Source organism: Saccharibacillus sacchari, from assembly GCF_037722395.1.
GTDB lineage: Bacteria > Bacillota > Bacilli > Paenibacillales > Paenibacillaceae > Saccharibacillus > Saccharibacillus sacchari_A.
Genome location: NZ_JBBKAR010000061.1, coordinates 57672 through 115096 on the forward strand (window position 1 = coordinate 57672; position 57425 = coordinate 115096).

Annotated in this window: 55 protein-coding genes and 1 pseudogene (2 of these 56 cut by a window edge); 19 read left to right on the forward strand and 37 right to left on the reverse strand. The window is 53.2% G+C overall.

The genetic code is table 11. The features are described from left to right. From WKI47_RS24730 to WKI47_RS24765, 8 genes are all read right to left on the reverse strand, one after another. Positions 1-230: the 5' end (the start) of a sulfite exporter TauE/SafE family protein gene (locus tag WKI47_RS24730; protein WP_340229877.1), read on the reverse strand. 562 nt of this gene lie to the left of the window's left edge; only the first 230 of its 792 coding nucleotides appear in the window; it begins with the start codon at positions 228-230; the stop codon falls past the left edge of the window. 41 nt (positions 231-271) lie between these two features. Continuing rightward, the gene (locus tag WKI47_RS24735) at positions 272-1648 is read right to left on the reverse strand and encodes a M20/M25/M40 family metallo-hydrolase (RefSeq protein ID WP_340229878.1); all 1377 of its coding nucleotides are present in this window, start codon (positions 1646-1648) and stop codon (positions 272-274) included. A 39-nt stretch (positions 1649-1687) separates the two neighbouring features. Beyond that, positions 1688-2296: an SUKH-4 family immunity protein gene (locus WKI47_RS24740; RefSeq protein WP_340229879.1), complete on the reverse strand. Its 609-nt coding sequence runs from the start codon at positions 2294-2296 to the stop codon at positions 1688-1690. 160 nt (positions 2297-2456) lie between these two features. Beyond that, positions 2457-3068, reverse strand: a complete 612-nt coding sequence (locus tag WKI47_RS24745) for an alpha/beta hydrolase (RefSeq protein WP_340229880.1) — start codon at positions 3066-3068, stop codon at positions 2457-2459. A 27-nt stretch (positions 3069-3095) separates the two neighbouring features. Further along, a complete protein-coding gene (locus WKI47_RS24750; RefSeq protein ID WP_340229881.1) occupies positions 3096-4040 on the reverse strand; it encodes a ring-cleaving dioxygenase in 945 nt (314 codons plus the stop codon). A gap of 99 nt (positions 4041-4139) precedes the next feature. Next, on the reverse strand, positions 4140-4622 hold the full coding sequence (locus WKI47_RS24755; protein WP_340229882.1) for a MarR family transcriptional regulator: 483 nt from the start codon (positions 4620-4622) through the stop codon (positions 4140-4142). Between the two features lie 690 nt (positions 4623-5312). Next, on the reverse strand, positions 5313-7715 hold the full coding sequence (locus WKI47_RS24760; RefSeq protein WP_340229883.1) for an ABC transporter ATP-binding protein/permease: 2403 nt from the start codon (positions 7713-7715) through the stop codon (positions 5313-5315). Between the two features lie 155 nt (positions 7716-7870). Next, entirely contained in the window at positions 7871-8941 is a 1071-nt protein-coding gene (locus WKI47_RS24765; RefSeq protein ID WP_340229884.1) for a diguanylate cyclase, read from the reverse strand. Positions 8942-9157: 216 nt separating this feature from the next. Between WKI47_RS24765 and WKI47_RS24770 the strand changes: the two genes are divergently transcribed. Continuing rightward, a complete protein-coding gene (locus WKI47_RS24770; RefSeq protein WP_340229885.1) occupies positions 9158-9880 on the forward strand; it encodes a hypothetical protein in 723 nt (240 codons plus the stop codon). A gap of 93 nt (positions 9881-9973) precedes the next feature. Here the strand turns inward: WKI47_RS24770 and WKI47_RS24775 are convergent, their stop codons facing one another. The 9 genes from WKI47_RS24775 to WKI47_RS24815 all read right to left on the reverse strand — a co-directional run bounded on the left by WKI47_RS24775 (position 9974) and on the right by WKI47_RS24815 (position 19277). Beyond that, the gene (locus tag WKI47_RS24775) at positions 9974-10270 is read right to left on the reverse strand and encodes a DUF6509 family protein (protein ID WP_340229886.1); all 297 of its coding nucleotides are present in this window, start codon (positions 10268-10270) and stop codon (positions 9974-9976) included. Next, on the reverse strand, positions 10270-12225 hold the full coding sequence (locus tag WKI47_RS24780) for an ATP-dependent DNA helicase (RefSeq protein WP_425355509.1): 1956 nt from the start codon (positions 12223-12225) through the stop codon (positions 10270-10272). The genes WKI47_RS24775 and WKI47_RS24780 overlap by 1 nt, the downstream gene beginning before the upstream one ends. Positions 12226-12732: 507 nt before the next feature. After that, positions 12733-13569 carry a sugar phosphate isomerase/epimerase family protein gene (locus WKI47_RS24785; RefSeq protein WP_340229888.1) on the reverse strand — a complete coding sequence of 279 codons (837 nt, stop codon included), beginning with the start codon at positions 13567-13569 and terminating at the stop codon, positions 12733-12735. Between the two features lie 116 nt (positions 13570-13685). Then, positions 13686-15059: a metallophosphoesterase gene (locus WKI47_RS24790; protein ID WP_340229889.1), complete on the reverse strand. Its 1374-nt coding sequence runs from the start codon at positions 15057-15059 to the stop codon at positions 13686-13688. A 99-nt stretch (positions 15060-15158) separates the two neighbouring features. Further along, complete coding sequence (locus WKI47_RS24795) at positions 15159-15740, reverse strand: hypothetical protein (RefSeq protein ID WP_340229890.1); 582 nt, start codon at positions 15738-15740, stop codon at positions 15159-15161. Positions 15741-15778: 38 nt separating this feature from the next. Further along, positions 15779-16615, reverse strand: coding sequence for an ABC transporter permease (locus WKI47_RS24800; RefSeq protein WP_340229891.1), 837 nt, complete (start codon positions 16613-16615; stop codon positions 15779-15781). Beyond that, entirely contained in the window at positions 16612-17586 is a 975-nt protein-coding gene (locus WKI47_RS24805) for an ABC transporter ATP-binding protein (RefSeq protein WP_340229892.1), read from the reverse strand. The genes WKI47_RS24800 and WKI47_RS24805 overlap by 4 nt, the downstream gene beginning before the upstream one ends. Then, positions 17583-18698: a hypothetical protein gene (locus WKI47_RS24810; protein ID WP_340229893.1), complete on the reverse strand. Its 1116-nt coding sequence runs from the start codon at positions 18696-18698 to the stop codon at positions 17583-17585. The genes WKI47_RS24805 and WKI47_RS24810 overlap by 4 nt, the downstream gene beginning before the upstream one ends. A gap of 51 nt (positions 18699-18749) precedes the next feature. Next, positions 18750-19277: a sigma-70 family RNA polymerase sigma factor gene (locus WKI47_RS24815; protein ID WP_340229894.1), complete on the reverse strand. Its 528-nt coding sequence runs from the start codon at positions 19275-19277 to the stop codon at positions 18750-18752. Between the two features lie 192 nt (positions 19278-19469). Here WKI47_RS24815 and WKI47_RS24820 point away from each other — a divergent pair, with 192 nt between their 5' ends. Then, entirely contained in the window at positions 19470-20309 is an 840-nt protein-coding gene (locus WKI47_RS24820; RefSeq protein ID WP_340229895.1) for an alpha/beta hydrolase family protein, read from the forward strand. 105 nt (positions 20310-20414) lie between these two features. Here the strand turns inward: WKI47_RS24820 and WKI47_RS24825 are convergent, their stop codons facing one another. The 5 genes from WKI47_RS24825 to WKI47_RS24845 all read right to left on the reverse strand — a co-directional run bounded on the left by WKI47_RS24825 (position 20415) and on the right by WKI47_RS24845 (position 25142). Further along, positions 20415-20861 carry a hypothetical protein gene (locus WKI47_RS24825; protein ID WP_340229896.1) on the reverse strand — a complete coding sequence of 149 codons (447 nt, stop codon included), beginning with the start codon at positions 20859-20861 and terminating at the stop codon, positions 20415-20417. A gap of 164 nt (positions 20862-21025) precedes the next feature. Next, the gene (locus WKI47_RS26240) at positions 21026-21799 is read right to left on the reverse strand and encodes a DUF1775 domain-containing protein (protein WP_425355511.1); all 774 of its coding nucleotides are present in this window, start codon (positions 21797-21799) and stop codon (positions 21026-21028) included. Between the two features lie 55 nt (positions 21800-21854). After that, a complete protein-coding gene (locus WKI47_RS24835) occupies positions 21855-23519 on the reverse strand; it encodes a copper resistance CopC/CopD family protein (RefSeq protein ID WP_340229897.1) in 1665 nt (554 codons plus the stop codon). Positions 23520-23538: 19 nt separating this feature from the next. Next, complete coding sequence (locus WKI47_RS24840; RefSeq protein ID WP_340229898.1) at positions 23539-24201, reverse strand: response regulator transcription factor; 663 nt, start codon at positions 24199-24201, stop codon at positions 23539-23541. Further along, complete coding sequence (locus WKI47_RS24845; protein ID WP_340229899.1) at positions 24198-25142, reverse strand: sensor histidine kinase; 945 nt, start codon at positions 25140-25142, stop codon at positions 24198-24200. Before WKI47_RS24845 ends, WKI47_RS24840 begins: the two co-directional genes overlap by 4 nt. A 227-nt stretch (positions 25143-25369) precedes the next feature. On the opposite strand from WKI47_RS24845, the gene cls reads away from it, so the two are divergent. Further along, positions 25370-26818 (forward strand): cardiolipin synthase, encoded by a 1449-nt coding sequence (gene cls, locus WKI47_RS24850; RefSeq protein WP_340229900.1) that lies wholly within the window; start codon positions 25370-25372, stop codon positions 26816-26818. Between the two features lie 68 nt (positions 26819-26886). On the opposite strand, the gene WKI47_RS24855 is transcribed toward cls, so the two are convergent. Continuing rightward, on the reverse strand, positions 26887-27528 hold the full coding sequence (locus WKI47_RS24855) for a flavin reductase family protein (protein WP_340229901.1): 642 nt from the start codon (positions 27526-27528) through the stop codon (positions 26887-26889). 245 nt (positions 27529-27773) lie between these two features. Here WKI47_RS24855 and WKI47_RS24860 point away from each other — a divergent pair, with 245 nt between their 5' ends. The 4 genes from WKI47_RS24860 to WKI47_RS24875 all read left to right on the forward strand — a co-directional run bounded on the left by WKI47_RS24860 (position 27774) and on the right by WKI47_RS24875 (position 33477). Further along, positions 27774-28796 (forward strand): ABC transporter substrate-binding protein, encoded by a 1023-nt coding sequence (locus tag WKI47_RS24860; RefSeq protein WP_340229902.1) that lies wholly within the window; start codon positions 27774-27776, stop codon positions 28794-28796. Positions 28797-28905: 109 nt separating this feature from the next. Further along, positions 28906-30603 carry an AraC family transcriptional regulator gene (locus WKI47_RS24865; protein ID WP_340229903.1) on the forward strand — a complete coding sequence of 566 codons (1698 nt, stop codon included), beginning with the start codon at positions 28906-28908 and terminating at the stop codon, positions 30601-30603. Between the two features lie 153 nt (positions 30604-30756). Next, positions 30757-31743, forward strand: coding sequence for an ABC transporter substrate-binding protein (locus tag WKI47_RS24870; RefSeq protein ID WP_340229904.1), 987 nt, complete (start codon positions 30757-30759; stop codon positions 31741-31743). Positions 31744-31863: 120 nt separating this feature from the next. Further along, positions 31864-33477: an AraC family transcriptional regulator gene (locus WKI47_RS24875; RefSeq protein ID WP_340229905.1), complete on the forward strand. Its 1614-nt coding sequence runs from the start codon at positions 31864-31866 to the stop codon at positions 33475-33477. 115 nt (positions 33478-33592) lie between these two features. Here the strand turns inward: WKI47_RS24875 and WKI47_RS24880 are convergent, their stop codons facing one another. The 5 genes from WKI47_RS24880 to WKI47_RS24900 all read right to left on the reverse strand — a co-directional run bounded on the left by WKI47_RS24880 (position 33593) and on the right by WKI47_RS24900 (position 39826). Continuing rightward, complete coding sequence (locus WKI47_RS24880) at positions 33593-35251, reverse strand: GDSL-type esterase/lipase family protein (RefSeq protein WP_340229906.1); 1659 nt, start codon at positions 35249-35251, stop codon at positions 33593-33595. A 164-nt stretch (positions 35252-35415) separates the two neighbouring features. Continuing rightward, entirely contained in the window at positions 35416-36303 is an 888-nt protein-coding gene (locus tag WKI47_RS24885; RefSeq protein ID WP_340229907.1) for an aldo/keto reductase, read from the reverse strand. 247 nt (positions 36304-36550) lie between these two features. Further along, a complete protein-coding gene (locus tag WKI47_RS24890) occupies positions 36551-37582 on the reverse strand; it encodes an iron ABC transporter permease (RefSeq protein WP_340229908.1) in 1032 nt (343 codons plus the stop codon). Continuing rightward, positions 37582-38637: an iron ABC transporter permease gene (locus tag WKI47_RS24895; RefSeq protein ID WP_340229909.1), complete on the reverse strand. Its 1056-nt coding sequence runs from the start codon at positions 38635-38637 to the stop codon at positions 37582-37584. The genes WKI47_RS24890 and WKI47_RS24895 overlap by 1 nt, the downstream gene beginning before the upstream one ends. A 400-nt stretch (positions 38638-39037) precedes the next feature. After that, positions 39038-39826: an ElyC/SanA/YdcF family protein gene (locus WKI47_RS24900; RefSeq protein WP_340229910.1), complete on the reverse strand. Its 789-nt coding sequence runs from the start codon at positions 39824-39826 to the stop codon at positions 39038-39040. A gap of 116 nt (positions 39827-39942) precedes the next feature. On the opposite strand from WKI47_RS24900, the gene WKI47_RS24905 reads away from it, so the two are divergent. From WKI47_RS24905 to WKI47_RS24920, 4 genes are all read left to right on the forward strand, one after another. Then, entirely contained in the window at positions 39943-40584 is a 642-nt protein-coding gene (locus tag WKI47_RS24905) for a DUF998 domain-containing protein (RefSeq protein WP_340229911.1), read from the forward strand. A 194-nt stretch (positions 40585-40778) separates the two neighbouring features. Continuing rightward, on the forward strand, positions 40779-42899 hold the full coding sequence (locus tag WKI47_RS24910; RefSeq protein WP_340229912.1) for a methyl-accepting chemotaxis protein: 2121 nt from the start codon (positions 40779-40781) through the stop codon (positions 42897-42899). 140 nt (positions 42900-43039) lie between these two features. Further along, complete coding sequence (locus WKI47_RS24915) at positions 43040-43231, forward strand: hypothetical protein (RefSeq protein ID WP_340229913.1); 192 nt, start codon at positions 43040-43042, stop codon at positions 43229-43231. A gap of 107 nt (positions 43232-43338) precedes the next feature. Then, positions 43339-43953: a GNAT family N-acetyltransferase gene (locus WKI47_RS24920; RefSeq protein ID WP_340229914.1), complete on the forward strand. Its 615-nt coding sequence runs from the start codon at positions 43339-43341 to the stop codon at positions 43951-43953. 110 nt (positions 43954-44063) lie between these two features. Here the strand turns inward: WKI47_RS24920 and WKI47_RS24925 are convergent, their stop codons facing one another. The 4 genes from WKI47_RS24925 to WKI47_RS24940 form a co-directional block, all read right to left on the reverse strand. After that, positions 44064-45818 carry a GGDEF domain-containing protein gene (locus tag WKI47_RS24925; protein WP_340229915.1) on the reverse strand — a complete coding sequence of 585 codons (1755 nt, stop codon included), beginning with the start codon at positions 45816-45818 and terminating at the stop codon, positions 44064-44066. A gap of 86 nt (positions 45819-45904) precedes the next feature. After that, a complete protein-coding gene (locus tag WKI47_RS24930) occupies positions 45905-46180 on the reverse strand; it encodes an HPr family phosphocarrier protein (RefSeq protein WP_340229916.1) in 276 nt (91 codons plus the stop codon). A 228-nt stretch (positions 46181-46408) separates the two neighbouring features. Then, on the reverse strand, positions 46409-47248 hold the full coding sequence (locus tag WKI47_RS24935) for a hypothetical protein (protein ID WP_340229917.1): 840 nt from the start codon (positions 47246-47248) through the stop codon (positions 46409-46411). An 18-nt stretch (positions 47249-47266) separates the two neighbouring features. Next, entirely contained in the window at positions 47267-48739 is a 1473-nt protein-coding gene (locus WKI47_RS24940; RefSeq protein WP_340229918.1) for a PLP-dependent aminotransferase family protein, read from the reverse strand. Between the two features lie 184 nt (positions 48740-48923). Here WKI47_RS24940 and WKI47_RS24945 point away from each other — a divergent pair, with 184 nt between their 5' ends. Beyond that, positions 48924-49643, forward strand: coding sequence for a GNAT family protein (locus WKI47_RS24945; RefSeq protein ID WP_340229919.1), 720 nt, complete (start codon positions 48924-48926; stop codon positions 49641-49643). On the opposite strand, the gene WKI47_RS24950 is transcribed toward WKI47_RS24945, so the two are convergent. Beyond that, a complete protein-coding gene (locus tag WKI47_RS24950) occupies positions 49592-50434 on the reverse strand; it encodes a MerR family transcriptional regulator (RefSeq protein ID WP_340229920.1) in 843 nt (280 codons plus the stop codon). The two genes, WKI47_RS24945 and WKI47_RS24950, sit on opposite strands and share 52 nt — an antisense overlap. A gap of 70 nt (positions 50435-50504) precedes the next feature. Here WKI47_RS24950 and WKI47_RS24955 point away from each other — a divergent pair, with 70 nt between their 5' ends. From WKI47_RS24955 to WKI47_RS24965, 3 genes are read left to right on the forward strand one after another with little or no spacing between them, the layout of a single operon-like run. Further along, positions 50505-51029, forward strand: a complete 525-nt coding sequence (locus tag WKI47_RS24955; RefSeq protein ID WP_340229921.1) for a GNAT family N-acetyltransferase — start codon at positions 50505-50507, stop codon at positions 51027-51029. Continuing rightward, complete coding sequence (locus tag WKI47_RS24960) at positions 50992-51315, forward strand: hypothetical protein (protein ID WP_340229922.1); 324 nt, start codon at positions 50992-50994, stop codon at positions 51313-51315. Before WKI47_RS24955 ends, WKI47_RS24960 begins: the two co-directional genes overlap by 38 nt. 20 nt (positions 51316-51335) lie before the next feature. Further along, positions 51336-52577, forward strand: a complete 1242-nt coding sequence (locus WKI47_RS24965) for an MFS transporter (protein WP_340229923.1) — start codon at positions 51336-51338, stop codon at positions 52575-52577. A gap of 198 nt (positions 52578-52775) precedes the next feature. Here the strand turns inward: WKI47_RS24965 and WKI47_RS26245 are convergent. Both WKI47_RS26245 and WKI47_RS24970 read right to left on the reverse strand, forming a co-directional pair. Continuing rightward, positions 52776-52880 (reverse strand): annotated as a pseudogene (locus tag WKI47_RS26245) (DedA family protein); the annotation flags it as partial. Further along, a complete protein-coding gene (locus tag WKI47_RS24970; RefSeq protein WP_340229924.1) occupies positions 52870-53037 on the reverse strand; it encodes a CDP-alcohol phosphatidyltransferase family protein in 168 nt (55 codons plus the stop codon). The gene WKI47_RS24970 and the pseudogene WKI47_RS26245, both read right to left, overlap by 11 nt. Before the next feature lie 153 nt (positions 53038-53190). On the opposite strand from WKI47_RS24970, the gene WKI47_RS24975 reads away from it, so the two are divergent. The 3 genes from WKI47_RS24975 to WKI47_RS24985 all read left to right on the forward strand — a co-directional run bounded on the left by WKI47_RS24975 (position 53191) and on the right by WKI47_RS24985 (position 55784). Next, entirely contained in the window at positions 53191-54117 is a 927-nt protein-coding gene (locus WKI47_RS24975) for a YafY family protein (RefSeq protein ID WP_340229925.1), read from the forward strand. Between the two features lie 512 nt (positions 54118-54629). Continuing rightward, positions 54630-55166 (forward strand): DinB family protein, encoded by a 537-nt coding sequence (locus tag WKI47_RS24980; protein WP_340229926.1) that lies wholly within the window; start codon positions 54630-54632, stop codon positions 55164-55166. A 45-nt stretch (positions 55167-55211) separates the two neighbouring features. Continuing rightward, on the forward strand, positions 55212-55784 hold the full coding sequence (locus tag WKI47_RS24985; protein WP_340229927.1) for a YdeI/OmpD-associated family protein: 573 nt from the start codon (positions 55212-55214) through the stop codon (positions 55782-55784). Positions 55785-55853: 69 nt separating this feature from the next. On the opposite strand, the gene WKI47_RS24990 is transcribed toward WKI47_RS24985, so the two are convergent. Next, positions 55854-56258: a response regulator gene (locus WKI47_RS24990; protein ID WP_340229928.1), complete on the reverse strand. Its 405-nt coding sequence runs from the start codon at positions 56256-56258 to the stop codon at positions 55854-55856. Positions 56259-56433: 175 nt separating this feature from the next. On the opposite strand from WKI47_RS24990, the gene WKI47_RS24995 reads away from it, so the two are divergent. After that, the gene (locus tag WKI47_RS24995) at positions 56434-57312 is read left to right on the forward strand and encodes an AraC family transcriptional regulator (protein WP_340229929.1); all 879 of its coding nucleotides are present in this window, start codon (positions 56434-56436) and stop codon (positions 57310-57312) included. Positions 57313-57394: 82 nt separating this feature from the next. Here the strand turns inward: WKI47_RS24995 and WKI47_RS25000 are convergent, their stop codons facing one another. Further along, positions 57395-57425, reverse strand: partial view of a M3 family oligoendopeptidase gene (locus tag WKI47_RS25000; RefSeq protein WP_340229930.1) — the 3' end only. The gene runs 1670 nt beyond the window's last position; 31 of the gene's 1701 nt are visible here — the last part of the coding sequence; its start codon lies beyond the right edge, outside the window; its stop codon occupies positions 57395-57397.

A 57425-nucleotide genomic window follows, 5' to 3' on the forward strand; every position in this document is an offset into this window, starting at 1 on the left:
GCAAAAGCCAGGCCGCTCCGATAATCGATTCGTTTTTGCCCGGCATACGCGATCGTGCTGGAGATAGCGCTGACGAACAATACCGCCATCGACGTACCGGAGATATCGGATACCGGAATGACATACATCAGAGCCAAAACAGGAACCATGATAAAGCCGCCGCCAAGACCCGCAATCGCGCCGCATAACGAGGCCAGCATCCCGACGGCGATTAGAATAATAATTTCCATGAACAATCCTTTCCTTTATCGCTAAAATAGTGAACTTCCGCTTATTCTTTTTCCCCGTCCAGCGACTCTCCCAAACGGCGAATCAAATGATACGTGCAGCGAATCCCTTCCAAAAAGTCGGCAATGCCCGTGTTTTCGTTGGGCGAATGGTTGGCTTCGTCGTACGGCGCGTAAGGCACGATCACGGACGGCGCGCCGAGCACCGAAGTCCAGACGTAATCCGGCAGCGTGCCGCCCATCGCGGGCTGAACGACCGGTTCCAGCGCGCAGGCTTCCGTGACGGTCCGGATCACTTTGCGAATGATCGGCAGATCGATCGGCGTTTTGGACGGCGGCACGGACATGATGCGTTCAATACCGATGTCCGGCGCATGCTTTTTCACATGGCGTTCCAGCTTGGTATAGATGTCGAGCGGGTCCTGACCGGATACCAGCCGGACATCCAGATAAGCTTCGGCTACAGCCGGAATGATCCCTTTGTCCCGGCCTCCCGCATGCAGACCGAACACGTTGAACGTAGGCTCCAGCGAAAGGCGCCGGTAATACGTTTCTCCGTCCATCCGAATGCCGTCATGCCCGACCTGCCTTTTCAGATCGTCCAGATCAAACGGCAAACGCCTCAGCGCTTCCGCATCGGCTTCGCTCACCTGAGGGATGCCGTCATAGAACCCTTCCACCTGCACCTTACCGTCGTCGGATCGCATGCCATGCAGCAAAGAGACCAGAGGCCAGACCGGGTTCGGCACGATATTCCCTTTATTGCCGGAATGATTGTCCCAAGCCGCCCCTTTCGACGTCACACGCACCGACAAAGCGCCGCGAACACCCAGCAGGATCACAGGCGCACCGCTTGCATGTTTGGGACCGTCGGACGTATACACCAGATCGGCTTTCAGCAGTTCGCGATGGTTCGCAACGAAGTCCGCCAGCGAAGGACTGCCTGTTTCCTCCTCGCCTTCGATCAAGATTTTGAGGTTAATCGGTAGTCCGCCATGCAGCTTGAGATAACTTCGAACAGCCAAAATATGCGCCAAAAACTGTCCTTTGTTATCGCCTGCTCCGCGCGCATAAATTTTGCCATCCCGGATTTGGGGTTCGAACGGATCGGATGTCCACTCGCTCAGCGGATCGGGCGGCATCACGTCGTAATGTCCGTACAGCAGCACCGTCGGCGCATCGGTTGCTTGGCCGGAAGCCGCAATCTCTCCGTACACGATCGGATACGCGCCCGGGCGGTACACCGTGGTGCGAAAGCCTTCCTGTTCCAGCAGCAAACGTACCGCTTCCGCACATTCCTCCATGCCTTCGCCCGTATGGCTGATACTTTTTTGACGAAGCAGCTTTTGCAGCATTTCGATAAACTCGGCTTCGCCCTGCTCAATCTCGCCGTCAATCTCCGTAAAGTCATATGTAGTCAAAAAAGTTCCTCCTTTGCGCTATAGCGTCTATTTCCCCGTCTAAACCAATCGGTCTTCGAGTTGCTCCAACACCGCGCTCCACCAGCTTTCCCGGCGTTTGAGGCATTCAGGATCTTTTTGCTGTAAAAAGGTTTTTAGCGCTTGCAACTCTTGCCGGTCTTCCGCCTCCGAACGCGCCGCTTCGTCAGCCTTCGTTTTCGGTCGAATCTCTCCGCGGCGAAAAGCTTCCAGCTTCAACCGGGCCTGCTCCGCATTCCATATCGAAGGCTCGGGAGCTGACGGACGGCGCTGTTGAAACCGGCTATACCTAGACAAGCAATCCAGGAGTGATCCCAGATCAGTATTCACGAACACGTCTTTTTCACCACCGGGGCCGCAAGCTCGGATCTCGCCGCTGACTGATTCGATCACCAGATATTCCGACGTCCGTTCCCAGACATAAGCAATCGCAAAGCATCGGATACTTGGCTTATTCGATTCGGCCACCGCATATTGGAGATCATTCGCAAAACGGACACCCGCCGTATGCCCGATCTCCGCAGATTGCGGCAAACCCTCGCGAAGCAGGTTCAAAGCCGATTCGGGCAGCGTCGAATTTTCCAACTGATCCGGCGAAAAAAAGATACGTTCCGGCTTGGATTCACTCATGCGCATGTTCCTTTCTGTGCTTTCTTTCCAGTTTACCTCCCGTTCCAACGAGCAGCAAGGCATAAGACTTTCAAAAATCTTTTCCCTTCATACAAAAAAAGAACCCATCCAAAGATGAGTTCATGTTGTGCGATCCTATTCCGCCGCCCCGCAACATTTCTCAGTCCAGGAAGTGTTCCCCAAACCATCGGCGTGCCCCTTCCGCTTCCGTCCGCGTCAACTGGTGTCCAAAATGCTCCCAGTTCGCTTTTACCGTGGCGCCGGCGCCTTCCAACAGTTCAATCAATTCCTCCGTATTCGCAGCCGGTACCATACCGTCGTTACGGCCCGCACCTACAAACACCTGCACACCGTTCATATCCGGCAGTTTCAGCCCGCGCATCGGCACCATCGGGTGATGCAGCATCGCGCCTTTGAACGCCCCTTGAAAATGGAACATCAGGCTCGCCGCGATATTCGCCCCGTTGGAGTAGCCGAGCGCCACCAGATTCGAAGCATCAAATCCGTATTGCCCAGCCGCTTCGTTCAGGAAATCGCGGATCTCGTTTGTGCGGAAGACCAAGTCCTCCTCGTCAAATACCCCTTCGGCCAATCGACGGAAAAAACGCGCCATTCCGTTCTCGGATACATTGCCGCGAAGCGACAGAATCGAAGCGCCCGGCGCAACCATCTCGGCCAGCGGGATCAAGTCGCTCTCCGTACCGCCGGTTCCATGAAAAACAACCACCGTGGGCAAAGCGTCATTCGTACCTTTTTGGAAAATATGTTGCATAGGGATCGTCTCCTCTCAATGATCGATTTATACGTTTTTCGGATCTCTTACGGTAATCGGCAGTAAGCCTGCTTCGATTTGCGGACGTCGCTCTTCGTACCAAGCGGGCAGCATCAACTGTTCGCCCAATGCTTCCATTTCCTCGTCCACGGCGAAGCCCGGAGGATCGGTTGCGATCTCGAACAAAATTCCGCCTTCCTCCCGGAAGTATACCGCATGGAAATACTGACGGTCGATGACCGGAGTCGGTTGGAACCCGCCGCCGTGTACAACGCTGCGCCACATTTCATGTTCTTCGAAGTCTTTAGCGCGCCAAGCGATATGATGCACAGTTCCCGCACCGCCTGCGCCATGAGGAACAGCCGTCATCGGCAGGTCGATCAGATTGCCCAAATCGCCTGTTGCACGGAAGCGGGTAAAGCCTGCGAATTCGCCGACTTTTTCCATGCCCATAACCGATTCCAGGACAAAAGCCGTACGTTGCGGATTCACGCTGTACAATACCGCGCCGCCGAAGCCTTTGATCGCCATGTCTGCAGGAACGCCGGCGAACGACCAGGTCGATGCGGCGCCTTCCGTCCGTTCAACCAACTCAAGCTGCAAGCCTTCGTTGTCTTTGAATTGCAGATAATGTTCGCCGAAGCGATCAGCCTCGACGACCGAGATTCCGAAGCCGTCCAGACGCTCTTTCCAGAATGCCGAAGATCCTTGCGGAATGACGTAAGTGGTAAAACCGACCTGCCCGCCGCCAATCCGACCTCTGCGTGCTCCAGGGAAAGGGAAAAACGTAATAACGGTACCCGGCGCACCCTCTTCATTGCCAAAATACAGATGATATACATCAGGAGCGTCAAAGTTGATCGTTTTTTTCACCATGCGAAGTCCTAATACCCCTGCATAAAAATCGACGTTCGCTTGCGGATCTCCTGCGAAAGCGGTGATATGGTGGATGCCTGCGGTTTGCAAACTCATGATAATCTCTCCTTTTGATTCGTATGGTTTATTTTCAAATTTCTTAACTTCAAGATATTAGGCGTGAGACAAGACTTCTCTTTTCCGTAAAGCGAAACGCTATCCGCGTTCCGCCCCTTTGCCCAGCTTCTTAAGCAACATCGAAGCCATCTCGGTCTCCTCTTCGCTCAAGCCGCTCATAATTCGATGAACCTCTGCCGCATGCTCGGGGAAAATTGCATCAAACAACTCCCGGCCTTGATCCGTAATCTCTGCGTAGATCACGCGGCGATCGCTTGGGCTCGGTACCCTCCGCAGCAGCTCGCGCTTCTCCAGCTTGTCGATGTTATAGGTGACGCTACCGCTTGTGATCAGGATTTTCTCGCCGATCTGTTGAAGCGGAAAACGTCCTTTATTGTACAGCACCTCAAGGATGGTGAATTCGGACGGCGACAAGCCATGCCGCTTCATGTCTTTGACTGCTCGATCCATTACGTTCTTATAGGCTTTGGAGAGGACGACGAAAAGCTTGAGCGAAGCTGCTTCTTCGGCTGTCGATAATTCCTGTTGATTGGTCTGCACATTGTCTTCATTTTCCGTCATTTGAACTCACCTCCTTGATGGAATATTGTTTTGATTCAAATCTCTTGAATTAAAGATAAATCATTTTCCCAATGATGTCAAGAGGTCTTCACTTTCATTTTCAGAATAAAAAAAGCCCTTTTGACAAGGGCTTGGATACTGTTCGTTTGGAGCTTGAGGGCGGGCGCTGCGGGAGTAATTCGTTTGGATCTCTCGCCAGGAAGAACAAGTTCCAATGCGTTAAAAGCTTTTTAAAAAATTCTAAATATTCAGAAATTCTGGCGCAACTGAAACTGGAAGCGAGAAGACGGAGAGAGAAATTCAGTGAAAGACGCCTTTGAACTCGGAAAATTCCTTAGTTAAATCCAATCCATTTTCCGAGTGAGACAGCGGATTGTGAAGCATTTCGAAGAAATGCACTTCGGAAGCGTATGCTGGCAATTTCTCCCGCAGTCTTCTCGCTTCCCGCACCCACGTAACTTTCTCGGAAAAAGGTTAACGTCTTTTGCGCAAACTCTGAACAAGGTTGAAGACTTGTTTAGCGGTGGTGACTACGGCGGCGATGGTTCCGATGGTGCGCATGATTTTTCTCATGGTGTTTGGCCTCCTACTTGGGAAATGGGATGAGTCGAACGAGCCGACTTGCTATACTGCCATTTCCCCAAAGGGCGCGTGGGTGAAACGTTGGATCGACACGGAACGAATAAGCTTTTACTCGCTGCGCAAGGCGGCTACGGGATCTTTGCGGGAAGCGAATTTGGCCGGGATAAATCCGCCGAGCATGGTCAAGGCTACGCTCAGCACGACGAGTGCCAGCGCATGTAACGGATTGAGCACCGCTACGCCGGACAGGTCGGTCATCGACTTCAGGACGGCATTGATCGGGAGCGTCAATAGATACGCAATCGTGATGCCGAGAAGCCCGGATGCGGCTCCGATGATAAAAGTCTCGGCGTTGAATACGCGCGTGATGTCTTTTTTCCGTGCGCCCAACGCCCGAAGCACGCCGATTTCTTTGGTTCGCTCCAGCACCGAAATATAGGTGATGATGCCGATCATGATAAGGGATACGAATAAGGAGATGGATGCGAAAGCAATCAGGACGATCGTGATGCCGTTCATGATTCCGCTGGAAAGGCTGGTTACGGTCGCGGCAAGATCGGTGTAGACGACCTGATCCTCCGTTTCCTTGCCTGCGTTCCAATCATCCAGATAGGCGGTTAAATCCTCTTTGGCATTAAAGTCTTTTGGATACAGCGAGATGGATGCAGGTTGGGCAGAAGCGCCGAGTGCAGACAACGCTTGCTGCTGCGTGGTTGCATCTGCGGGATCAATCGCGCTGCTTGTCGAAGATCCCCCCATTCCCGGAGGCCCAAAGTTCATTCCCCCGAATGAGGAAAACAAGCTGGTCCGGCTGAAAGCTTGTCCACTCACTACATTCAAGGTTGGGCTGGACTTTTGAGCCTGAACGACGTCAGAGCTTTGCGCTTGCGCAATGAATTGCTCAGTCAATTCATCCGAATACGCGATCCCCGCATCCATGGTGGACATCGGCGAATCCTGCTTTTCCCGGATGATGCCTGACACGGTTAGCGTAATAGACTGCGGATCGTTGTAAATGCCGTTCAAATCCGATGCACCCGGACGTTCGAACAGACCGCTTCCCTTGCTTGGGTAAAACAGATTATTGGGAATCAGCTTAAAGGTCTGGCCGACGATCTCGCTAAAGTCGACAGATTCGGCATCGTAATCGAAGCCCAGTGCTTCCAAGGCGGCGGTATCGATCCGATTGTATTCGTCGACAACCATGACCAGCTCCGTAGGCTTGGAAGGAAATTCACCTTGGAGCAAATCGTAGACCTGCTCCAAGTAACTGCCGGATACGCTCGCAGGCTTGGACGGATAGGCGGTAAAGCCGGCTTCGGCTAAATCAACATCCGTTACGCTTCCGTCCGCTGCCTGCTTCAGTATATTCAGATTGGCCTCGCGCGCATAAGCGACCGCGTCGAGTAAGGCCGGATCGATCTGCTTCAAATAATCCAAATAAGCTTCGGTGATCGTATTGGCATGCAGCACCGTATTCAGCGTCGGATCGTAAGGGTAGACTTCGGGTTCCTGCGGAAATTCCGGAAGTTCGACCTCTGCCCCGCCGGGTGTGCCAGGCGGCGGCTCGGTGAAGTCGATATTCGCTGCGGTGCGGCTGATCGTAACCGGGAAATTCGACAAAGCACCGGACTCATACTTACTGATTTGCTTATCGAAGCCGTTGGAGAGCGACAAGATCAATGCAATCCCGATGATTCCGATACTGGACGCAAAAGCCGTTAACGCCGTACGCCATTTTTTCGTTGCGATATTGCGTCCCGAGAGCTTGAGCGCGGTCAGATAGCTCATCGCGGTCTTTTTCAACTTATATTCCGGCCAGGCTTCCACCTGTTCCAGCGGACGGCTATCCGAGACTACCCGACCGTCGCGGAACTGCACGATTCGGTCTGCGTAACGTTCAGCCAACTCGGGATTATGCGTAACCATAATGACCAGCTTATCTCCTGCAATCTCGCGAATAAGATCCATGATCTGGGCGCTCGTCCCCGTATCCAAAGCACCCGTCGGCTCGTCCGCGAGAATGATATCCGGGTCGTTGGCGAGCGCCCGGGCGATAGCGACGCGCTGCATCTGACCGCCCGAAAGCTGCCCCGGCTTTTTATGCATATGGTCTTTCAAGCCAACCCGTTCCAGGACCTCCTCCGCTTTGCGGCGACGTACCGATGCGTTGACACCGCTGAGCGTCATGCCCATCTCCACGTTGCCGACGATGCTCATATGGGAGATCAGATTATAACTTTGAAAAACAAAGCCGACACTGTTATTGCGATATGCGTCCCAGTCCCGGTCTTTGAAGCATTTGGTCGATTGCCCGTTGATGAACAGATCCCCTTCGCCGTAGCGATCCAAGCCCCCGATCAGATTGAGGCAGGTCGTTTTCCCCGAACCGCTTGGACCGAGTATGGCGACAAATTCACTTTTGCGAAACGACAAACTGACGCCATCGAGCGCCGTTTGCGTAAAGTCTCCAGTCGTGTACCTTTTGGAGATTTGTTGGAGTTGAAGCATGACAAATCATCCTTTCCCGATCCTGCATCCATTTTGGCAATCTCGTTAACATTACCCTTCGTTTCATCGTAGCATGTTCCAACGCGTCGAGCATCTCCCGCCTTTTTTCGGACAAATTTGCAACAAAAAAAGAGCTTCTGCAACAGAAGCTCGATCTACCCCGCCAAAACACCGCGATTGCGTCCTTCCTGCTTGGCCCGATACAGCGCGCGGTCCGTTTGTTCGACAAGCTCGCTTTCGGAAAAATGCGGATGCAATCCAATGCCGACAGACACGGTAATATGAATAATGCGTCCGTCCGGCAAAACGAAAGGCGTTTGCTCAATTAACGCACGCATCCTGTCAGCAGCTTCGACAGCCCGCCTCATATCGCAAGGACGCAAAATAACAGCAAATTCTTCGCCGCCTTTACGGGAGCCGCACCCCGTTTTGCGGACCGATTCGCGGATTAACTTGCCCAGTTGCTCCAGTACCGCGTCTCCAGCCGGATGGCCGTACGTATCGTTTACTTTTTTAAAATGATCGATATCCAACAGCAGAAGAGCGAAAGGACTTCCGGAAGCCGCAGCAAGTCGATATCTGGATTCGAATCCGCGTGAATTGTACAGTCCCGTGAGGAAATCGTGTTCTATGTCTTGCTTTAAAGCATCTTGAATCTCGCGCGTGGTACGTAAATAGCGCATCATATGGTAGGTAAATAAACAAGCGATCGCCTGAACCCCACTCAACAACAAGATCAGCGGAATTCCTGCCGTACCCAACCGATAAAGCAACAGCGCCAGAGCAAGCACCGTCGTGGACAGCGAAGCGAAGATCCAGATCCGCTTGAACGAATCTTTGATGCTGCGGATCCAAAAAGCGGGAGCGATCGTGGCAAACGTAAGCAGCGCCGCCAACAATCCGATCAACGAAGCCGAATTGATCGTTTCGGCAATCGCCAATCTTCCGATTCCGATAATGACGGATGCGAGCAGTGCTGCCAAAGGTCCTCCCACGCCCGCCGCCACCATGATCGATAGCTGCCGGAAATCCAGCAAAATGCCGTTGGGAAGCGCAAACGTGAACCACATCTGGACAATGCCGAATAAACCTAACCCTATTCCGCTCACCGCGTTGAGCATCCAGGGCTTCATCTTGAAGCGGGTACGCAGAAAGTTATGCGCCATGTCTCCAAAAAACAAAAACGTAGACAGCAAGCAGAAGTTGATAAAAAGGTCGCGAATCATCTTGTTTCCTCTCCTTGCACGGTTGCAAATAAAAGCTTTCTTTATTTATTAGTATCGGAAATCAAAAACGATTTATGAATGAATATCGACAAAGTTTACTCGTTTGGATTGAAACTTGCCAGTTTTCGTTTAATGGGACGTTAAGAGGACTTTCGATACTCCCAATATGTTAAAAATCACCATTCTTTTATTTCTTGACGACAAGGAGAATTGCCTATGCCGAACGTAGACACAACCCAATCTGCCCAAACCGCGCAATCGCTGACAAGCTATTCCAATGTTCTGTTAAAAAGCCAATTCGGCAAACCTGCGGATTCGATCGATATCGTGACCGACCCGCGCTGCTTCGTTTTTATTTACCGCGGTTTGACTGATGCGCATGATTCCCGATTGCCCGAAGATCCTGATGAACGATATGCGCATATCTACATTTTATTGAAACAGTTTATCTATCCGTCTTTGCGCCCCAAAATCGAAGCTGCTTCGAACCAAACCATTTCTTTTGCCTATATGGACTGGAAAATTCAAACGGATACCGCGATGATCGCCGTTTTTTTGCATCCCGAAATCGAAAAAGCCCACGAAGATCTGTACGCCGGCAAAGCCGATCTGCATCAGCATGTCGAAACCATCACCGAAAAAGTGCAAAACCCCCCGATCTCGATCGAGTCTTTCCGTATGGAAGGCGATTTGCTGTTGATCGTTCGAACCGGGCTGCTGATCAGTCTGGAAAAACGTCTTGTCAAAAAAGGATTCAACAATGAACTTCGTCTTGCCAAACGCGAGCTTGAACTTGAACGCTTCATCGAAGGATTGCCGATTAAAGAATTATTGGGTAAAAAAATGAAAAATGCTTTTCTGGATTGGGCTTTCGAAGATGACGTCAGCCTTTTGACTTTGGAACTCGAAGACGATCCGGACGAGGACGTCGATCAGTAGCAGCAGAAACGTTTTTGACGCTCAAGTGCCTCCGCAATCTTTTCTTTGGAAAAGATTGCGGAGGCACTTGTGCATGAATTGGAAATTTTATTTTTAGGCTTCTTCGCTTTCGTTGTAATGCGCCGCGCAAAACGCCGCGGTTTCTTCCAGTTCGTCATCCTCAAGATCGAACTCCAACACTTTTTGCGTGCCTCGCTCGATAATCTCATGCTTCACGATTTTCTTGTCTTCGCCGTTCACACCGTAGATAACGCGTAACAGCAATCCTTGCGGTGTGTACAACTCGTCTTCCTCGTCCACTTCGAATTCAAGCACGAACTCGTAGCGCTCTCCCTGCACGATGCCGAAAGCGTCGCGAATTTTTTCTACGGTATAGGCTGTAAATTCCATTATTCATTCTCCTTTGCGGCGCTGGCTGGCAGTAAGCTGCCTACTCGTTCGCGCACGTCCTGTTGATGTAGTGCTTCACCGAAAATATCGACGCGTCCGCGATCCCCGCTGGTACGGATCAGGCGGCCGATACCCTGGCGCAATCTCAGCAGCATGTATGGCATATCGACTTCGCCGAACGGATCGGCGGACTCCCGGCGTTTGGCAGCGAAGACCGGATCGTTTGGCGGGAAAGGAAGTTCCCAGACGACGACGTGATTGAGTGAATCGCCGGGTACGTCAAGCCCTTCCCAGAGGGTAACGGCACAAAGATTCACAAGCTTGCCGTTCTGGAATTCCGAGATCAGACGGCTGATTTCGGCATCGCCTTCGTACAACATCGGGAAGTCTGCGAACTCCAAACGCGAGTCGGCTTCGAAACGGAAAGCTTCCATCGATTCGCGAGACGGGAACAGCAGCAGCATGCCGCCTTCGCGGCGTTCCAAAGCACGAAGCACATAATCCGCCTTGAGCGCGATCGACGTTTCCGTACTCAAGCCGGCTTTCATGCTCTCCTCGTAATCATACGGCGAAGCAACGGAAAACGACTGGTACTCGCTGACTCCAAGGCTATCTGCGATATAATCGAACGACTCGTCGGCTGACAAGGTTGCGGAAGAGAAAATGATCGGCATCTTTTTCGAAAACACGCGTTCATTCAAAATCTCTTTCACCTTTTTCGGCATTAGCACAAGCGTCATATCGCCCTGGTCGTTCTGTGTCCAGCAGATCAGCTCGCGCGGGTTGGCGAACAGCATCAGTGCCGTCTGGATCATCTCCAGATGCTCTTCCACGATACGCAGTTGATATTCGTCGAGACTGAACATGCCGCTCTCGAACACAATCTCTTCTTCGATCGCGTCGATTGCCGAGCGGAACGCGTTGATCCTTTTCATCAGCTCGGCGGAAAGTTCAAGCTCGTTACGCTCGGATGCCGGAACCGGCGTGCTGTAGCGATGAAGCGACTCGAACAGATCATCGCTGCGCTCAATCGCGTGCTCGACGGATAACGCCAACGATTCGCGAACCTCGCCTTCCAGCAAACGCGTCACGATCGACTCGAACGCCGAATGCTTGAGCTTATACGTCAAAGCGCTTTGCGCGGCAGTCTCCAGCAGATGGCCTTCGTCGAACACGACCGAGCTATGCTCGGGCAGCAACGGAAGCTGGCCTTCGCGCTTACGCGCTTCATACGTCCAGACATGCTCCATATAAAAGTCATGCGAGCATACGATCAGGTCTGTGGCTTTGCGATAATGATCGCGCGACAGCGTCTGACCGCAGCGATGGCGACGCGGACAGATCAGGCAGTCCTGAAACACGTCCCAGCCGACTTTGTTCCACTGTTTGTCGTCCAATTCCGGGTAGTCTTTGCGGCTGCCGTACGGATAAAACGCTTGAAGCGTATCCGGGAAATGCACGAAAGGCGGCAGGTCCTCGTAAATGGTTTGGAACACTTCGTTTTCGCTGCCCGGTCCGCGTACTTCTTCGAGTTTATTCAAACACAAATATTGATCTTGCGATTTGCCGAGCCGCACGTCGATATTCAAATCCAGATGGCGGGCAATCTTGGCGATATCGCCTTCCGGCTTGACGAGCTGCTCGATCAGCGACTCGTCGGCGCAAGCGATCACGGCCGGTTTGCGGGTATAACGTGCGTATAGCGAAGCGTACAGCAGGTAGACGAGCGTCTTGCCTGTTCCTACTCCGGCTTCGGCAAAAATCGTTTTCTTTTCTTTATAAGCGCGCTCCAACTGGAACGCCATGAAAATCTGCTCGTCGCGCGTCTCAAAGCCGGCTTCGGGCAAAATATCGTAAAAGACGTCCGCGATCCAATCAGAAGCCTGGTCCAAAAAAGGGGCCGCGGGGTCGAACGTAAATGGATAAGTAGTGGTCAAAGCGGTGATAGCCTCCATTGATCTTGCGGATTTGGCGAGATTGTCAAACGGTTGCCAATCGGGCCACCCGTCATTATAACCGGAAACTGTCATTTTGGCGAGGGGGAAAGAAACTCTTCTTTTAAATCGGGGAGGAGCTGTTCGTGGGGGAAGCTGGGGCGGCTGCGGGAGAAATTCGTTTCGGGCGCTGTTTCACTCGGAAAATGGATTGAAGTTTTTATTTGTGTTTTCCGAGTTCAAAGGCTTCCTCAATCGAATTTCTCCCTCCGCCTAGAGCTTCCGGGGAACATTCTGTTCCCGAAAAGATGGAGGAGTTTCTTTTTTTAGGGGATATAATAAAAGCAAGGGCATTGTTTGAATGTACTGGATTGTTGCGCATATGCAGGATTGAACGGCTTTGCATATGCGCTGCTCCATACTCGTGTTCGGCAACCGTTCAAATCGTGCGTTTATCGTGCATTTCGGCTAAGAGTAACGTACCTTCATCCGCTACGGACCGCTAAGCGGAGTTTGAACCGTACTCCTTTACAACCCGGCAGCGGCGAACACTTTTTCGTATCCGTTTTTAGAGCGCTGCACCAGTTCTTCCGGGCTTTCTGTCGGCGTCGAAGGAGTCAGGATTTCTTGGCTTACGAAATCGGCGTAGCCGATTCGATGCAGCGCCGAGAGAAAACCGGGCAGGTCGATGATGCCTTCGCCCGGGTAGATGCGATCGTTGTCCAGAATCTGCTCGACAGGGAGGTCTTTGGCGTCGTTGAGATGGACGTGGACGATCTGGTGGGGCTTTAGGTTTTCGAGATCGGCTACGGTCAGACTGTTGGTGTGCCAGTGGTACGCATCCAGCAGCAAGCCGACGTTTGGCTCGCCGATCGCGTCGATCCAATCCAGCGTCTCCTGCATCGTCCAGATAAACGGGTGCTTCCAGGCGGTGCGAAGATGATGGGGGCCGACGAATTCCAAGCCGAGCCGGATGCCGTAAGCGCCCAGAATTTGTGCACAGAGTCGAAGTCTGCGTGTGGCCAACGCCATAAAGTGAGCGGACTTTTGGTCGGTGGAAGGCAGCACGTACGTACAGCAGCGCGTGCAGCCCAGCTTGCGCGCGGCAGCGGCGGCTTCTGTTAATGCAGGAAGTCCCGCAAGAAACGCTTCTTCATCCGCACGCCATTCCACAGGCAGATCGATAGAACCGAGACGAAGGTTATACCGTTGCAAAAGCTCAATCGCGCCCTGTTCCCCATATTGCTCGATCAATGCTCTGGCGCTCAGATCCACACTGTCAAATCCGGCGTCGGACGCCAATTTCAAAAATTGCTCGTCACTCCCGATTGTCCCCAATCCGGCACGCGTCAGTCCTTTTAGCATGAGTTCCTCCTATGTATGGCAAATGATCGCAGCGCAAACGGCGACGTTTGCCTTTTGTATTCGCTTCCATGTTAATACGGAGCGAACCTGAATACAAACCCTTTTCGTTCAAAATCTTATTTCGCCGGTAGTGGAAATTCCGTCGTCAGCGACAGATTGTTTTGCGCGTCTTCGGTTCCCACGATGCTCTCCACATAGTTTTTCGTAAAATCCCCTTCCGATTCCGCCCACAGCCGATAGCCTTCGGATGCCTTAATAACCGCCCGATCCTGCTGCTGGGTTCCTGCAAAGTAGCTCACGTTCACATCCGCCATCGTCCGGGCCATCGCTTCGACTTGTTCCGGGGTATACGTATCGTTCACGCTCAGACGCTTGAACGCCATATCGTATCCGAATCCGGCAAAAAAGGTTCGGGAATAGTTACGGAAACTCAGCAGATTCCCGTCAGTGCTGCCGTTTCGTTTGGCCCAGCCTTCCACGTCGGTGATCCGCGCTTCGTAATGCAGCTCGTGCGCAGAAGCATCGTACGTAAGCCATCCATACCGATTCGGGGACACCGATTGCGCTCCCGTGACGATATCCGTCAACTGATGCCCGCCTTTTTCAACCGAAGCGATATTTTGAATATGGATATGTCCGCTAAGCGAGGGGGTCATTCCATATCGGGCAAATACGTCCTGTACCTCGGCCGCGTTATCGAGCGTGAAGCCTTCCTTTACCACGTCGCTATGATCCGTCAAATTATGGTGCATAACCGGGATGATTCGCGCACCTGCTTTTTCCGCTTCCTGACCACAGTCTTCGATCCATTTCAACGTCCCGGTTTTCAACTCGCCGCCCGTTTCCGGATAACCCAGCTTGGCATTGTTCTTGTATTTGCTCGTGTCCAGCATCAACAGCCAGAGATCGTCGGAAGGCTTGACCAGATAACTGAGCGAGGAAGAATCCCGCGATACCGCTTCATCGTACCCGTACGCTCCGTAAATTTCCGTAAATTCCTTCTCGGTAACGGACGCCGCCTTATACTGGTCCTCTCCCTTGAAGCTCCGCGCCCACGGGTTCAGAAGATCATGATTGCCCGGAATGACATAGACACGGGTTCCGGACTGCTCGACCTTTTGCAGCTTTTTGGCCAGATCCTCATGACTTTCCAGCTCGCCGTTGTTGGTCAGATCGCCGCTTAAAATCAGCACGTCTGGGCGTTCCTCTGCCATCTGCCGCGTAAACGCATCAACCAGTTCTTCGCTGTAATTGAGCTGCTTGCCGTCTCCCGCGTACACATACGTATCAAAGGCTTGCCCGTGATCGGTCAGCCGTCCGCTCAGGTAATGGATATCCGTTGCTACCGCCAGCGTGACGTTTTCGCCGTGTCCGATCGATGCAGGTTGCGCCGACACTGAAGTGCTTTTGCTGTCACAACCGGATAGAACCAGCGCCGAGATCGTCAAAGCCGTCAGTACAGGGAGTGCTTTTTGAAAGATATTGAGCATCGCTTTTCCTCTTTTCCTATATAAAAAACCGTCTCCTTCAGTTTAAAGGAAACGGTTCGGGTCCGGCTGACGCTCCTGTGAAACGATTGTGAATCCTGCTTAACGGTTGCGCGCACGGGGATCGGTCCGCTCGTCCGGCTGTTCTTTTGCCAGCAGTTCGTCGACCGTATCCCAGCGATGGCGGAATTTTTCCAGCCGAGGATGCAAGCGCTGCGGCGAACCGTCCAGCACCAACCGGATCTTCACGATCCATTCCTCGAACGTGGCGAACGACGCGAACCGGTTGGCGTTGTCGGCGGTCAGATACAGGAACAGCGGCGACGGATACTTTTCGTCCATAAACCGCAGCGCCGCTTCGAGCGGGGTATACTTTTTGCGTTTGCCGTCCCAATTCTCCACTGTCACGTTGCGCATGATCTGTTGATCGCGCCGCCATTCGTGCACTCGGTCGTCCCGTTTGTAAAAAGCGCTGGCGCTTTCGCCCGTCAGGCGCTTCACGGTCGCTTCATGCAGCGGATACAGTACCAGCTGCGAGAAAGAACGGGCGACAGCCGCCTCGGCTGCCCGCTCTAACTGTTCATCCGAAACATGCTCGAACGAATCGTAAAAGACCAACGTTCCTTTGGACGCGCGTTTCGCGGGTTCGGCTCCGAACGGAACGTGATACGTTTGTCGGCCCATAAGCTATTGCTCCTTCCCGGCAAAAAACTTGCGGTGTTTTAAAAATCCTTTCTTTTAAATAACCACAATCCGAGTCCGAAAGCAAAAATCGCGAAGATACCGGCATACCAGACGAACGTGTTCGAAGGCGGATTGCCTCCCGTCAAAAAAGGAATCGTTTCGCCGGCTCCCTGCGTCAGCACAAACTGCATGCGGCGATTGAGTCCGTCGGCCGGCATGAGCAACGACAACAGCGCGCCGATCCGGCTCAACGTCGCTTGCACGTCCGGTTCGACCGGCAGCACGCCGCGCACTTTTTCCACCATGCCGCCAAGCCAGCCCGCTCCGTACAGCATCGTCATGAACACGCCGTTGCCGATGCCCGAGAACAGCGTCGAACCGACCATCGAAGCTCCGATAAGTACCGGGACCGCGCCCAGGAAAAGCAGCAGCGAAATCCATATATCGCCGTAATCGCGGGTCATCCCGGCATGTGCATGAGTAATAAGCAAAATCGCGGCGAACAACAGCAGCGCATAAGCGCCGATCAGCGACACGTAACCGATCCAGCGGCCGACATACCATTTCCAACGCGGAATCGGACGGGTCAATACCGATTGCAGCACGCCCTGTTCCGACTCGCCGGAAATGACCGAGAACGAGCTGAAGATCGCCAGAAACGCCACGACGAAGCCGCCGAAAAAGAAACCGAGCGACAAGATCGCGCTGCGCCGGGTGAATTGCAGCAGCAGATCGTTTCCGTTGCGCGTATCCGCGCCTACCGTATCCGCGATAAACCAAAATACGGCCAGAAACAGCACGGTCAACACGAACGTGATAAGCATCATTTTACGGCGCAGCATCTCCTGCCACGTCGAAGCTATGATCGTTTTCATCCGCGTTCCCCCCTTTGGTCGCGCCCGGATACGGTTTGCACGAACCAATCTTCGAGTTTTTCTTTTTGAACGAACGATTCGTACAACGTCATGCCCTGTTCCACGATCAGCAGGTTCAACAATCCCGCCTGGTTCTCGTCCACCAGTTCCGCTTCCAACCATACCGGGGCGTCCCACTGCGCTTCGGCCGCGTCCGCATCGTCGGCCACCTTCAGGTTCAGACGGCTTTCTTCGCGCAGCCAATCCAGAATAAGCGGCGAAAAGCCGCCGACCTTGAAACGCCAGCGGACTTTCGTTTTCAATACGTCTTCGACCGGACCGGTGCGGATCATATCGCCGTTCAGCATCAACGCCATCCGGTCGCATACCGTTTCCACGTCTTCCATCAGATGCGAGTTGAGAAAAAGAGTCGTGCCTCTTCGTTTCAGTTCCAGCAGCAGTTCGCGCACTTCTTTTCGGCCTACCGGGTCCATAGCCGACGAAGGCTCGTCGAGAAACAAAAGCTTCGGATCGCCGAGCAGCGCGCAGGCCAGGCCAAGCCGTTGTTGCATCCCTTTGGAATACTGCTTCACCCGGTCGGAACCCCGCTTGCCGATACCGACTTCGTCGAGACGTTCGCGAATCCGCCGTTTGGCTTCGCCGCCTCGGATTCCGAGTAGCCCGGCATGGAATTTCATCACTTCTTCGCCGCTCAGCCATTCGGGATAACGATAAAGCTCCGGCAGGTAGCCGATCTGCTTGCGGGCTTCTAGCGAACCGATCGGATGCCCGAGTATTGAACCGCTTCCTTCGCTCGCGCGAACCAGTCCGACAAGCGTTTTGACGAAGGTGCTTTTGCCCGCGCCGTTGGGACCGAGGAAGCCGAAGGCTTCCCCTTGTCCGACCGTTAGCGTGATATTCCTGCATCCGCGTCCGTTACCGTAAATTTTGCTGAGTGCTTGTGTGTGTATCGCAGGAATCCTCGTATTCACTGGGCAGCCAGTCCTTTCACGAACTCCAGGAATCCGGCTTCGCCGCCTTTGAAGTCTTTGCCTGCATCGAACTCGAACAGCTGACCGTTTTTGATCCAGAACGCGTTGCGCGAATGGCTATCGTTGAACGTATACGTGACGTTCACGCCGGAGACGTCGAAGCTTTGCGCTTGGCCGTTCGCGTACATCGGCAGCGGCAGGCGTCCGCTCGACACGGCGGCTTGTTGCAGGCTCATACGCAGATCTTCCGGCAGGTAAGGGAAATGGATGACGGCGTCCATCGTTTCCTCGACCGGGAAGGACGGGTCGAATTCCACGGTAGGCATCTCCGATTGGTTCAAGTGGGCCCATTCCGCTTCGTCATCGCCGAAATTGTAGATGGTCGAGGCCGGATGCGTCATCGTGATGGTTTTGCCGTCGGCCTCCGCCGGGAACAGGTGATCCGCTCCGAGTTTTTTGAGCGCTTCGTTTATTTCCTGCACGTTAAGCTTCATTTCGGTCTTGCTGCCGATCGAAGCGCTCAGTCTGCCCGTTTCGCCTTCCGGACCGGATATCGGCTTGAATCCGAGTTCGGCCCGGATCTGTTCCGCCGTCATTTCGGGATCGAAATGCCCTTCTGCCTTGCTAGAGAAGCTGCCGTATGTGTTGATCGTTTCGTGATGGTCGTTGGCGCCGTAGACCATCTGCATCATGTTTCTCATTTCGTTTTCCTGCACGACCACGGCGTCCTGCATCGTGAATGTGTTCAAGATGCTCGCCAGCGCGTTGTTGCCGGCCGGCGTTACGGCCGTCACGATCACCGCCGCCGCTGCCGCCGCGACCACGAAACGGACGGTTCTGCGTTTGCGTTGCTTGTTCGAAGCTTGAGCCGCAAAAGGCACGCTGGGTTGACCGTTCAAAACGGACGGCTGATCTTCTGCGGCGAAAACGCTCGGTTTGTCATTATTCATGCTGTTTTCTTCCTCCTTGTTCGCTTCTTGTAAAGTTGCTTGTCGTTCTTCCCACGTTGCCCACGCCGGATTAACCGGTTCTTCCCGCAAACGTGCCTGCATCTTTTCCCAAGCCTCATTCGCAAGCGCTTGTTCATACTCGCTGTTTCTGTTCGTTGTCATCGCTTGTTCCTCCCGAAAATAAGATCTTTTTATTTCGTTTATCCGTCCTGTTCACAGTTCCAATCCGTTACGTTTGCCCGAAGCGCGTTTGCGCAGTTTCTCGGCCGCCCGGTTCAACAGCGATCCCACCCTCGGCGGACTGACGCGTATTTCTTCGGCGATCTCCGCGTAGCTGTAACCGGAGTACCGCAGCATCAACGCTTGCCGATCGCGTTCCGGCAGCTCGCCGAGCAGTTCGTTGATCTGTTCGCGGTCTTCGCTGCGCACGACGGCTTCTTCGCCGCTTTCCCAAGTCTTTTCCCGGTCAAAGTACTGTTCCTGCTTCTCCTGAAGCTTGCGCTGCCTGACCAGCCGATCCGTATTGTCGTAAGCGATCCGGGTCAGCACCCGATGCAGCCAGGCTCCGATCACTCTCGGATCGTCGGGCGGATTGCGGTATAGTCTCAGGAAGACCTCCTGCGCCAAATCTTCCGCCGTCGCCTCGTCTTTGACCATCGCGATCAGTTTCCGGCGTACGCCGGGATAATATTCGAGAAATACCGCGCGAAACGCGTCGGATTCCGTATGCAAATTGTCCATCGGTGAACCTCCTTGTGAAGTGCGGCCGCTCTTCCTTGCCGTATATACACTGAGAAGACAGGGGTCTTTCGGATTTTGTATCCCCATTTATAAAAAAAAGTTCGAAAGTTCGAAATAAAGAGCCATACAGGGTAAAATAGAAAGCTACTCCCCTATCATACACAATGCGCATGAGCGCGAAAGGAGGCTGCCATGATCTACCGATTCACTTATTTGTCCGGGGGACTGCGAGTCGCCGGTTATGCGGCCCTTCCGCCGGAATTGAGCATGAACGAAAAAGAGTTCACCCGTTTTCTGAGGCGCGAGTTCAATGACGAGGAATTGAGCGCGGAAGCTGTCGCCTGCCTCCTGCCGTCAGCACTAAGCACGGAAACGCGCACGGATCGTTATCCGGTGCTTGTTTATTGCAGGGGCGGGATAGGACGCGTGGGCCGGGTACGGCTCGATTGGCTGGCTGAATTTGCTTCATTTGGCCGAATCGTCGTCGCTCCCTGCTATCGCGGCGGCGAGAGCGGCGTCGGGCATGACGAGTTTGGCGGCGCGGATCTGGAAGATTCGCGTGTGGCAATGCGGCTTGCACGGGCGTTCCCGCAGGCTGATCCCGAACGAATCGCCGTACTCGGTTTTTCGCGCGGTTCGATCAATGCCACGGATGCCGCGATCGAGGAGCAGGCCTCGCAGCTCGTACTGTGGGGCGGTCTATCCGATCTGGGACGAACGTACGAAGAACGGATCGATCTGCGCAAAATGCTCAAACGAGTCATCAAAGGCTCTGTTTACAAAATTCCCGAAGCGTATGCAGAACGTTCTCCGATCCATATGGCCAAGCGTCTGTCATGCCCGGTTCTTATCATGCACGGAACGGAAGATGCGCAAGTGGAATATGGACACGGCAAGCGGATGTACGAAGAGCTGCAAAGGCTGGGCAAAACGACCGAGCTTATGACATTGGACGGATTGGGTCATCATATGCCGCAGCCGATTCGGTTGGAAGTGCTGCGCGATATGTTCGACTGGCTGGATCGTGCCTGATTGCTTGGGCCGTACCATGCAAAAAGGACCTCAATTCCCGATGCTACGGGGTTGAAGTCCTTTTTGCATGTCAGAACCGTTATACGGGATATACGATGCTTCCACTTACCAATTCCCGGGAAGCACGATACCGAAAAATTCGTCGCTCCGAGTCACTACGATCGCGTCCTTCCGCGTGCGGGACGGACGGGATTCCGCGCGTTCGCGTACGATGCCAGGCGGTGTCGCGAAATCTACTTGTAACGGATGCAGATTCATCAGTCGGCTGATCGGAAGCTCATACAGATGCTCCGGCTCGTACTCGGCATTCATTTGAATATAAAAAGCATCGCTCATCACCAATCCGATTGGGCGCTGCTTACGGTCACAGACCACGATACATGCAGCCTGCGGCTGCTCAAGCAGCAAGCGCTGCGCCTCCCCGCATGTTGCCGTATCCGGCAGCACCCATGCCGGAACGGCAGACAAGCCAATCCCGATCATCAACGGTTCCGTCTCGTCATTGCTATTCACGCCAAATTGGCGAACCGTATGTTGCCGGATCACGTTCATTCGATAAAACTCCTCTCTTTTCAACAAGCTTCGCTTATTTATCCGTTCAGCGTACGCCGTTAGCATCAAGGGGGTTCGAGAGGTGTGTAAGGGTAAAGTAAAAAGCCCGCCAACAGGACTCTTGTCCGTTCGCGGGCCTATTTTCGATCTATATCTTGCTCGACTTACTTACGCTTGCGAGTCGCCAAAGCGGCTCCCGACAATCCAATCGCCACGATCGACAGGGCGAGCGTTACGTACAATAGCACATTGTTCGTCTGCGCAGGCGCATCGGAAGGAGCGTCTGCGGCGACTTCGGTTGGGTCGCTGACTGTCGAAGCATCCGTCGCAGGTTCGGTTGTCGCTGCGTCAGCTTCCGTTGTTGCTTCGGCAGCATCGGTTGCCGTCTCATCTGCCGGAGCTTCGGCCGGATCGCTAACCGCCGCGTCGTCTGTGCTCACCGCTTGACCATGCGCGTTAGCTGCCGTCTCGCCCGCTGCTGCGCCGATCGTCGTGATCGAATGCGGCGTGTCCGCGTTTTCGTCGCCTGTCCATTCCACGATGCTGCCGTCCGTGTAGTATTGGAAAGCGTCCCAAGCCACTTCGCCTTCCGCTGCGGGATTTTTCGCGACGAAGGTGAAGCGTTGGAACTCGCCTGCGGCGATTCCGTCCCCTTCGGCTTCCCATGTTACCGTACCCGCCGACTCATCGACGGTAGTCGTCCAGCCCGGAATCGGCTCATATTGCTGGAACTCGACGCCTTCCGGCATTTTCAGCACGACTTTATTCGTATTGACATCCTTCTCCACCGGAACTTTCATCGTATACGTTTCCCAAGCGCCCGTGCTCGATTCCTTCGGCAATACCGAAACGTGCGCGCTGGCTACCGTTGCAAACAGCAGCAAAGCTGCCGATGCCGGAGCGGCAAGAGCCATCAATTTTTTGAATGTTCGGTTCATGTGGGTTGTGTTCATTGGAGTAAATCCCGCCTTTTTTTTATATTGGGTAAAACGATTATTCAATGACTTCCATCGTAAACGTGCGGTCTGCCTGTTCAAATTTCTCGGACAATCCGTGCACTTCAACATTCCAAAGTCCCGCGCTGCCGAAATACAAGCCGGATACAAGATAACTGCCATCTTTCTGCGCTTCGGCGCGAATCTCGGTGTAATCGCCTGGGGTAGACTGCGGTGCAATTCGGAGCATCACCTGCTGCCAATCCGTTCGAACCGCATCCTCCGCATCCGTGAACCGAACCGTAAAGGTCGATGTCGAGACTTGCAGCGGACGTACATCCAACGAGATTCGTACGTTTTCCGCATCTTGGGCCGGTTGAATATCCGAAAAAGCTGACGGTGCTGCGGCCGCAGGCTGAGGCGTCGGCACATTGGTCAATAGCCCCGCCAGAATCAGGACCATAATCCCCGCTGCAAGCTCCGCAACCAAAGACCAAGTTCTGCGTTCTTCGCCTTTGCGGCGGGCACGCCGGAAATGGATCAACCCAAGTCCGCCCATGACCAGCAGCAGCACCGATTTGGCTACGATCAGCTGTCCGTAACGGCTGGTGAACAGATCCGACCAGGCAGGCACATGCGTCACGCTCATCACCACGCCGCTGAATATCAGAGCCACGACCGAGCCGAACGCCCACGGAGCGAATCGACGGAACGTCGTTTTCCAAAATGCCGGACCGTCCCCCGCCGCCGCAGGCAGACTGAGCAGCAGCATAAGCAGCCCGCCGATCCAGACCGTGGCTCCCAGCATATGCAGCGTATCCGCCATCACCTGTCCGAAAACATGCTCCGATCCCGCCGCGTGTCCCGTCAATGCTTTGGTCACCAGCAGCAGGACGAATCCGATTATGACGATGGTCCAATGCCCGCCGCGCTTGCCCCAGCCCATCACGTCATTGACGACGACCGCGCCCGCGATCATCAGCCAGAGCAGAATTTGCAGCAGGAACATCCGACCGGACGACGTCCCTTCCAGGGTCTGGCTTAAAATCTCTTTGCCAAACGCCTGGCTCCACGGCACATCCGCAAACAATTTCGCCTGAAGCGGCAAGCCGATCAGAATAACGAGCAGCAGTCCCGCCATAGCGGCCCAAAACACGATCCGCGCCGGGCGCGTCAGCTTTTTCGCCGTACGCAATTCTGCCGGCAGCAGGAAGCCCAGGAACAAGATCGCCCCGGCGACCAGCGAGAGCAACGTGTATAGAGCAGCCCGGTGCGCCACCGTATCCGCTCCCGGTGTGTAATCCGCTGCGCCTCCAGCCACCCCCGCATCGGTCAACACGCCGTCCGAACCGATCCCGAAACGAACCGTGCCGCGGATCGGATGACCGTCCGCCGAGACGACGCGCCAGTTCATCGTGTAGATGCCGTCCGGAAATTCCCCTTCGACAGCGGCTGTGACGAGATGCGAATCGCTTGCCGCGACTTCGGCCTGTCCGACAGGCATTTCCTCTCCGGCTGTATTCGTCACCTTGATCGACAGAAACTCGCTCTGAATCGTTTCATTGAACGCCAGTTCGATCGATTCCGGCATTTGCGCCATCGACGTCTGATCCGCCGGAGTGGACGAGGTTAACGTCGCATGCGCCCAGGCCAATCCCGGCAAAGCCAACGTCGCAATCAGAATAGCCGATAGCAACGGAAGCAAAATGAATCTTTTCGTCATTGAATCCTTCCTTTCATGCTCATCGTTCGCCGCCGAATCCGTCGCGTCCGACCCAGCCTTTTTCCATCGCGTAGCGGGTCAATTGTACGCGGTTCTGCAACTGAAGCTTCTGCAAAATATTCTTCAGATGGTTTTTCACCGTATGCTCCGAGATGCCCAGCACCTCCGCGGCTTCGCGATTCGTTAACCCGGAAGCAACCTGGCGCAAAATCTCCCGTTCCCTCGCTGTCAGCGTATCGCTTTCAGGCTCGGTGGCGGGTGCGGAGAATTCTTTAAGGATTTGAAAAGCCAGTTCCCGGCTAAGCGGCGCTTCCTCGCTAACGATAGCTTTCAAGTATTCGATCCAGGTAGACGGGGCCAGGTTTTTCAGCAGATAGCCTTGCGCTCCCTGTTTCAACGCTTCGAGCAGATAGGCGATATCGTCCGATACCGTGATGATCACGATCTTCACGTACGGATACGAGACTTTGATGCGTCCCGTGGCTTCCAGCCCGCCCATCCCGCTCATGCGAATATCCATCAGGATCAGATCCGGCATCCATTGTTCGGTAAACGCTATCGCTTCCGCCCCGTCCGATACCACGCCTATCACCTCGAACGCAGCATCCAGGGACAAAATGTCGCAAATCGCTTCCTGCGCATGCTTATGGTCATCGACAACCAGTACGCGGCAACGGTTCATCGCGCGTCCCCCTCCCGTCCAAGCTTGACCGAGGTTCGGCCCGGCTTCGAATCCAGTTCAAAGCTCCAACCCATCTCCTGCGCCCGGTCCGCCATGATTTTGAGACCGTACCGACCGGATGCCGACAACGGATCGCCGTCGAATCCCCGACCGTCATCCGCGATTTCGACCGTCCAGCCTTTTTCGTTGCTGCGCCCTATTACTTCTGCATGTGCCGCCTGGGCATGCTTGCGTACATTGATAACCGCTTCGCGGATGCAGGCAAGCAGCTCGGCTTTTTCACGGCTCGCAAGTCGCTCGTCCGGCAGCTTCCAATCCACCCGAACGTCGATCATCGCTTCCTCCGCCAGTCGACTGACACGCGCGGCCATAGACTCTTCCGTCGTGTATTCGCCGGCAGCCAAATTACCGGCCCCCCCTACGTCGGTCGTCTCCAAAATTTTCCGATGGGTATCCAACGATTCGATACCTACGATGCTACCCCTGCCGGGTACAGCAAGTCCGCTTTTGGCAGGCTCGCGCAGATTCGCCAACGCTTGCCGCACATAACGATCCACCTCGTGCACGGTTCGTCTGACGGCTCCCAGCTCGCTCCCCAGACCTGCTTCGTCCGCGCCCCTCTCCATTCGATCCAGTTTGACCGATAAAAGGAATAGCGATTGCGCGATGCCGTCATGCAGTTCGCGTGCCAATTCCTCGCGTGCTTCCAGGTTCGCCTTGACGGTACGCGCCTGCTCCAGTTCCCGCTGCATACGCTCCAGCAGCGCGAACAGACGGCGCAGCAGCGTGACACTGACCAGAAATACCAACACCGGCGTCAGCATATTGCCTGCATCCATCGACAGCACGGGCATCAGGAATTGGTGCCGAACGTACTCCCATATTCCAACGACCGCCGTCGGCAAAAACAAAATCAGCCATTTAATCTGCGTATAGCTCACGATGTACCCGCCTTCCTCGCCCGCTACACGAGCTTTCCATTAAATTTTAACCAAAAAACCGACGCGACAAATGACCCTTTCGGGCTACGTTTGACACTTTTTCGGCTTTTTCACACGTTTGATGTTCAGAATTGTTCACTTATTGATCACAATCAGGTAGACTGTTATGTTGTATCCTCGTAAGATCCTGTTACAAACTTCATTATAGAAAGCGGAGGTCGCGGCAATTGGAATTATATTGGTTTAACCATGCTCCGTGGTTTTTGCTTGTGCTGAACTTGCTTCTGGCACTGACCGTCGTATTTTTGGAGCGACGCGATATCGGTGTCACATGGGCATGGCTGATGGTTCTTTTTTTCCTGCCGATTATCGGGTTCGTCCTGTATCTGTTCCTCGGCCAGAATCTGAGCAAGATCAAGCGGTATCAGTTCAGGGAACAGGAGAAGATCCTGCTGCCCGGCATCTCCGTCCAACGCCAACTGCTGCTCGATGAGAAGCTGGAGTTCAACGATCCCCGCACGGCCCGTTACCGCGAGCTGCTGCATATGAACATGGTCGGCGATTTTTCGCTCTACACGCAAGACAACGACGTGATCGTGTATTCGGACGGCAAAGAAAAGTTTGACGCCCTGCTCGCCGATATCGCCCGTGCCCAGCAGTACGTCCACGTGCAATATTACATCTGGCAAAACGACAATCTGGGACGACGCCTGATCGACGCCCTGACCGAGAAAGCGAAGCAGGGTCTCGAAGTCCGTATATTGTACGACGCCTGGGGCAGCAAAAAAGTCAATCGGCGCTTCCTGCAAAATTTCCGTGAAGCGGGCGGCGTGGCAGCTCCCTTTTTCCCGTCGCGGATTCCGTTTATCAACTTCAAAATGAACTACCGCAATCACCGCAAACTGGTCATCATCGACGGCTCGTGCGGGTATATCGGCGGGTTTAACGTTGGGGACGAATATCTCGGCGAAGTCAAAAAGTTCGGCTACTGGCGCGACACGCATCTGCGGATCGAAGGCACGGCGCTGATCCAGATGCACGCGATCTTCCTGCACGACTGGAGCTTGTCCGTCAAGCAAAAGCTGCCGGAAAATCTGTTCCTGAGCGTGAGCCGTCCGTTCCCCGGCAAAGTCGGCGCGCAGATCATCTCCAGCGGTCCCGATCAGAGCCGCGAAACGATCAAGCTGGCTTATATCAAAATGATGGACGAAGCACGCGAGTGCATCATGATCCAGACGCCATATTTTATCCCGGACGAAAGCATGATGACCGCGATGAAGATGGCCATCCTGTCCGGCGTCGAGGTGCATCTGATGATTCCGAAGGTTCCCGATCACAAAATGGTCTACTGGGCCTCCTATTCGTATCTCGGTGAGCTGCTCGATCTCGGCGTCAACTGCTATCTGTATAAAAAAGGCTTTCTGCACGCCAAAACGATGGTCGTCGACGGACGCATCGCCTCGGTCGGTACCGCCAATATGGATATTCGCAGCTACAAGTTGAATTTCGAAGTGAATGCGATCCTATACGATTCCCAAAAAGCCGGCGAGCTGGAAGCCCTGTTCCGCAAAGACATGGAAGACAGCGAAATCCTTACCGTCGAACTCTACAAAAAACGTCCGATCCTTCGCAAAATGCTCGAATCCTACACGCGTTTGCTGTCTCCGATTCTATAATCTTTTGATCCGGTAAAAAATCCGCTCGGATGCGCCTAGATGACGCCCGAAGCGGATTTTTTGCAAAATCAGACCCCGCCGCCAGGTTGAACAGGCCGTGCGATGTTGAACAGCCGTCCCAGCTCTGCGTATTCGTTGCCCGCCAGTCTCGCGACCGGACGCAGCTTTTCCGTTAACACATAGCCATGCTCGGCGTCATAGATCGATTCGTCCAATTGGAATCTCAAGATACGGGCAATCAACAGATCGTGCGTAACCCGCCCGTCATCCGATTTGATCGGCAAATGCGATTCCAGCCGGCACTCCAACCGCACTTTTGCTTCGGCAATCCCCGGCACGCTGACCGCGTCGCTGTCGACCAGCGTCAGCTTGGTCAGGTCGATCTCGCTTTCGCCCGGCGGCAGCACTGCGGCTGTACGGTTCATCTCTTCGACGAGCGATTCGTCGCAAATATGCACCACCAATTCGCCGTGCTCCGTCACGTTGCGAGCCGTATCCTTCATCTGCCCGTCAGGGCGACGCACTACGGACACAGCCACCAGCGGCGGATCTGAGCTAACCATATTAAAATAGCTAAAGGGAGCCGCATTGACGGTGTTGTGCTCACGTGAAAATGAAGTGACCCACGCTATGGGACGCGGTACGATCGTACCCGTCATCAATTTGTACACGAGCTTGCTTTCCAGCTCCTGCGGATTAAGATTGTGCATGGGAACCCTCGCTTTCGTCTCTTCATAGATCTCTTCTATTGTAAACGTTGGCGTTTATTTTGTCAGGCTTTTTCCAAAAGAAGGAAACTTGCGGCGGAAGCCTCCTTTTCGCCTCCGTCTTTTGTACAAAATGACGTTACGATCCCGCCGGTTTGTGCATTGAGCAAGCTGCCGGTTTCTTTTATGCTTATTAACGTTGATAACGATTATCAATAACTACCTACATAAACAGGGGGATTTATCAGATGCACAAGTTTGAACTTCTATCCGTTACGACTAGAAAAATCGTGGGTCTGTTCGCGGTCGGCTTGCTCGGCGCCGCCGTAGGCTGCTCGTCTCCGGCTGCAACAACCGATACTGCGGCTTCGGCTGAAACCACAGCGCCAGCCGCAACAACCGAGGCCGCGGCTGAACCCGCTGTCGAAGAAAGCGGAACGGTTAGCTATACGGATTACACCGGACATACCGTGCAAATCCCTGTAAACCCGCAACGGGTCATCTATTACGGCGAGACGCTTGGCGATTTGCTTGAACTGGGCGTGACGCCGATCGCGACTTCGACAGCAGAATTGGAAGATCGTTTGTTCAGCAGCGAAGTGCCGGATATTCAGGACGTCGGTTCGCCGCCAGATCCGGAAAAATCGCTCTCTCTTTCTCCCGATCTGATCATTACAGGCGATACCGACGAAAAGCTGCTTGAATCGTTGTCCAAAGTAGCCCCGACGATCACCTTCAATACGTTTGCGACCCTCGAAGATCGCATGAAGGATCTTGGCGTTATTTTGAATAAAAAAGACGAAGCGGCTGCATGGATTCAGCAATATAAAACAGCTTCCGCAGAAATGTGGAAACAGCTGCATAAGAACGGCGTCGGCGAAAACGAGACCGCTTCCGTATTCACTTTCTATCCGGGCAACCGATTGTTCGTTATGGCCGGCACGGGTTTGCCTCAAGCTTTGTATCAGGAAAATGGATTCAAAGCTCCTGCGGCTACGCAAAAGCTGATCGACGAAGGCACAGGATTCCTGGAGATTTCGCCGGAACTGCTTGAAGAATATGCGGGCGACCGAATCTTCATTTTGAATGCGGTAGCCGAAGAAGCCCAAGAATCGACGGAAGATCTGCTGAAGACCGAGATTTGGAAAAAGCTCCCGGCCGTTCGGGCAGGCAACGTTTACCGGATCGATATCTTGAAAGCAAGCAGTGATGCGTACACACTCGAAGCTCTGCTGAAAACCATTCCCGAATTGATCGGCGCGCAATCGTAATTGAACATTGACCGACCGATCAAAAAGAGGCTTTCCGATTTTCATTGGAAAGCCTCTTTTCGTGCGTTACAATGATAATAATTATCACTTAGATTGGAGGAGCTTCCGCATGTCACGCAAAAAATCTTCATTGAACCCTTTGCAGATCGGCATGCCGCCGCTCCCTGCACCATCCGAAAAGCCTGACGCTTTGCATGTTCATCTGCTTAGTATGGAACGCCTGCGCAGCGAACATCGAACCATGCTGGCGGCCTCGCCCGTCTATCGACTACTATTGGTTACCGGCGGATCGGTTCGTATTCATAGCGACGGGAAATGCCTTCCGATTCAAGCTGGAACGGCTATACTTTTGCCTCCCGATGAGTTTGCCGAGTTGGAGCATGATCGGCATGAAGATGGCACGTTGCCGAGTTGCTTCCGGTTTGATTTTACCGCCGCGGATCTATCCGAACCCAAACCGATTCGCCTTTTCGGTCTGTTGCCTGGTTTCCGTGACGGATTGACGGAGGCTTCCTCCCAGATACTTGAATTGGCGGAGGAACTGCATAGTCTTCGCTTTGCACGCACGGCTCCTGTGCGAAACAGACGCCAAACGATTTTTACGCGCATCATAGCCTTGCTGATCGGTAACGAAGAAGCCTCGCCGATTCCTGTAGATGCAGCACGAGCCGTGGCCGATAGCCTCGCCGACCTGGAGCATCGCTTGGCGGAAGATTGGACGGTAGCGCGCTTGGCGGAAGCTGCCGGATTAAACTCTCGTCAATACGCATCCGCATTTCGGGCGATTACCGGTCTTTCCCCGCTCGAATATCTGAACGATTTGCGTATTGAACATGCCGGACGTCTGCTAAGGCGCGGGAACGGTCCGCTGCGTGAAGTGGCATCGAGAACCGGTTTTCGCGATGAATATTACTTTAGCCGACGCTTCCGAGCCGCTACCGGAAGCTCGCCCGGACGTTACGCGCGCCAAAGCGGCGGAACGCTTGCGGTGCGAGATTCGCTGCATCGTCGCGTATTCGTACCCGCACAGCCCAAACGTATCCTGTATCTAGGCGAATCCGTCGGCGATCTGCTGGCTCTGGGCATCTCTCCCGTAGGCGGTCGTTCCGCTCCGTCTCGCTTGGGATTTTGCGGCGAACGGTTGGAACGATTTACGGAGTTGGCCTCCGATTCGGATATGCGCGGAGCCGCTGCCGTTCGTCCGGATCTGATCATCTGCACCCGCATGGACGAAGAATATTGCAGCAGATGGTCAGGCGTAGCACCTGTGCTGGCTCATAATTCCTGGGGCCCGCTGCATGAACGCATGATGCTGCTCGGGAATTGGTTTGGCCGAGAAGAAGAAAGCGAACGCTGGCTGGAGCATTACTTTGAGCGGGAACGCGGGATGTGGAATGTTGTGGGGAATGGTATCAAGGGTGAGACTGCTTCTGTATTTACTTTCGAACGCAATCGGCTTTTCGTTATGGGCCGAGTCGGCCTGTCTGCCCTGCTGTATCACCCCGACGGCTTCAGTCCTGCTGAATCTTTGCTTGACCCACTGCGCCGCGGAGACGGGTATGTCGAGATTTCACCGGAAAAAGCTATGCGCTATGCCGCGGACCGTGTTTTTCTGCTGCTGCCTTCTGCATCGGAAGAACGGAAATTAGCGGGCGAATTTATGCGAAGTCCTTATTGGGAACAATTGCAAAGGGCAGCTCTGCGTGGTATCCATGTGGTGGAGTCTTCCAAATGGAACTTTATCGATGCGTACAGTCGCAGCCGGTTATTGACCGATTTGCCGGGGTTGCTGGGAAAATCAAATTAGCGGGGTACAGCTTATGTTACGCCGGCGGTCTGCAATTTATCCAAATGTAATTCTGCATTTTGTCCATTGCCCGCAATTCGCTGAACGCTTATGATACCTTTTAGTGATAATGATTATCATTATTCGAATTTCAGACAAAAAGGGGATTCTCGCATGTTCAAATCAAACAATCTTTTCGGGCCGTTGATGCTGCTTTCCTTGCTGACTGTGCTGCTATCCGGATGCGTAGGCGCTCCGGCCGCATCGAATACGGAAGCGGCGACGCCGCAACCTTCTGCACAAACCCAGACGGACACTGCCGAGCCGTCAATGCGGAGCTATACCGACCAGGCTGGCCGCGAAGTCGATATTCCCGTCTCTCCTGAGCGTATCGTTTATATCGGAAGCAACGTCGGCGATCTGCTTGCAATCGGCGTTAAGCCGATCGGCGCCTCCCTCAGCGTCATTGCCTCCCAGGTCGCTTACCCGGATCTGCTGGAAGGAATCGAGGATGTCGGTTATCCCTACTCGCCCGAAAAAATCACCTCCCTGTCTCCTGACCTGATCCTGTTCGACGATTGGGACGTGGATCAATTCGAGACCCTGGAAAAAATCGCACCTACCGCCGTGATCGGTGCCGATGACCCTATCGACATGACGGAACGTCTGAAACTCGTTGCCGATCTGACCGATCAAAAGGAGGCCGCCGAAGAATGGATGGCCGCTTACGAACAAAAAGTCGAAACGGCTAAAGCAACGCTCAACCTGCCCGAAAACTCAACCGCCTCTTCGTTGTTACTGCTCGGAGAAACGATGTATATCATGGGCAATCAAGGCTTCAACCAAACCTTGTACGGACGTCTTGATCTAAAACCGACCGACAATGTGCAAAAGCTGATAGAGCAAGATGAACGCTTTATCGATGTATCCAACGAATTGGTTCCCGATTATGTCGGAACGGAAATCTTCTTGCTGACCAGCACCGACGCCGAAACCGCGGAAACGCAAAACGCGCTGCTAAGCAGCTCGGTCTGGAAAACGATTCCTGCCGTTCAACAAGGCCGCGTACATATCATGGACAGCAAATGGAACTTCGATGATCCGGTAACGAGCGAACGTCTGTTGGACGAGCTTGTCAAAACGATCAACGAAACGAAGTAACGGCGATAAAGATGTAAAACGGCCTCAAATCCGCTTGCTTTCCGTTGCTTTGATCCGCCTGTTCGGCCGTCGGTCGGACAGGCTTTTTTATAAAAAATCCGTAATGAAAGGAGTCGGCTTATGGCAGACGCTTCGCCTGCAACGCAAGATAGCGGCTTTTATATTCGCTGGCTGGGCCGCGCTTTATCCGTTTCGCCTTCGGTAGCGTTAAACGCCCACACGCTCAGCGTGCGGGCGGGTACCCCTTATGTATTTGTGTTGCAAGCACCGAACGCGACTATCCGCGCGCATTCCCGTCAAACGCAAGAATCCTGCGATTATTTTGCTTTTTTAGTATATAGGCACGAACAAGTTGAACCCACGACAATGCCGTTGCCCGATCTGATCTATGAGGCAGAAGTCGAGTTGAATCCCGATATCGCCGCTCCTTTGCTGGCACAATTACGCGCGGCAGCTCCCACAAACACGGCAGAAATGCTAAAAATACAGATCGCTGCGCAGCAGCTTTTGTTGGCATTGATGGAAGCTCGACTGTTACCCTCCGACGATACGGATGCAGAAGCGGCAGTCCGTATCACCGTGGACGAATTGCATCGTCATTTCCGGGAGCCTGTAACTGTCAGCGAGCTGATTCGCCGATCAGGCGTAGGACGTTGGCAGTACGGCCTCTTATTCAGAAAACTCACCGGACTGTCGCCGCTTGATTATTTGAACGTGATTCGATTGGAACATGCCCGAAAGTCCCTGACTCAAACGGATGATCCACTGCGCGAGATCGCACGCGGGTCCGGTTTTCGCGACGAGTATTATTTTAGCCGCCGCTTCAGCCGATTCATGGGCGTATCGCCTACCGCCTATCGAAAATTATCCAGACGTCGCGGCGAAAGCATACGTTTTGCCGGACCGGTTGCGCCGAAAAACCCTTCTCGCATCATGGCTTCAGGCGGCATATTGGGCGATCTGCTTGCGTTGGGTTTGAAGCCGATTGCCGCTACCCTTGCCGTCGTGCGCAGCCAGCTTAGCTTTCCGGACGAATTGAACGGCATTGTCGACCTGGGCATCGTGCCCGATCCTCACATTCTGAATCGGTTGAAGCCCGATCTTGCCGTGTTTGACGCAGAAGGCTTCGAATGGCTGCCTCGCATCGGCGAGTTGTGCAGCGCCGTGTCGATCGAGAACTTCGTTCCGCCCGATAAGCGTCTAACTAGGATTGGGGAGATTACGGGCCGTACCGAGGAAGCTGCGGCATGGATATTTTCGCATGCTCAGGCACTTGGGGAGAGGTGGCGTGCTGCGGATATACAGGCAGGTCAGAGCGCCGCTTGCTTCGTTTTGATCGATATCCGATTGTACGCGATGGCCGGGCAAGGCTTGGCTTCTACGTTGTACCGAACAGGAGGATTTGAGCCTTGTCCCAAAATTGCTCGAATGATTGAAGCCGGCGTCGGCTTTCGACATGTACCGCCGGAAGAACTCGGCGATTACGCGGCAGAACGATTCTTCATCATGTTCGACCCGGATGAAAGCGAATCCGAAGCACGCGAAGCGGACCGCCTGCTGCAAAGCGGGATTTTCCACCGTCATGCCGACCGGGTGCATCTGCTTCATTCGCATTGGAACTTTGACGATGCTTGGACACGCCAAAAGCTGGTCGAGATTTTGCCGAGACTGCTGCTCAATCCCGCGCCGGCTCCGACAACGATCGCCCCGCTGTCCGACAGCAGCAAATGTTGAGCAAAAAAATACGGCGGCTTCCTTCCGATCGCACGTTTCCGACCGGGTTCGAGATCAAAACGAGAAAAGAAAGGCTGCCGCAGCATTTTGGCTTTTTCGAGATTCACTGATTTGATCAGATGCGTGAAACAAACGATTCCCGCACGAATTTCACGACCGCATCAGGAGTGTCCAGCCCATGGGGATGATGTCCGCCGTTCGGCTTGATGATCCGTCGAATCCGTCCACCCAGTTCCCGGTAACGACGATCCAAAAGGTCACCGTTTTCTTCAAAAGGTACGGCTTCATCCGCACCTCCGGCAATAAGGAGCAGCGGAATATCGGCTTCGACCGGGATATGTACAAGCTCCAACATTCGCCGAGTGACTGGCAAAGCGTCAGCAGCCGCAATCCCGTAAATATCGAGACAATCCCTCCACTCGCCTGGCGAACCGTGCCCTGCACCGATTCCGCCTGGCCAGCTTGCGATATCCACGACGGGTGCATCCAGATATAACGCGCGAACATGCTGCGGATAAGTCTCCGCATAACGGATTGCATATAAGCCGCCCCGGCTGAATCCGAACACCGCAGGCTTTGGATCAAGCGAAAAACGGCTAACCGCATCCGCCCGAAATTCCTCCATCGCTTCCGCGGAAAAAGGAGATCCGTACAAATCGCTTAACCGTACGTATCCAATATGCCAGCCCTGTCGAACCAACTCCAGATCAGCGTTCATGAAATGTCCGAAAAATTCGGTTCGCCAGATCCAGGGACGTCCAGGTGCAGCCGTTGCAGGTTCAATGATCAGGCAGGCGCGTCCATTGCGAACATAATCCCGCCGCACAAATCCCTCCCATTCCGATACTTGTTCATCAAGCGTGCCTCCTTCCCGCTCTGCTGCTGCGAGAATCCCGGGCAAAAGACGTTCGGCCTGTTGCTGCGCTTCATCCAGCGGCAGAGCTTCGAGCTTATAGGGGTTGGTATGCCCGACATGTTCGCGCCACGCAGCGTTCAATAATTCACGGCGCGCGGTCACCCGACGCAAAAATTCGCTATCCGCATACAACCATTCCGGCATTTTTTCCCATTCGATATGAAAGACCCGCCGCAAGATCGTATGGGCGATCACCGCATGTCCTTCCCGTTGGGGATGAACGCCGTCTCCGTAACGGAACTTACGATCGGCTTCGCGCTTGGATACGATCCATTCCAGCAAGGGTCGACGGATATCGACGGTTTTGACTCCCTGTTCGCGTCCGTATTGCAGCAACCAATCCGCATAACGCTCCAACACATCGTCGTAGCGCTCATACGGTTCTTCAAACGAATAATCCGGCATTCCGTCCGGCAGCAATCGTCCATTTATCGAAAAGACATCGAACGGAGGCGGCGTCATCAGAATAGGTAACGCCCCGGCATTCTTGATCTTTTGCGCCGCCAGACCGATTCCGTTCCGATACGCGGAAAAATTGTTCGCCGACAACGGTCGATAGACTCCGTCGTTCATACCGTAACAAAGAAACACCCAATCCGGCTTACTCTCTGCCAGCGCACGATCCAGCCGCTCATGCACGCATGGACGCGGAAAAGGATGCGCCGCTTCCTGCGTGCCCGCCGCCGTCTCGCTACTGACCCCAAGATCGATCCATTCCAGCTGACTTTCAGGTATGTATTTCAAAAAAACAGCTTCCAAATCGCGAATATAAGTGCCGTTCTCCGTGATGCTATCGCCCATAAACAGAATTCGTTTTTGTTGAGGCAAATCTTCGACTTCCCGCCAAGATCCCGTCATGTGAAATCGCCCTTTCTATTTCTTATCCATTCTATTTTGTGTTCACATGAAGCGTTTTCGAAAAAAACGGCCCCCGCGTCCAAACTCGACGCGGAAACCGTTCTGCAATCACTTTACAACAGTAATGCAAAAAAGTCATGTGGTTTTTTAAAAATATCGCTCATTTACAGCTCGATTTCAGCCGCAAGCGCATTTGATTCGACCTGTTCCACCGTTTTACAGCCTGGAATGACGCAGCTAACGGTCGGATTTTTCAAACACCAGGCCAGCGCCCATTCTGCCATACCTACGCCTTCCGGTACTTCGGTGTTTTGGATTTGTTGTACCTGTCTCAGCTTCTCGTCGGTATCGGCGCGGTCGCGGCCCTTGCGCACATTATCTTCGAATACGGCGCCAGGCTTGTATTTTCCGCTCAAAAAACCGCTAGCTAGCGGAACGCGTGCCAACACGCCAAGATCTTGTCGCTCGCAAGATGGAAACACCTGTTCTTCCGGCACGCGGTCGATACGGTTGTACACAACCTGAATCGCTTTGGCATTGACTTCGGTCGCTTTATCCGTTTGATACAGATTGTCGTTGCTGCCGATCGATATGCCCAAATTGCGAATTTTTCCGGCCTGTACCTGTTTGTCCAGCATCGTCCACAACGCATCATTGTCAAAAGCTTCGTCCGATCCGGAATGGAACTGATACAGATCGACATAATCCGTTTTCAAAGCGCGAAGCGATTCTTCGAGCTGCGTGCGAATCTGATCCGCGTTCCAGGCATTTTCCCATTTGTCGTGCCAGTGATGGCCGAACTTGGTCGCAAGCACCCAATCTTCGCGCCGATCGCGAGACAAGAAATCGCCGATGAAGGTCTCCGACATATGATGCGGCCCGTAGCATTCCGCGGTATCGATCAGATTGATGCCCAGTTCTTTGGCGCGGATCAGAATTTCGTCGGCGTCTTTTTGCGTATAATCTTTGCCCCAGTCCCCGCCGAACTGCCAAGTGCCCACGCCTACCACGGATACGTTCAAATCAGTCTTGCCGAGTCTTCTGTATTTCATTGTCGATCACCTCTTGTGGTAGATTGGAAACGATAAGCTCCTAAATCGGTTTCGCATTTCGGTAACGCTTCCATGATAGGCTATGCGTTTAACTTTTTCAATGGCGGAGAAGGCGAACCCTTGTAGGCTGCGGGAGAAATTCGTTCAAGACTCTGCCTCTCTCCGCCGGAATAGGTTGAATGGGATTCAACAAAAAAAGCCGCTCTCTGGAAGGAGAACAGCCCGGATAAAGCGATGCTTTTGATTGTTACATTTTGCTTTTGCCAAGCAGATAGAGGAAATACGGTGCGCCGATCACGGCGACGACGACGCCGGTCGGGATATCGGTCGGCTGGAGAATCCAGCGGCCGAGGGTATCGGCAACGAGGACGAGCAGCGCGCCGGCCAGAGCCGAGACGGGCAGCAGGATCTGGTGCTTCGGTCCGACAAGGCGCCGACCCAAGTGAGGGCCGATCAGGCCAACGAAGCCGATGCCGCCGCTGACTGCGACGCAGGCGCCCGCCAGGCCGACAGCCGCCGCCAGGAGCAGCAGCCGTTCGCGCTCGATCGACGTACCCAGCCCGGTCGCTGTCTGGTCGCCCATGTTCAGCACGTTCATGACTTTGGCTTTGTAGAAGACGAACGGCAGGAAAATAACCAGCCACGGAAGCAAAGCTAAAACAAACTTCCAGCTTGTGCCCCAGATCCGTCCGGCCAACCAGGACGCGACGAACTGGTATTCTTCCGGACGAAGACGAAGCGTAAGCACGATCATCGCCGCGCTGATGCCTGCCGCAACCCCGATTCCGACCAACAACATACGGGTCGGAATCAAGCCTTCGCCTTTTTTATAAGACAGGACGTAGATCAATACTGCCGTTGCTCCTGATCCAATCAACGCCAGGATCGGCAGCAGGAATACCGAACCGCTTACCGTCGAAGAAAAGAACGAGACATACAGCATCACCATCAAGCCTGCACCGGCATTGACACCGAGGATACCGGGATCGGCCAACGCGTTACGCGACAAGCCTTGCATCACGCAACCCGAAACCGCCAGACCCGCACCGATCAGGATCGAAATCACGATACGCGGCAAACGGAATTCAAACAGAATCAGATGCTGCTGCGCCGTCCCTCCGCCGAATAACGTCCGAACCACTTCCATTGGAGACAAACGGATAAAGCCGGTATTCATGCTGATGATAAACGCGACAACAATCAGCACGATAAAAATGCCGATGACCAGGAGCCCACGGCTGCGCTTGCGGCGCTCCGCCTGATGAATCGTCGATTCCATTATAGGCTCCTCCTTTCTTTGACCGCCAGATAGAGGAAGAACGGTACGCCAATCAGAGCAACAAGCGCACCGATCGGCGTTTCCTGCGGCGGGTTAATCGTACGTGCGGCCAGATCGGCGAACACGATCAGCAAGCTGCCCAGCACGGCCGAGCAAGGAATGATCCAGCGATAATCCACACCGACCAGTTTACGCGTCAAGTGAGGAATAATCAGACCGACAAAGCCAACCGAACCGACGATCGATACGGCCGTACCTGCCAGCACGAGTACGATAATAACGCCGAAAATACGCACAAGTCCTGTCCGTTGGCCGAGTCCTGTTGCAATATCGTCGCCCAGACTGAGCAAGGTGATCGAACGGGACAATGCAAAAGCTCCCAGAAGCGCTATCAAAACAGCGGGCAAAATAATCTGGATTTGAATCCATTGCGTGCCCGCAACGCCGCCTGCATACCAGAAAGCCAAATCCTGTCCGATCTTGAAGTACAGGGCCACGCCTTCGCTAAGCGCGGTAAAAAGCGCACTGACGGCCGCGCCTGCAAGCACAAGACGAATCGGCGTTAAGCCGCCTTTGGATCTTGAACCGATTCCGTATACGATCCCGACGCCAGCTCCGGCTCCGAGGAACGAATACAACATCAGCCCCAGGAAAGACATTCCCGGGAAGAAAGCAAAACACAGCGCCAGCGCAAAGCCGGCTCCGGCATTCAGGCCGAGCAGTCCGGTATCGGCGAGCGGATTTCGGGTCATGCCCTGCATAATCGCCCCCGCGACCGCAAAAGCCGCGCCGACTACCGCTGCGCCGATAACACGAGGCATACGCAACTCACGAATGATCTGATGCTCGGTCAGATCCGGATTGAAATGGAATACGGCATCCCACACGTCGGGCAGCGCGATATCTTTGGCGCCGATCGCGATCGCGACCGCCATGCCGAGCACGAGCAAAATAACGCCGCCGACCAGGATCAGCGAAGCGGCCCACGGTCTTGAGCGGACTTTGACCTGTTGAACGGCCTGCTGCGGATCTTCGGGCAAAGCAGAGGATTTCATTGCGCGCGTTCCTCCTCTTGTCTTTGCGACAAAACCGTTTGCGATTGTTTCACGACATCACCCTTTTCCGAATGAACACCAAAATCCCCGCGCCCGGTTCGTGGACGAAGCACGGACCAAGCGCGGTCATCGGCAGCCCGTCTTTTCGATCGCGCCTTTGCCGCAAACGCGGATCGGACAAGCTGCCGGACTGTATGGACATTCTGTCTTTTATGTATCAACTTCGGACCGCCTTTTTTCGCTTTCCGTTGCGCCGATATGCCGAATATGACTATTCAAATGAGAGTCATTATCAATAACAGTATAGCAGGCACGAAAATATCCGTCTATAATATTAGAAAATACGTTGCGGAATGTGTTGATTTTTATAGCTTTTTGCGAAAATCGACGGCGTTGTGGTCTACGAAGATCTGTATTTGGGATTCGCCATCCGAACCAGTGAGCCGTATTGTCCATGCAGCTCGTCGAAAGCCTGAAGCACTTGATCGGGGATGTCCACATGCGCGATATAGTCTTTTCCCGCCGGCCCGTAACCCTCCGAGTCGTCGCGCAGTCTTGGAATCTCTCCCATAAGCAGCCGCATGTATTGTTCCATATCCCACATTCCCGTCAGCTTCCGATCGTATCCCAGGCGCTCGCTTATTCCTTCAACTTCAATCTTATAAGCGGCATAATTGATGATCGATACGGATTGCGGCAAATATTTTCTGAATCCCGCTTCCATGCGCCGTTGCATCGTCGAGTCTTGAATCAAGATCAGGTTTTCATGCCGAATATGATGCCGATGCAGCAGATCCAGGCATAATGTCACGTTGTTTCCGCAATTGGTTGAATGCCGCTCCAAATAATCGGCCGTTACACCATGTTTATATTGGATATAACTATTGAAAATGTCCGCTTCCGAAGCGCCTTGCGGATGTAGGTCGGGAACAGCATTCATGACCGTTTCGCGCAAGTATTTCGTCGTATGGCCTTCGCCTCCCACGATGATGCAGGTTTTGGCGATGCCGTCTTGGATAGCTTGCGCGAATACGTCCGCTCCGGCCAGAATGCTTCCTCCGAACAAAACCATAACATCCGCCTGCCCGACGCCATAAGCAGCGGACAAATCTTTTGCGGTCAAAGACGCAATATCGCGCATCCCGCAAAATCTTCCCAACACGTTCACGTTTTCAGCAATAGTTCCCATATTTGTCCTCGCAATCTTCACTTTTTCATAGTATAAAAAAACAGACGATCCTTCGTTTACTGACTTTATCATACCTTTCTCCGCCATTCTATTCCAAAGAAAGCAAGGTGATTGTGATGCGCTTGCCTCATCGCCTGCGACTCGGAGCCGGATTGTTCCTCTCGGCTTCCGTCGTGTATCTGGCTGCCGAAACGATAGCCGCTTCCGCCTGGACCGAGCCGGCGTACCGCTACGCGTTCAACAATATCAGCGATCTCGGCGTACGCATCGACACGGTCGTCGGAGGACGTCCAATCCATTCCCCGCTTCATCTTGTGATGAATATCGGCTTCGCGCTTCAAGGCATATTGTTTCTGCTGGCGTACGCTCTCGTGGTGCCGTTGCTGTCGAAAAAACGGCAACGGCCCGGAATCGTTTTGGCCGCCGCGCATGGGATCGGCATGCTGCTGGTCGCGATTTTTCACGGCGTCAACTACGAAGCGCTCGATCCGCACGTGATCGGGGCGGCGATGGCGATCGTCGGCGGCAACGCCGCTTTGATCGTATTGGCGCTCTCGCTCGAACCGAGACTTCCGTATACGCTTTTTTCGGTCGTCGGCGCCGGACTGGGAGGAATCGGGCTGATCGCGATCGCGGCGATGGTGTGGAGTCCGTTCGGTTATCCGGCCGTGTTCGAACGCATTTCCGTGTACGCGATCACCCTCGGGCAAGCGCTTGCCGCGATACGTTGTTTGCGGATTCGGGCCGAAAACCCTTAGATTCGTTGAATTTTGCTTCGCTTGTTTACAATCCTTGCCAGGTCAAGGACTTTAGAACCCGGTCTTTGGGCATGTTTTTTGTCGCTTTTTGTCTCATTCTTCTTACTTTTTTGTGATATTTTCCGATATATCTGATTACAAGGCTTTTTACCAATGAAAAAAGTCGAAAATCTTATATGTCAGGGGATTGCCGCATGCTAAACAAACTTTTATCTCCGTTCACCTTCATCCTTGCTCGTCTAAGCTATGCCAAAAAATTTGCTCTAACCAGTATTCTTTTCGCCATCCCGCTTGCCTTATTGTTCGGCATCTGGTTGTCCGATACGCAGAAGCAGATTACAGTGACGAAAACCGAAACGCATGGCGTCGACCAACTGCAAGCCGTTCTTCCGTTCGTGTTGTCCGTTCAGCAACATCGCGGACAAGCAGGTCTATTATTGAACGGTTCGCAGGATGCGCAAGCAGCCGTGGACGAATCCGCCGCGTTGACCGATCGCAATATCGAGACCGCTTCGGCGGCTGTGGCTTCTTCCGGGTTGAACGATTCTGCCGGAGAATGGACAGAGATCGCCAACGAATGGACAACGCTCAAAAACGAAACGCTGTCTCTTTCGGCGGCCGACAGTTTTGCGCGACACACGGCGTTGATCGAGCGTGCGCTCGACTTTATCGTTACTACGGCCGACGAGTCCGGATTGTCGCTGGATACGCAGATCGATTCTTTTTACCTGATGGATATGGTCGTCAACAGCATCCCTCCCCTGATCGAGCAGACCGCTTTGATCCGCGGCAGCGGCAGCAGCGTCCTGATCGACAAGGCCGCTTCCGCGGAACAATTGACCGACCTGGCGGTCGATCGGAACGAGGCGGCGCGGGAATTGGATAAGTTGAACAAAGCGCTTGAGCGTTACGCCGGACTCAATCCGGAATCCGCCGCGATCATGGATCAAAGCGAAAAAAAGGCGGCTGCACAGATCGACGGCTTCCTGACTTTGACGCAAAGCGAATTGTTGTCGGGCACAGCGTTAGCGTCGTCCGCATCGGAATTTTTCGCGGCAGGCACGGCTTCGATCGAAGCGGCGCATGTTTTTTTCGATCAAGCTTCCGGGGAACTGAACCATCTGCTTGATCAACGCATCGACCAAATGAGCGACAAGCGCAATGTCATTATCGCCGTCACCGCGATCGCTTTGCTGCTTGTGCTGCTGTTCTATATCGCGTTTTACCGCAGTGTCAGCCATTCGGTCCGGATGCTCAAAGAACGTTCCGCGTCGATGTCCGAAGGCGATCTGTCGCAGCAGCTTCGGATTGACACGCGCGACGAACTGGGACAGGTCGGCGAATCGTTCAACCGGATGATCGACGCGATGCGGGGCGCTTTGCAAAGCGCGCAAAACGCGTCGCGCGATTCGGCCGACTCTTCCCTGCAATTGAACGAAGTGTCGCAACAGTCTTCTCTGGCGATGCGCCAGGTCGCTTCGGCGGTACAGACAGTCGCCGAAGGCGCCGATACGCAAAAAAGAATGACCGAAGACACGTCGCTGGCGATGAACGAGATGGCGATCGGCGTGAGCCGTATCGCCGAATCTTCGGCTTCTGTCGCCGAGTCGGCGGCCGAAGCTTCGAACCGCGCCGAATTGGGCGGACGCGAGCTGAACGCGGCGGTCGATCAGATGCGCAGCATCCGCGAATCGGTCGACCACTCCGCGGACAGCGTCTCGCGTCTTGAAATCCATTCCAGACAGATCGACGAGATCGTCGCTTCGATCAAAGCCATTGCCAGCCAAACGAAGCTGTTGTCGCTCAACGCCAATATCGAAGCCGCTCGCGCGGGCGAACACGGACGCGGATTCGCCGTGGTCGCTTCGGAAGTCGGCAAGCTCGCGGAACAGACGCAGCATTCGGTCGAAACCATCTCGACGCGGATCGGCGATATTCGCGAGTTGATCGGAACAACCGTCCGATTGATGGAACGCACAGGCGAAGAAACGCACGAAGGCATGGTGTTTATTGATCGGGCGAATCTCGCGATTCAGGAAATCGGACGCGCTTCCCGCACGGTCAACGATCAGATTCAGGAAGTATCCGCCGCATCGGAGCAAATTTCGGCCGGGGTGCAGCAGGTTACGGCTTCGGTCAGCGAAATCGCGCGGGTCGCTCTGCATTCTTCGGAAGAAGCGCAAACCATGTCCGCCGCCGCGGAAGAACAGCTTGCCGCATTGGAAGAAATCGGAGCTTCCGCAGCCCTTCTCAGCCGCACATCGGGCAGTTTGCAGGAAGAATTGGATAAATTCCGGCTTGCTCAAGCCGAATAAGTGTAATCAATAGTTACAATTTATTCATATTGCATACAATATGATTGGCGGCCTCACACCGCGGGTAATGTAAGGTATTCAAGGATTTAGTTAACTTTTATCCACTACTACCTTTATTCACTTGATAGGGGGCCTTCATCATGGCAGTCCAAGAGATCAAAAAGGCCGTATCCAAAGAAGAAGTGCTGCGCCTCCATCTGGTCAGCGGTGAATTTTATACAGGGCCTTGTTTTCCCGACACAAACGACACTCGTTTCTTTACCGTTAACACAACCGATCGTTCCGTGACTCTTCCTTATTGGGCAGTCAAACGGTTTGAACGTTTGCATTAAGCGTCTACCCGTTATAACGATTCGGACACTTTCGTTTATTTATCCAATTGAGCTGGGCTCCGTCGACGCAGTTGCGTAGACGGAGTCTTTTTATGGAGGAACTGCTTATGAAAAGCAACATCATGAAGCCGGATTCCGAACGACCAGATTCTTTCGGCCTGGAACTTCGGACAAGCGCCGAATGGAACGATGCGCTGTGGGCGCAAATTTTCCCTATTTACTCCGCTTCTTTTCCCGCCCATATCCGCAAGCCGGAACGCATCGTTCGCGATATGTTGAACGTGATGGATGCTTTTTTGCATGTTGGCCTGTCGGAAGGCGTGCCTTGCTCTATGGCTGTGACCGGGCTTAGCTCGGACAAACGCCTGCTGATCGTGGATTATCTTGCGGTGTCTCCCGGTTTTCGGCAGCGCGGGGCAGGAAAACAAACAACGGACGCATTGGCCGATTGGGCTCGCGAGACGTACGGGGTAAGCGGCTTATTGTTGGAAGCGGAAGTCGACAACAGCAAGGAAAGCCGCGACCGGCAACGTTTCTGGGAGCGTTGCGGGTTCGAGTCTACCGAATATGTGCACCGTTACGTCTGGGTACCGGAAAAGTATCGGGCGATGCTGCTGGATTTGCAAAGCGATACCGAGCGCAGCGCCGAGCCGTTGAGCCGCGACGGAAAACAACTGTTCCGGCAAATCGAGGCGTTTCATAAGCTTAGCTTCAAAAAGTAAAAAAGACCTTCGGGCGGCTGCTTGTCTCTATTCGAGCGAGACAAACAGCGAGCCGAAAAGGTCTTTTTTGCAATCTATGCTTACGCTCCATAGCGCCTTGCTGGCGTCGCTTAATGCAAAACGACGCGGTTGCGGCCGGCGCGTTTGGCGGAATACAGAGCTTCGTCGGCGCGTTTGAAAAGTTGTCGGATCGCTTCGCCGGGAATGGAAGTCGTCACGCCGAAGCTGGCGGTTACACGAGCCGCTTCGCCAAAATCGGTTTGCTCCATTTCGATGCGAATTCGTTCCGCAAAAGCTTCGGCTGCCGCGGATGTCGTGTCGGGCAGAAGCAACAAAAATTCTTCGCCGCCCCAACGGCCCGCCTCGCCTTTTCCCCTGACATGCTTGCGCAAGATCGAAGCCGTCCGTTTCAGGACTTCGTCGCCGCAAAGATGCCCGTGCGTATCGTTGATCCGTTTGAACCAATCGATATCCAGCAGCACGATCGAGCAAGGAAGGCCGGGTTCGCCGAAAGCGAAAATATCGCCCAATAGCTCGTCCATTTTGCGCCGATTGTAGATGCCGGTCAACCCGTCCGTTTGCATCAATTCTTTCAGTTCGCGGTTGGCCTGCTCCAATTCTTCCACGACGACCCCGACAAAACGCGCCAGGCGCGCTTTCATTTCCATAGGCGGCGATTCCACGAAACTGACCTGATCTTGCACGGGCTTGGACGGCATATCGGATACGGCGCCTTCTCTCATGCCTACCGCGACCATCGTTGCGTTGTGCAGCGCCAAATCTTCGCCCCGCCCGTAAAATTCTCCGTACGTGTAAAACCCGGCGGAAGGGGCGATATCCCGAAAGCCTGCCGTTTCGAGATTCAAGCCGTCTTTCAGATAAACCTGGCGACAGTAGCAAGAGAAAACCAAAACCCCTTGCGGACGAAACCGGGCCAGCTTTTTTTGCATGTCGTAAGCGGCGGCGATAATATGCTTGGGATTGCCGTAGGTGATCCGGACTTCTTCGCCTTCATACACGTCCGCGACCAATTGAAGACTTCCGTTGGATCGGCGCAGCATAGGCACCCTCGCCAACACCGCGCCGTCGCGACTGAGCATCAACGGAAACTCCAGCATATGGTTGAAAAAGTTTTCGTCGTTTTGGATGCCCAGATATTTCTCGTAAACGCTGGCAGCCGGAACGCCGTCCAGCGTTCGGACCAGCATCGGACTTTCGGTTTCGGTAACGGTCATCGCCCGGCTTAACGGTTCCCAACCTAGACAAGGATAAGCTTCGATCTCCAGTTCGCGTCCCCGAAAAACGACCGCGACCACGCCGTCTTCATACCCTTGTTCTCCCGCAAATACGCAAGCTTCCCCGTTGTTGTCGTACGAGCTGGCGCCTGCGCCGAAAACGGGAAACGTCGGTCCCAGCCGACGCTTCATATTTTCCAGTAGACCGGCCGCGTTGATCCGCTGCGTCGTCGCATACAACTGAATGCCTTTGATCGGCGCAGCGCTTTTTTCCTTGAGAATATCGTCGGTCAGTTTGCGGCCCACCGATTGTTCTTGGCCGGGGCAGCAGGTGTAGGACAACAATTGAAGTTCAGCCGTTTCGAAAAAGGAAAACACGACTACCGTGCGGCGCAGCATCGATTCGCCTTCGTGGATCTCGCCGGCCGTGGTGATCCCGGTCACGATAGCTTGCGGCAAATATTCGGTCACTTTCCGGTGCAGATCGGGAATAGACCCCGCATCGACGCGGGAAGCGAAAAACTGAACCAGCGTGGCGCGATGCCGGGCCGCATGACGCTTAAGCTCGGCGTCTTGCAGGCAATCATCGATTTCTTCCAGGCTGCCGAGATCATAGGAAAGTTGAAGCATAATCGTCTAGCTCCTCCCGGACGCGAAGAAGGCCCGTCCCTCTCAAAAAAGGAGGATAGGCCTTCTTCGTACGTTTTGCTTCAAATTTAGTGAGGTGCGCATCCATGATGTTGAAATAATGCACACATATATTCCAGCGCCGCCAGTTCATCCTGACCGCGTGCGCTGATCCGTACGGTATTGCCATTGTGAATCGGAAGCAACATCATACCGAACAAACTTTTCACGTCCACGATCCGTTGATGATCTTCGTCACCAAAAATAAGTTTAATTTCCGATGCAAACTGCGAAGCCTGCGATGAAATCCGGAGAAGTTCGTCGCGATCGAAGTCGCCTTCGATCTTAAATTCATGTACTCTCATAGGTGGTTCTCCTTTTTCCGTTATAGCCTGATAACGCTTCCAAATTTTAGGAAAAAGCAACTTCAAACGCTATGCGCCGCTGCTTCTCCTTCTTTATATATCGGTCTTATCTCTTCAAAAGTTAGCAGGCACCGCGGGAAAAAGCAAATCCTTTTCCCGTTCGCGCTTTTTCCGCTAACACCGAATGTAATCCATGTTTGTCCATTTTCCGCACCTTTGAAACGGGATTTATTCTTCGCCTCCGCCCGCTTCTTCTTCCGGATTCGTAACCTCTTGCAATCCGAGCGTAATTCGGTCTTCCCATGTGGCAATCCCGCCGTCCCCGTCCCGAAAATCCAGCCGAACCGTTCCTGTACGCCCCGTCTGATCCTCCGCATAACGAAAGCCGATCCGCTGACCGTTCTCGTCAATAAAAAATCCATCGGTTCCGGCCTGTCCGGCTATAACGGCCTCCAAATAAGTCGATGCGATACGTTCCGGCTCAGCCGCCGGAGCCGTTCCGTCTTCTAGCTCCGCGTCCGTTCCGGTTGTCGCCTCGTCCGCCGGGGTTGTTCCCTCATTGTCCGTCGTCGTTTCTGTCGCTTCGTTATCTCCCGGATCGGCGTCCACGGACTCTTCGATCTCCGGCTCCCAGGACATCCCGGATAACGAATAGCCTGCCGGAAGCACATGCAGATCAAATTCAACGATTTGCTGGTAATCATCCCGGCTCACGGTCACTTCGACGCGCGGGCCTTCATCCTTGTCTTTGGTTTGCTTCTCGTCACCCGAGGCGTTGGAAGCCGTATCCTCCGTAGATTCCGTATCGCTCGAAGGCTCGGCCTCACCCGATTCTGCGGCGTTTGCCGACTCGTCAGCAGGTTCATCCGCGCCGAAACTTTCCGGCTCCTCTGCCGGCTGTGCGTCCGTCGATTCTGTAGGCTGCTCGGTTTGCGCCGTTTCTGTGTTGGTTGTATTCGCCATCTCATCCTCTTGCGGACCAAAACGGAGACAGCCGCCAAGCAGCAGAATGGATGCGAGTGCAGCCGCTGCGGCCCAGGGCTTCAGCCTTTTTTTGCGATCAACCATTCCTCTTGTCCCCTTCCTTTATAGACTTGCGCGAAAATTTAAAGCCTTCACGTGTTCTTTTACCACACTTCCGATAATTCGAAGCCCTTCTTCGATCCGTTCTTCCGGCACGCGCGAGAATCCGATTCGCAGCGTGTGCTGCCCACCGCCGTCCGTGAAAAAGATATCGCCTGGCGTAAACACCACGCCGAGCTTGCGACAATCTTCCAATATGACGCGAGCATCCAACCGTTCGTCCAGCTCGACAAACACATGCAGCCCGCCTTCGCCGCTCATGCTTTTCATCGGGATATGCGTGGTGCAGCCCTGAACAGCCAGTTCGTACTTGCGTTTGTACTCGGTTCTCGCCCGTTTTAAATACCGTTCAAAGTTGCCGTTGTGCAGGTACTGGTACAATAGCGCCTGGTCGAGTGTCGACGTATGAATGGTCCGCGCCCGCTTCAAGCTCTCCAGATAGCCGATCAGCTTGCGATCCGCTACGATCCAGCCTACCCGAATACCCGGAAACAGGATCTTGGAAAAGCTTCCGACATACGCGACCGAGTTGCCGGTTCCCGCGCAAGCGATCAATGGAGCCGCATGAGCGCCGGAATATCGAAGTTCTTCATTGAAGCCGTCTTCCACCACCGGAATCTCATATTCACCCAACAGCCGCAGCAACTCCATCCGTTTTTCCGGCGAAGTCACGATTCCTGTGGGGTTGTGATAAGAAGGCGTCAAATAAGCCAGATCGAAGCCCCCTTCATCCAGCGTCTGCTTCAGCTCGTCCATATTCATCCCGTCGCGATCCATACTTACGCCGACAGGCTCGAATCCATGCAGTTTCATGATCTTGATCGCTGTCTGGTGGGTCGGATTCTCGCATAAGATGCGGCCGCTTCGCTTCCCGATTGCCGTCAACAGCAGGTCAAACCCTTCGGTGAAACCGTTGGTGATCAGAATGTCTTTGCCTGACGTCTCGACGCCTTTGCCTTTCATATAGCTCATCAAATACCGCATCAGCGGCCGATATCCCTGTGCATAGCCATAGTTCAGCAGCACGTCGCCTTCAAGCGCCATCCGGTCGAGAAAAGCACGCTTGACGCCGCTCATATCGAACAACCGTTCATCGGGCGCAATACTGGTGAACGCGATCATGCCTTTTTCCCACTTGATTCCGTGCTTCATCAAATCCATCTCTTCCGATAAAAAAGCCTGCGGCCCAAGCCGCTCCGTCCACTCGATCATGCTCGGCGGTTCGTTCAGGTGTACAGCAGCACGCGACACAAAGTTACCCCGGCCTTTTACCGCTTCAATCCAGCCCGTACGCTCCAACGCTTCATACGCGCTAATGACCGTCGTTCGGCTTACGCCAAGCAATCCGGACAATTCGCGCGTGGAAGGCAGTTTATGATGCAACGGCATAACGCCCTGCGTGATCAGGGTCTCGATATATACCTTCAATTGAATATAAGCCGGACTCTCGCTTTCCGCCCTGAAATCTTTAAACATTCGCTCAACTCCTTACCCTCTATCATTCCATATCTGTTCGATAAAGAAAAGAACCGCAAGGCTTATCGTTCAAGGCGGTTGTGGCGGAATAAGGCTTTCTGATTAGCGGTCTCGTGGTATGGCCGGAAGATCGTTTGTATCGGCTATAATAGTTCTAACATTCCGATTAAAAGGTGGGCTCCCTATGCGAACAAACGAATTCAGTCAAGCAATCGGCGAACCGTTGGAAGAATACTCTCCTCCTCTTCCGCCTACGTCAACCTCGATCCAAGGAAATTTTTGTACATTAGAGAAGATATCTTTAAAGCATTTCGACGACCTGTACCGAAATGTTTACGGGCCCGAAAGCAGCGATGCGTATTGGACTTATCTGCCGCTCGAAAAGTTTTCGGACCAAAAAGACTTTAAAAATTATTTCTCCACTTTGATAAGCGCCAAAGATCCTTATTTTTTTGCAATCATAGACACCCGAAACGGCGAGGCTGTAGGTTGCTTTGCATTAATGCGAATCAATATCGAATCTAGTTCAATCGAAGTCGGATTCGTGATGTATTCGGAGCGATTAAAAAGAACGCGAATCGCTACCGAGGCACAATTTCTTCTCGCACGCTATGTATTCGAAGAATTGCGTTATCGACGTTTCGAATGGAAATGCGACAGCTTAAATGCTCCATCCAGAAAAGCAGCCTTAAGATTAGGATTCAAATATGAAGGGACTTTTAGGCAAGCTCTGGTTTACAAAAACAGAAATCGAGATACGTCTTGGTTTTCGATCATCGACAAAGAATGGCCCGAACTGAAAGTTCGATTTCAAAATTGGCTGTCGGAAAGCAACTTTGACGAGCAGGGAAATCAAATTTCGCCGTTGAATGATACGACCTCAATCTCAAGCCGCGTCACATAATCCTTCTCTTCTTTCACCGCCACATCATCGATCAGATACTCCTCATAGGAGAATTCGCCCGCTTGCAGTCCCTGTTCCTCTATCCAGTTCAGCATGTCGGTATACGTATCGTCCAGCTGCTCGTAACTGCCGTGATGATACCCCACCGCATAACGGCCTTTTCGCTTGATAAAAGTAGCCAGGCCTTCTCGTTGCCGATCCGTTTTCACGAAAAAGTAAACGGTCGGCTCCTTCTCCTTCAGCAGTTCTTCCACCGCCGTCATGGTTCCGATAAACGACGACGCATCCGATTGGGTCAGTCGATCAAACTGTCGGAATTCATTCGTCCACTCCAGATAACCCGCGCTCGGATCTCCGTCGGCAATCGGCCCGCTTCGAATCAACCGTTGCTCCTCAAGCTCCTCCAACCGGAACGCCTTCTTTTTCGCAGCCAGTCCTTCTTCCGCCAAAACAATCGTCTCTTCCAACATTCGGCGAATATCCTGCAACTTTTCGATTTCCTGCTCGATATGCGGCAGTTCCCGCTGCGCCATATCGATCATATGCTGCGGCGTCCGGTGATCCATATAATCGCGAACATCTTTCAGCGGCAGCTTGAGTTCTTTTAACCCGTGAATCAGCAAAAAGACATCCAATTGACGGTGCGAATACGAGCGGTAGCCTTTCTCATCGGTAAACGCCGGCTTCAGCAGTCCAATATCATTGTAGTGAAATAGCGTTCGCTTATTCACCCCGCACAGCTTGGCAAACTCTCCAGTCGTCAAATAAATCTCCGTTTTCCCTTTTTCCATAAAGCCCTCCTTGACTATCCGGTTACGGTATACCTTATCCTGAATCATATCAAAAATAAAGGTGATTACGATGCAAACAGAAATCAAAAAAATCTCGCCCGAAAATGTTCAAGCCGTGCTTGACCTTCGCGTCGCCCCGGATCAGACCTCTTACATCGAGAGCACCGCGCAATGTCTGGAGGAAGCACAAGAATGTTCGTTTTATGTCCCGGTTGCTTTATATGCGGAAAACGAGCTGGTCGGCTTCGCGATGTATGGATTTTTCCCTGGCGAAGATGAATCAGGTCGTGTCTGGCTGGACCGCTTCTTGATCGACAGGCGGCATCAAGGACGCGGGCTGGGACGAATCATGCTGAGCAGCCTGCTCGATCTTCTTTACGAACAATTCGGCCCCTGCGACATTTACCTTAGCTTGTACGAGGATAATCAGGGCGCACTGCGTCTATATGAAAAGTTCGGCTTTCGCTTCAACGGCGAGTTGGATATGAACGGCGAGAAAGTAATGGTTCGGCAACGAAAAATACAAGAAGACCAAAAGTTAAAGGAGACTCACACCCATGCTGCACACCCAAGAAATTCGCCGGAATACAAATGAATTGGAGCTTGCCGATCGCCTGTATCATGAAGCCTTCCCTGAAAATGAACAGATTCCGATGTCGTTCCTTCTATTCTATCTGGCCCACGGCTATCGGAATGCAAATTACCGGATGATTCATGCTTCCGAAGGCTATGAGGTTCTCTCGAAAGGCGAAGAGTTGATTCCTTACGAATTTTTGTTGTTGTTCAAAAAGTATTTGGGCTGGATGCTGTACCTTTTTTTCAAGCCAAAGCTCGTACTGTCGCAGTCTGTCTCCTCTGCACCCAATACCGGAATTTCATAAACCGTTAGGAGAACCCACACATGAATAGCTTATTTAAAAACCGCGTTTTTCTCGTCGTTGCCGGTGCCGACCTGCTTCAGCAAATCGGCATCTGGATACGCAATATGGCGCTGCTGTTCTACGTCATGGAGCAAAGCGGCAACAATCCCATCGCCGTCTCGCTGCTGACCGCGCTAGAGTATTTGCCCATCTTCTTGTTCTCGCTGATCGGAGGCACGTTCGCCGACCGCTGGAATCCGAAAAAGACGGTAATCGCAGGCGATGCCCTGAGCGCGGTCTCGATTCTGCTCATCTTACTGCTGGTTCTTGCGGGACTATGGCAGGCTGTATTCGTCGCAACCGTCGTATCGGCAATCGTCAGTCAGTTCTCCCAGCCGTCTTCCTCCGTGCTGTTCCGTCAGCATGTTCCGGCCGAACAAGTCGGCAGCGCCGTCGGCATCACGCAAAGCCTGATGGCGATCTTCACCATTCTCGGACCGATTCTAGGCACGTTCATCTATACTCAACTGGGACTAAATGCGTCGTTGATCGCACTGATCGTCGTCTTCCTGACCGCCGCGGGCATTCAACTGCTGCTGCCGGATGCCAAACGGGAAGCCCGGTCCGAAGCGACTTCCGCCTTGACCGATCTGAAAGACGGACTTCGTTATGTATGGGAGCGTTCGAATCTTCGAATCACAGCCGCTTTGTTCCTCATCAGCGGCCTGTCGATCGGGTTGACGCAGCCGCTCGACGTATTTTTGGTTATCGAACGATTGGGCCTGCCGAAAGAAGGCGTGCAGTGGCTAACCGCGTCCGAGGGTGTCGGCATGCTGGTCGGCGGTCTTGCCGCCGCTGCGGCCGCCGGTTGGATTGGCCGTTATCGTCGCGGCGTCATGACCGGGATCATGCTGATCTGGTCGGCGCTGACCTTTGTTGAAGTGTTATCCGTATGGACGCCGCTTACGGCGGGCGCGCGGGTGTTATCCGGTTTATGCGGTGCTTTTTTCCAAGTCATCTTTACGGCATTCATGATTCAGGAAGTCAAGCAGGAGTATATCGGGCGGGCCAACGGCGTGATGATTCCGATGATGATGGCGGGCATTCTGCTCGGTACCGGCATGTCGGGAATGCTGATGAACATGTCTTCGCTGTTCGTCGTGTACGGCGTCTCTTCGCTGCTCACGCTCTCATGCTGTCTGCTGACACTTCGGCTAAAACTGGATCAGCCTCATCACGCGATGAAGTCGAATGCACCGGAGAATGTATCCTATACGAAGTGAGGAGTCGATCACGTATGGAAAACAGAGGAAAAGCAGCAGGCTTCGGCGTTTTGCTCGGCATCGCGTTCGGGATCATGCTTGGCGTCGCTTTTGAAACTTTACGATGTGATTTATGATTGGCTATAAAAACCCCAAGCCGTCGATTCGCGGTTTGGGGGTTAACTTGTATGCAGAACTTCTACGATTTCCGATTCGTTTACGTAACGGCATTCGACTGATTCTGCACATATAGCAGGTCACATGCCGGAAGCCGGGGATAAAATAACCGACGACGATCGAGATCGGCCCGTATTTATTTATCCAGCTTGCAGGCGCAATAGCCGTCGAAGAAATCGCAAAGCAAGCCAAGCGAAATCAGGCAAATCGCAGGTACAAGTTCGTTTTTGAATATAAATAAAACTGCAAGAAAGCCTGACAATAGATTAGCCAACGTCAGCGCGGACGGGATCATTTTTCTCATTTATCTTCATCTCCTAATCCTTTTACGATCACCGAAGTTAATGTAACAAGCAGTTATGTCTTTTTTGTGTTGCGAAAAGAATGTCCCGTTAAGACGTCAGACGCTACATGCTATAATGCGTATACATGACTCGGAAAATAGGTGAGGAAAGAGATGAAACTGGAACGTTTGATTGCGATGGTTTATAAGTTGCTCCATCACGAAGTGTTGTCGGCAGCGGTATTGGCAGACGAATACGGCGTGTCGCAGCGTACCATTTACCGGGATATCGACGTGCTGTGCGCGGCGGGATTTCCGGTCGTGTCCGTGCTGGGGCAGCATGGCGGATACGGCATCATGGACGGTTATAAAATGGATAAAACGCTGCTCGGTTCTTACGATGTCGAGACGCTGCTTACCGTGCTGCGTAGCCTTTCCTCGGTTTTCGAAGACGAGCGGGCGCAGGGCACGATCGAACGATTGCAAACGATCTCGCCCAATTCGGACAGTGTTGCCGGATTGGCCGTAAACTTGGAAACGCGCCGCGTCGATCCCGAAGCGCTGCCCAAGCTGCGGACAGGCGTCGCGGAGCGACGGGTCGTCCGTTTCGATTATGTGCGCGCGGATAATCAGCGAACCCTTCGGGCTTTGGAACCTTTGCGCCTGCATTACAAGCACAGCAATTGGTACGTCTACGGCTTCTGCCGGACGCGCCGCGATTACCGCGAGTTTCGGTTGTCGCGCATGTTGGATGTCCGGCTGACGGAAGAAAATTTTGCTGCGCACGCCGAATATTCGCCGGATCGGCCGATAACGGTCTATAACGACGACGAACATACTTGCGACGTGGTGTTTCGCGTGTATCCAGAAGCTCTATCCGGCGCGCTCGATCAATTCCCCCAAGCGGATAAACAGTTTCACGCGGACGGGAGCCTGACGATGGGACTGCGTATTCACAAGCCGCTCGAAGCCCGCTGGCTATGGTCGATCCTGCTCGGCTTCGGGCCAGGTGCGGAAGTGTTGCAGCCGGTGGAACTGCGGTTCATTTTGCGCGAGCATCTGCAAAAAGCGCTGCTGTTGTACGACGGAAAAAAAGACTGACGCTGTAACGTGGTCAGTCTCAGGATGCGCTCGAAAGTTACGTTGGCGGGGAAGCGAGAAGACTGCGAGAGAAATTCGGTAAAGACGCTGTCTCACTCGGAAAGATGGATTGGAAGTTTTATAAGGAATTTTCCGAGTTCAAAGGCGTCTTGACCTGAATTTCTCTCTCCGTCTTCTCGCTTCCAGTTACGTTGGAGTTTCTCGGCGACTTAAGACTGACCTTACATTGTTAGTCTTTTTTTATTTTATTTATAAATGAAGCGAAAACGGAGGGGGAAATTCAGGTCAAAACGCCTTTGAACCTGGAAAGATTCCACAAAAACTTCAATCCACTTTCCAGGTGAAACAGCGGTTTGAACGAATTTAGCCCGCAGTTCCCAGCTTCTATCCGAACAGGAATTAGCTCTGAATTTTATATGCAATAAGAAGACTGACAAGCTGTTGTCAGTCTTCTTTTCGTATTCTGTTGGTGAAGACGGTTGATACTACTTAATTGAAAAGAGGTTATTTTCATGAATCACAATCCTTCTGCACAAATGTTTACTTACGACGCTTGGGCGACTCAGACGTTATTGAAACGGATTTCCGAGTTGCCGGCTTCGGTGATGCGACAAGAGGTGAATACTTCTTTTCCGACGATTGCACGGGGATTCAGCCATATGTTCGCGGTGGAAACGATCTGGTATCATGTGCTGACGGGGATGGATATGCAGCAAGCGATGAATCGGTATATGGCGCTGGAACAAGAGATGTGTGCGTTTGGCGTAGAAGAATTGGCTACAGCGTTCGACACTCTTGCGCAGCAAGTTCAAGCTTGGATTCAAGCGGAGCCTGATCTGGAAAAAAGCATTTTATTGGTAAATCCGTACACGGGGAGTCGCGAGACGCGATTGTCGGAGATCTTGCTGCATATGGTCAATCATGGGACGTATCATCGGGGGAATATTTCGGCGATGCTGAGGCAGCTCGGGCATGCTTCGACGATGACCGATTATGTGTTATTCTGGTATCAAAATCCGGTAGACGACGCGCAGGTTTATTCGAAATAAACGAGTCAAGACTGAGACCGTTGAAGAAAAGGAGTGATCAGGACGATGGAAATGCAGCCTTTGTTAACAGAGGTCAAAACGCGGGAGGATTTGCGGCGGTGGCTGGAGGAAAATCACGCTACTGAAAAATGCTGCTGGGTCTGCGTGAGCATGAAACCGAGTCCTGATACCTTGCTGTATCTGGACGTCGTCGAAGAATGTCTATGCTTCGGCTGGATCGACGGCATAAAAAAGACCGCATCGGCGGGGATCGGCATCATGCAACGCCTTTCGCCAAGAGCGCGCGGCAGTTCATGGACGGAACTCAACAAGCAGCGCGCCTTACGTTTGGAACGTCTGGGTCTGATGTCCGAGCACGGACGAAAAACTTATCCGCTCGGCGGCCTGCATGAGTTCGCGATCGACGAACAGATCGAACGCGAACTTCGCGAAGACCCGCAAACGTTCGAAAACTTTCTCGCTTTTCCCGAATCCTACCGACGGATCCGGCTCGACACGATCCAAAGCTGCCGCAAACAACCGGAATTGTTCGCAAGCCGATTGAACAAATTTCTGGATCATACGAAGCAAAATCGCATGTACGGGCAGTGGAACGACAACGGCAGATTATTGGAGTGACAAAGAGCCTGCTTCTCTTCCGAAGCAGGCTCTTTCCCAAACTCGTACTCGTTCTTTTTCAGAATCCTGTCAATGACAAGCCGCGCAAGGATGCGACTGATCCCGATCCGATTTTTCGACGACGCGATATTCCAGAACGTCGCGTAGCCCCGTTTCGTCGACCGGCTTCAACAAATAATCGACGACGCCGAGCTGAATCGCTTTTTTAATATCGTAAAAATTTTTGCAAGCCGAAATCACCAACCAGCAAATGCCGGGAAACGCGCGTTTATGCGTTTCGACGAAAGACAAGCCGTTCATCTGACGCATCTGGATTTCGGAAAACACGACAGACATCTTGTCCGACTGCATCAATTTCAGCGCTTCTTTAGGAGACGACGTTTCAAAAACGATAGAGGTCGAATCGAATTCGTATAAGGCTTGCTTGATCTTTTCTTTGACTTCGGCGTCGTCGGCAATAATCAAAGCATTCATCTTCTCCACGCTCCCACTTCCGCCTGTCCAGAAGATTCCCCCAAATCCCTATCCGGCGAACTTTAAATCCGATTATCGAAATTGTATAATAAAATGAAACGTTTTGCTTTGGAAATAGTCTATTACGCTATCAATATTGTATATTTTTATCATATATTTCAGGGAAGGATCTTCGATGTACAAACCTCTTGAAGTTTTTTCGGACCGTTCCGAAAAATTGACCTATAACCTGCCCGGTTTTCCGCTGTGTGTTTACCAAGGATCGCTGCGTTTTTACGACGCCCAAGCTTTTGATTACCATTGGCACGCCGATCTGGAATTCGTGTTGGTAGTGGAAGGCTCGATGGACTATCTGGTCAACGGCCAGACCGTGCATATCGGTACGGGAGAAGCGATCTTCGTCAACAGCAAAAGGCTGCATCGCGGTTTTTCGATCGACGGAAGCAACTGCTCGTATATTGTCGTTACCGTCCATCCGTCCTTATTGGGCGAAAGCACTTCGGCAGGCCAAACGTTTTTGGATCAGAAGTTCGGCTTGCAGGCTGACGACTTTTTGCTTTTGTCTTCCCGGGAACCTTGGCAGCAGGAGATGATCGAGCTTTTGCTTGAAATGAATCAACACATGCAAAAAGGCACAGGCAATCTGCTGCATCTTCTTTCCAAATCCGCTTATCTATGCGCCTGCGTCGCCGATCATGTCGGGGAAAAACTCATGGCTTCTATCGATACTCGCAATCTGGCTATCATTCACGACATGACGGATTATATTCATCGGCATTACGAGGACAAGCTTACGACCGACGATATCGCGGCTTCCGGGTCCATATGCCGAAGCCGATGCTGCGAACTGTTCAAAAAGCATCTGCATCTGACGCCCAACAACTATCTGGTCCGATTCCGTATTCAAAAAAGCCGCGATATGCTCAAAGAAACCAACCGCCCCGTTTCCGAAGTGGCGTTGGCCTGCGGATTTCAATCGGCGAGCTATTTTGCGTACGTCTTTCATAAGCAGATCGGGCAAACTCCGCAGGAGTTCCGCAAACAGGTTCAATAAAGGATCAGCTTGCGGTATTGAAAAAACAGGAATAAGACCGGATTTCTTTTCGGTCTTATTCCTGTTTTTGTCGAGGTCTTTTTCACAGCGCCTGATCGTCGATCCCGTTCAAC

Coding starts and splice junctions, on each gene's coding strand:
- WKI47_RS24960 (WP_340229922.1), top strand. CDS start 50,992: ATGCTGCACACCCAAGAAATTCGCCGGAATACAAATGAATTGGAGCTT.
- WKI47_RS24865 (WP_340229903.1), top strand. CDS start 28,906: ATGTCACGCAAAAAATCTTCATTGAACCCTTTGCAGATCGGCATGCCG.
- WKI47_RS24760 (WP_340229883.1), bottom strand. CDS start 7,715: ATGCTTCAACTCCAACAAATCTCCAAAAGGTACACGACTGGAGACTTT.
- WKI47_RS24995 (WP_340229929.1), top strand. CDS start 56,434: ATGTACAAACCTCTTGAAGTTTTTTCGGACCGTTCCGAAAAATTGACC.
- WKI47_RS24955 (WP_340229921.1), top strand. CDS start 50,505: ATGCAAACAGAAATCAAAAAAATCTCGCCCGAAAATGTTCAAGCCGTG.
- WKI47_RS24855 (WP_340229901.1), bottom strand. CDS start 27,528: ATGCACAATCTTAATCCGCAGGAGCTGGAAAGCAAGCTCGTGTACAAA.
- WKI47_RS24810 (WP_340229893.1), bottom strand. CDS start 18,698: ATGACAACGAACAGAAACAGCGAGTATGAACAAGCGCTTGCGAATGAG.
- WKI47_RS24950 (WP_340229920.1), bottom strand. CDS start 50,434: ATGGAAAAAGGGAAAACGGAGATTTATTTGACGACTGGAGAGTTTGCC.
- WKI47_RS26240 (WP_425355511.1), bottom strand. CDS start 21,799: ATGAACCGAACATTCAAAAAATTGATGGCTCTTGCCGCTCCGGCATCG.
- WKI47_RS24840 (WP_340229898.1), bottom strand. CDS start 24,201: ATGAACCGTTGCCGCGTACTGGTTGTCGATGACCATAAGCATGCGCAG.
- WKI47_RS24985 (WP_340229927.1), top strand. CDS start 55,212: ATGGAAATGCAGCCTTTGTTAACAGAGGTCAAAACGCGGGAGGATTTG.
- WKI47_RS24745 (WP_340229880.1), bottom strand. CDS start 3,068: ATGCAACATATTTTCCAAAAAGGTACGAATGACGCTTTGCCCACGGTG.
- WKI47_RS24870 (WP_340229904.1), top strand. CDS start 30,757: ATGTTCAAATCAAACAATCTTTTCGGGCCGTTGATGCTGCTTTCCTTG.
- WKI47_RS24860 (WP_340229902.1), top strand. CDS start 27,774: ATGCACAAGTTTGAACTTCTATCCGTTACGACTAGAAAAATCGTGGGT.
- WKI47_RS24765 (WP_340229884.1), bottom strand. CDS start 8,941: ATGATTCGCGACCTTTTTATCAACTTCTGCTTGCTGTCTACGTTTTTG.
- WKI47_RS24940 (WP_340229918.1), bottom strand. CDS start 48,739: ATGTTTAAAGATTTCAGGGCGGAAAGCGAGAGTCCGGCTTATATTCAA.
- WKI47_RS24925 (WP_340229915.1), bottom strand. CDS start 45,818: ATGCTTCAACTTTCCTATGATCTCGGCAGCCTGGAAGAAATCGATGAT.
- WKI47_RS24970 (WP_340229924.1), bottom strand. CDS start 53,037: ATGAGAAAAATGATCCCGTCCGCGCTGACGTTGGCTAATCTATTGTCA.
- WKI47_RS24975 (WP_340229925.1), top strand. CDS start 53,191: ATGAAACTGGAACGTTTGATTGCGATGGTTTATAAGTTGCTCCATCAC.
- WKI47_RS24935 (WP_340229917.1), bottom strand. CDS start 47,248: ATGGTTGATCGCAAAAAAAGGCTGAAGCCCTGGGCCGCAGCGGCTGCA.
- WKI47_RS24915 (WP_340229913.1), top strand. CDS start 43,040: ATGGCAGTCCAAGAGATCAAAAAGGCCGTATCCAAAGAAGAAGTGCTG.
- WKI47_RS24900 (WP_340229910.1), bottom strand. CDS start 39,826: ATGGGAACTATTGCTGAAAACGTGAACGTGTTGGGAAGATTTTGCGGG.
- WKI47_RS24825 (WP_340229896.1), bottom strand. CDS start 20,861: ATGAACGTGATCCGGCAACATACGGTTCGCCAATTTGGCGTGAATAGC.
- WKI47_RS24905 (WP_340229911.1), top strand. CDS start 39,943: ATGCGCTTGCCTCATCGCCTGCGACTCGGAGCCGGATTGTTCCTCTCG.
- WKI47_RS24930 (WP_340229916.1), bottom strand. CDS start 46,180: ATGAGAGTACATGAATTTAAGATCGAAGGCGACTTCGATCGCGACGAA.
- WKI47_RS24740 (WP_340229879.1), bottom strand. CDS start 2,296: ATGAGTGAATCCAAGCCGGAACGTATCTTTTTTTCGCCGGATCAGTTG.
- WKI47_RS24775 (WP_340229886.1), bottom strand. CDS start 10,270: ATGGAATTTACAGCCTATACCGTAGAAAAAATTCGCGACGCTTTCGGC.
- WKI47_RS24990 (WP_340229928.1), bottom strand. CDS start 56,258: ATGAATGCTTTGATTATTGCCGACGACGCCGAAGTCAAAGAAAAGATC.
- WKI47_RS24820 (WP_340229895.1), top strand. CDS start 19,470: ATGATCTACCGATTCACTTATTTGTCCGGGGGACTGCGAGTCGCCGGT.
- WKI47_RS24785 (WP_340229888.1), bottom strand. CDS start 13,569: ATGCTAAAAGGACTGACGCGTGCCGGATTGGGGACAATCGGGAGTGAC.
- WKI47_RS24980 (WP_340229926.1), top strand. CDS start 54,630: ATGAATCACAATCCTTCTGCACAAATGTTTACTTACGACGCTTGGGCG.
- WKI47_RS24945 (WP_340229919.1), top strand. CDS start 48,924: ATGCGAACAAACGAATTCAGTCAAGCAATCGGCGAACCGTTGGAAGAA.
- WKI47_RS24755 (WP_340229882.1), bottom strand. CDS start 4,622: ATGACGGAAAATGAAGACAATGTGCAGACCAATCAACAGGAATTATCG.
- WKI47_RS24875 (WP_340229905.1), top strand. CDS start 31,864: ATGGCAGACGCTTCGCCTGCAACGCAAGATAGCGGCTTTTATATTCGC.
- WKI47_RS24920 (WP_340229914.1), top strand. CDS start 43,339: ATGAAAAGCAACATCATGAAGCCGGATTCCGAACGACCAGATTCTTTC.
- WKI47_RS24910 (WP_340229912.1), top strand. CDS start 40,779: ATGCTAAACAAACTTTTATCTCCGTTCACCTTCATCCTTGCTCGTCTA.
- WKI47_RS24800 (WP_340229891.1), bottom strand. CDS start 16,615: ATGAAAACGATCATAGCTTCGACGTGGCAGGAGATGCTGCGCCGTAAA.
- WKI47_RS24770 (WP_340229885.1), top strand. CDS start 9,158: ATGCCGAACGTAGACACAACCCAATCTGCCCAAACCGCGCAATCGCTG.
- WKI47_RS24885 (WP_340229907.1), bottom strand. CDS start 36,303: ATGAAATACAGAAGACTCGGCAAGACTGATTTGAACGTATCCGTGGTA.
- WKI47_RS24790 (WP_340229889.1), bottom strand. CDS start 15,059: ATGCTCAATATCTTTCAAAAAGCACTCCCTGTACTGACGGCTTTGACG.
- WKI47_RS24815 (WP_340229894.1), bottom strand. CDS start 19,277: ATGGACAATTTGCATACGGAATCCGACGCGTTTCGCGCGGTATTTCTC.
- WKI47_RS24965 (WP_340229923.1), top strand. CDS start 51,336: ATGAATAGCTTATTTAAAAACCGCGTTTTTCTCGTCGTTGCCGGTGCC.
- WKI47_RS24880 (WP_340229906.1), bottom strand. CDS start 35,251: ATGACGGGATCTTGGCGGGAAGTCGAAGATTTGCCTCAACAAAAACGA.
- WKI47_RS24795 (WP_340229890.1), bottom strand. CDS start 15,740: ATGGGCCGACAAACGTATCACGTTCCGTTCGGAGCCGAACCCGCGAAA.
- WKI47_RS24890 (WP_340229908.1), bottom strand. CDS start 37,582: ATGGAATCGACGATTCATCAGGCGGAGCGCCGCAAGCGCAGCCGTGGG.
- WKI47_RS24835 (WP_340229897.1), bottom strand. CDS start 23,519: ATGACGAAAAGATTCATTTTGCTTCCGTTGCTATCGGCTATTCTGATT.
- WKI47_RS24780 (WP_425355509.1), bottom strand. CDS start 12,225: ATGGAGGCTATCACCGCTTTGACCACTACTTATCCATTTACGTTCGAC.
- WKI47_RS24895 (WP_340229909.1), bottom strand. CDS start 38,637: ATGAAATCCTCTGCTTTGCCCGAAGATCCGCAGCAGGCCGTTCAACAG.
- WKI47_RS24750 (WP_340229881.1), bottom strand. CDS start 4,040: ATGAGTTTGCAAACCGCAGGCATCCACCATATCACCGCTTTCGCAGGA.